Annotated in this window: 53 protein-coding genes (2 of these 53 running past the window's edge); 32 read left to right on the top strand and 21 right to left on the bottom strand. The window is 71.1% G+C overall.

What is annotated here, in order from left to right; translation table 11 throughout:
• Positions 1–772 carry the start of a protein kinase gene (locus IPQ09_22055; protein MBL0196860.1) on the bottom strand. 809 nt of this gene lie to the left of the window's left edge, so the window shows 772 of its 1,581 coding nt (coding positions 1–772); it begins with the start codon at positions 770–772; the stop codon falls past the left edge of the window.
• A 214-nt stretch (positions 773–986) separates the two neighbouring features.
• Between IPQ09_22055 and IPQ09_22050 the strand changes: the two genes are divergently transcribed.
• The 12 genes from IPQ09_22050 (at position 987) to IPQ09_21995 (ending at position 12,846) form a co-directional block, all read left to right on the top strand.
• Positions 987–1,283 (top strand): (2Fe-2S) ferredoxin domain-containing protein, encoded by a 297-nt coding sequence (locus IPQ09_22050; GenBank protein ID MBL0196859.1) that lies wholly within the window; start codon positions 987–989, stop codon positions 1,281–1,283.
• A complete protein-coding gene (locus tag IPQ09_22045; GenBank protein ID MBL0196858.1) occupies positions 1,280–1,537 on the top strand; it encodes a hypothetical protein in 258 nt (85 codons plus the stop codon). Before IPQ09_22050 ends, IPQ09_22045 begins: the two co-directional genes overlap by 4 nt.
• The gene (locus IPQ09_22040) at positions 1,534–2,337 is read left to right on the top strand and encodes a Smr/MutS family protein (GenBank protein ID MBL0196857.1); all 804 of its coding nucleotides are present in this window, start codon (positions 1,534–1,536) and stop codon (positions 2,335–2,337) included. The genes IPQ09_22045 and IPQ09_22040 overlap by 4 nt, the downstream gene beginning before the upstream one ends.
• A gap of 10 nt (positions 2,338–2,347) precedes the next feature.
• Positions 2,348–3,094: a hypothetical protein gene (locus tag IPQ09_22035; GenBank protein ID MBL0196856.1), complete on the top strand. Its 747-nt coding sequence runs from the start codon at positions 2,348–2,350 to the stop codon at positions 3,092–3,094.
• Between the two features lie 142 nt (positions 3,095–3,236).
• Positions 3,237–4,058: an RDD family protein gene (locus tag IPQ09_22030; GenBank protein MBL0196855.1), complete on the top strand. Its 822-nt coding sequence runs from the start codon at positions 3,237–3,239 to the stop codon at positions 4,056–4,058.
• A complete protein-coding gene (locus IPQ09_22025; protein ID MBL0196854.1) occupies positions 4,049–5,077 on the top strand; it encodes a stage II sporulation protein M in 1,029 nt (342 codons plus the stop codon). Before IPQ09_22030 ends, IPQ09_22025 begins: the two co-directional genes overlap by 10 nt.
• Positions 5,074–5,940, top strand: coding sequence for a hypothetical protein (locus IPQ09_22020; GenBank protein ID MBL0196853.1), 867 nt, complete (start codon positions 5,074–5,076; stop codon positions 5,938–5,940). Before IPQ09_22025 ends, IPQ09_22020 begins: the two co-directional genes overlap by 4 nt.
• The gene (locus IPQ09_22015) at positions 5,937–8,006 is read left to right on the top strand and encodes a hypothetical protein (protein ID MBL0196852.1); all 2,070 of its coding nucleotides are present in this window, start codon (positions 5,937–5,939) and stop codon (positions 8,004–8,006) included. Before IPQ09_22020 ends, IPQ09_22015 begins: the two co-directional genes overlap by 4 nt.
• Positions 8,007–8,098: 92 nt before the next feature.
• Positions 8,099–9,007 (top strand): MoxR family ATPase, encoded by a 909-nt coding sequence (locus IPQ09_22010; protein MBL0196851.1) that lies wholly within the window; start codon positions 8,099–8,101, stop codon positions 9,005–9,007.
• A gap of 2 nt (positions 9,008–9,009) precedes the next feature.
• Complete coding sequence (locus IPQ09_22005; GenBank protein MBL0196850.1) at positions 9,010–10,323, top strand: DUF58 domain-containing protein; 1,314 nt, start codon at positions 9,010–9,012, stop codon at positions 10,321–10,323.
• A gap of 334 nt (positions 10,324–10,657) precedes the next feature.
• Positions 10,658–11,794 carry a hypothetical protein gene (locus IPQ09_22000; GenBank protein MBL0196849.1) on the top strand — a complete coding sequence of 379 codons (1,137 nt, stop codon included), beginning with the start codon at positions 10,658–10,660 and terminating at the stop codon, positions 11,792–11,794.
• Positions 11,791–12,846: a VanW family protein gene (locus IPQ09_21995; protein MBL0196848.1), complete on the top strand. Its 1,056-nt coding sequence runs from the start codon at positions 11,791–11,793 to the stop codon at positions 12,844–12,846. The genes IPQ09_22000 and IPQ09_21995 overlap by 4 nt, the downstream gene beginning before the upstream one ends.
• A 105-nt stretch (positions 12,847–12,951) precedes the next feature.
• Here IPQ09_21995 and IPQ09_21990 read toward each other — a convergent pair whose 3' ends face one another.
• A complete protein-coding gene (locus IPQ09_21990; protein MBL0196847.1) occupies positions 12,952–13,275 on the bottom strand; it encodes a hypothetical protein in 324 nt (107 codons plus the stop codon).
• Between the two features lie 383 nt (positions 13,276–13,658).
• Here IPQ09_21990 and IPQ09_21985 point away from each other — a divergent pair, with 383 nt between their 5' ends.
• The 6 genes from IPQ09_21985 to IPQ09_21960 all read left to right on the top strand — a co-directional run bounded on the left by IPQ09_21985 (position 13,659) and on the right by IPQ09_21960 (position 21,021).
• A complete protein-coding gene (locus IPQ09_21985; protein ID MBL0196846.1) occupies positions 13,659–13,910 on the top strand; it encodes a hypothetical protein in 252 nt (83 codons plus the stop codon).
• 419 nt (positions 13,911–14,329) lie between these two features.
• Positions 14,330–14,902 (top strand): TrmH family RNA methyltransferase, encoded by a 573-nt coding sequence (locus IPQ09_21980; protein ID MBL0196845.1) that lies wholly within the window; start codon positions 14,330–14,332, stop codon positions 14,900–14,902.
• Between the two features lie 7 nt (positions 14,903–14,909).
• Complete coding sequence (locus IPQ09_21975; protein ID MBL0196844.1) at positions 14,910–15,818, top strand: alpha/beta hydrolase; 909 nt, start codon at positions 14,910–14,912, stop codon at positions 15,816–15,818.
• A 59-nt stretch (positions 15,819–15,877) separates the two neighbouring features.
• Complete coding sequence (locus tag IPQ09_21970) at positions 15,878–17,395, top strand: DUF362 domain-containing protein (GenBank protein MBL0196843.1); 1,518 nt, start codon at positions 15,878–15,880, stop codon at positions 17,393–17,395.
• Between the two features lie 386 nt (positions 17,396–17,781).
• Positions 17,782–18,780 carry a magnesium/cobalt transporter CorA gene (gene corA / locus IPQ09_21965; protein ID MBL0196842.1) on the top strand — a complete coding sequence of 333 codons (999 nt, stop codon included), beginning with the start codon at positions 17,782–17,784 and terminating at the stop codon, positions 18,778–18,780.
• A 132-nt stretch (positions 18,781–18,912) separates the two neighbouring features.
• Positions 18,913–21,021 (top strand): PepSY domain-containing protein, encoded by a 2,109-nt coding sequence (locus tag IPQ09_21960; protein ID MBL0196841.1) that lies wholly within the window; start codon positions 18,913–18,915, stop codon positions 21,019–21,021.
• Between the two features lie 101 nt (positions 21,022–21,122).
• Here IPQ09_21960 and IPQ09_21955 read toward each other — a convergent pair whose 3' ends face one another.
• The 6 genes from IPQ09_21955 to IPQ09_21930 all read right to left on the bottom strand — a co-directional run bounded on the left by IPQ09_21955 (position 21,123) and on the right by IPQ09_21930 (position 27,015).
• Complete coding sequence (locus IPQ09_21955) at positions 21,123–22,997, bottom strand: alkaline phosphatase D family protein (protein MBL0196840.1); 1,875 nt, start codon at positions 22,995–22,997, stop codon at positions 21,123–21,125.
• A gap of 80 nt (positions 22,998–23,077) precedes the next feature.
• Positions 23,078–23,818, bottom strand: a complete 741-nt coding sequence (locus IPQ09_21950; GenBank protein ID MBL0196839.1) for a hypothetical protein — start codon at positions 23,816–23,818, stop codon at positions 23,078–23,080.
• A gap of 255 nt (positions 23,819–24,073) precedes the next feature.
• A complete protein-coding gene (locus tag IPQ09_21945; protein ID MBL0196838.1) occupies positions 24,074–25,264 on the bottom strand; it encodes a hypothetical protein in 1,191 nt (396 codons plus the stop codon).
• 99 nt (positions 25,265–25,363) lie between these two features.
• Positions 25,364–25,672, bottom strand: coding sequence for a hypothetical protein (locus IPQ09_21940; protein ID MBL0196837.1), 309 nt, complete (start codon positions 25,670–25,672; stop codon positions 25,364–25,366).
• An 18-nt stretch (positions 25,673–25,690) separates the two neighbouring features.
• A complete protein-coding gene (locus tag IPQ09_21935) occupies positions 25,691–26,101 on the bottom strand; it encodes a hypothetical protein (protein MBL0196836.1) in 411 nt (136 codons plus the stop codon).
• 146 nt (positions 26,102–26,247) lie between these two features.
• On the bottom strand, positions 26,248–27,015 hold the full coding sequence (locus IPQ09_21930; GenBank protein ID MBL0196835.1) for an acetoacetate decarboxylase family protein: 768 nt from the start codon (positions 27,013–27,015) through the stop codon (positions 26,248–26,250).
• A 219-nt stretch (positions 27,016–27,234) separates the two neighbouring features.
• Between IPQ09_21930 and IPQ09_21925 the strand changes: the two genes are divergently transcribed.
• From IPQ09_21925 to IPQ09_21875, 11 genes are all read left to right on the top strand, one after another.
• Entirely contained in the window at positions 27,235–28,038 is an 804-nt protein-coding gene (locus IPQ09_21925; GenBank protein ID MBL0196834.1) for a hypothetical protein, read from the top strand.
• Positions 28,035–28,802 carry a hypothetical protein gene (locus tag IPQ09_21920; protein ID MBL0196833.1) on the top strand — a complete coding sequence of 256 codons (768 nt, stop codon included), beginning with the start codon at positions 28,035–28,037 and terminating at the stop codon, positions 28,800–28,802. The genes IPQ09_21925 and IPQ09_21920 overlap by 4 nt, the downstream gene beginning before the upstream one ends.
• A gap of 400 nt (positions 28,803–29,202) precedes the next feature.
• A complete protein-coding gene (gene fusA / locus IPQ09_21915) occupies positions 29,203–31,314 on the top strand; it encodes an elongation factor G (protein MBL0196832.1) in 2,112 nt (703 codons plus the stop codon).
• 54 nt (positions 31,315–31,368) lie between these two features.
• Positions 31,369–32,559, top strand: coding sequence for an elongation factor Tu (gene tuf, locus IPQ09_21910; GenBank protein MBL0196831.1), 1,191 nt, complete (start codon positions 31,369–31,371; stop codon positions 32,557–32,559).
• Positions 32,560–32,561: 2 nt separating this feature from the next.
• Positions 32,562–32,879, top strand: coding sequence for a 30S ribosomal protein S10 (gene rpsJ, locus IPQ09_21905; protein ID MBL0196830.1), 318 nt, complete (start codon positions 32,562–32,564; stop codon positions 32,877–32,879).
• A gap of 15 nt (positions 32,880–32,894) precedes the next feature.
• Positions 32,895–33,551 carry a 50S ribosomal protein L4 gene (gene rplD / locus IPQ09_21900; GenBank protein MBL0196829.1) on the top strand — a complete coding sequence of 219 codons (657 nt, stop codon included), beginning with the start codon at positions 32,895–32,897 and terminating at the stop codon, positions 33,549–33,551.
• Positions 33,548–33,850, top strand: a complete 303-nt coding sequence (locus IPQ09_21895; protein ID MBL0196828.1) for a 50S ribosomal protein L23 — start codon at positions 33,548–33,550, stop codon at positions 33,848–33,850. Before rplD ends, IPQ09_21895 begins: the two co-directional genes overlap by 4 nt.
• 4 nt (positions 33,851–33,854) lie before the next feature.
• Positions 33,855–34,688, top strand: coding sequence for a 50S ribosomal protein L2 (gene rplB, locus IPQ09_21890; GenBank protein ID MBL0196827.1), 834 nt, complete (start codon positions 33,855–33,857; stop codon positions 34,686–34,688).
• A 3-nt stretch (positions 34,689–34,691) separates the two neighbouring features.
• Positions 34,692–34,976, top strand: a complete 285-nt coding sequence (gene rpsS / locus IPQ09_21885; protein MBL0196826.1) for a 30S ribosomal protein S19 — start codon at positions 34,692–34,694, stop codon at positions 34,974–34,976.
• Positions 34,977–35,102: 126 nt separating this feature from the next.
• Positions 35,103–35,735: a methyltransferase gene (locus IPQ09_21880; GenBank protein MBL0196825.1), complete on the top strand. Its 633-nt coding sequence runs from the start codon at positions 35,103–35,105 to the stop codon at positions 35,733–35,735.
• 166 nt (positions 35,736–35,901) lie between these two features.
• Positions 35,902–36,660: an alpha/beta fold hydrolase gene (locus IPQ09_21875; GenBank protein ID MBL0196824.1), complete on the top strand. Its 759-nt coding sequence runs from the start codon at positions 35,902–35,904 to the stop codon at positions 36,658–36,660.
• Between the two features lie 20 nt (positions 36,661–36,680).
• Here the strand turns inward: IPQ09_21875 and IPQ09_21870 are convergent, their stop codons facing one another.
• The 3 genes from IPQ09_21870 to IPQ09_21860 form a co-directional block, all read right to left on the bottom strand.
• Entirely contained in the window at positions 36,681–37,241 is a 561-nt protein-coding gene (locus IPQ09_21870) for a YaeQ family protein (protein MBL0196823.1), read from the bottom strand.
• A 66-nt stretch (positions 37,242–37,307) separates the two neighbouring features.
• A complete protein-coding gene (gene zwf / locus IPQ09_21865) occupies positions 37,308–38,702 on the bottom strand; it encodes a glucose-6-phosphate dehydrogenase (GenBank protein ID MBL0196822.1) in 1,395 nt (464 codons plus the stop codon).
• Positions 38,703–38,933: 231 nt separating this feature from the next.
• Entirely contained in the window at positions 38,934–39,992 is a 1,059-nt protein-coding gene (locus IPQ09_21860; protein ID MBL0196821.1) for an MBL fold metallo-hydrolase, read from the bottom strand.
• 194 nt (positions 39,993–40,186) lie between these two features.
• Between IPQ09_21860 and IPQ09_21855 the strand changes: the two genes are divergently transcribed.
• Positions 40,187–40,579, top strand: a complete 393-nt coding sequence (locus IPQ09_21855) for a hypothetical protein (GenBank protein ID MBL0196820.1) — start codon at positions 40,187–40,189, stop codon at positions 40,577–40,579.
• A 59-nt stretch (positions 40,580–40,638) separates the two neighbouring features.
• Here the strand turns inward: IPQ09_21855 and IPQ09_21850 are convergent, their stop codons facing one another.
• From IPQ09_21850 to IPQ09_21840, 3 genes are all read right to left on the bottom strand, one after another.
• On the bottom strand, positions 40,639–41,571 hold the full coding sequence (locus tag IPQ09_21850) for a diacylglycerol kinase family lipid kinase (protein ID MBL0196819.1): 933 nt from the start codon (positions 41,569–41,571) through the stop codon (positions 40,639–40,641).
• Positions 41,568–42,659: an NAD-dependent epimerase/dehydratase family protein gene (locus tag IPQ09_21845; GenBank protein ID MBL0196818.1), complete on the bottom strand. Its 1,092-nt coding sequence runs from the start codon at positions 42,657–42,659 to the stop codon at positions 41,568–41,570. Before IPQ09_21845 ends, IPQ09_21850 begins: the two co-directional genes overlap by 4 nt.
• Before the next feature lie 79 nt (positions 42,660–42,738).
• Positions 42,739–47,454 carry an AMP-binding protein gene (locus IPQ09_21840; protein MBL0196817.1) on the bottom strand — a complete coding sequence of 1,572 codons (4,716 nt, stop codon included), beginning with the start codon at positions 47,452–47,454 and terminating at the stop codon, positions 42,739–42,741.
• 178 nt (positions 47,455–47,632) lie between these two features.
• Between IPQ09_21840 and IPQ09_21835 the strand changes: the two genes are divergently transcribed.
• On the top strand, positions 47,633–48,163 hold the full coding sequence (locus IPQ09_21835) for a hypothetical protein (GenBank protein ID MBL0196816.1): 531 nt from the start codon (positions 47,633–47,635) through the stop codon (positions 48,161–48,163).
• 120 nt (positions 48,164–48,283) lie between these two features.
• Positions 48,284–49,978 (top strand): von Willebrand factor type A domain-containing protein, encoded by a 1,695-nt coding sequence (locus IPQ09_21830; GenBank protein MBL0196815.1) that lies wholly within the window; start codon positions 48,284–48,286, stop codon positions 49,976–49,978.
• A 1-nt stretch (position 49,979) separates the two neighbouring features.
• Here the strand turns inward: IPQ09_21830 and IPQ09_21825 are convergent, their stop codons facing one another.
• From IPQ09_21825 to IPQ09_21795, 7 genes are all read right to left on the bottom strand, one after another.
• A complete protein-coding gene (locus tag IPQ09_21825) occupies positions 49,980–51,236 on the bottom strand; it encodes a hypothetical protein (GenBank protein MBL0196814.1) in 1,257 nt (418 codons plus the stop codon).
• Positions 51,237–51,282: 46 nt separating this feature from the next.
• Positions 51,283–52,206, bottom strand: a complete 924-nt coding sequence (locus IPQ09_21820; protein MBL0196813.1) for a sel1 repeat family protein — start codon at positions 52,204–52,206, stop codon at positions 51,283–51,285.
• A gap of 276 nt (positions 52,207–52,482) precedes the next feature.
• Positions 52,483–54,063 carry a DUF2088 domain-containing protein gene (locus IPQ09_21815; GenBank protein MBL0196812.1) on the bottom strand — a complete coding sequence of 527 codons (1,581 nt, stop codon included), beginning with the start codon at positions 54,061–54,063 and terminating at the stop codon, positions 52,483–52,485.
• 46 nt (positions 54,064–54,109) lie between these two features.
• A complete protein-coding gene (locus IPQ09_21810) occupies positions 54,110–54,553 on the bottom strand; it encodes a DUF1566 domain-containing protein (GenBank protein ID MBL0196811.1) in 444 nt (147 codons plus the stop codon).
• A complete protein-coding gene (locus IPQ09_21805; GenBank protein ID MBL0196810.1) occupies positions 54,550–55,323 on the bottom strand; it encodes a DUF1566 domain-containing protein in 774 nt (257 codons plus the stop codon). The genes IPQ09_21810 and IPQ09_21805 overlap by 4 nt, the downstream gene beginning before the upstream one ends.
• Positions 55,310–56,314 (bottom strand): hypothetical protein, encoded by a 1,005-nt coding sequence (locus IPQ09_21800; protein MBL0196809.1) that lies wholly within the window; start codon positions 56,312–56,314, stop codon positions 55,310–55,312. Before IPQ09_21800 ends, IPQ09_21805 begins: the two co-directional genes overlap by 14 nt.
• A 25-nt stretch (positions 56,315–56,339) precedes the next feature.
• Positions 56,340–56,468 carry the 3' portion of a serine/threonine protein kinase gene (locus IPQ09_21795; protein MBL0196808.1) on the bottom strand. The gene runs 1,305 nt beyond the window's last position, so 129 of the gene's 1,434 nt are visible here — the last part of the coding sequence; the start codon falls outside the window, past its right edge — the gene reads right to left on this strand; the stop codon is at positions 56,340–56,342.

Genomic DNA, 56,468 nt, shown 5'->3' with positions numbered 1-56,468 from the left:
GCGGGATGCGCGCTCGGAAGGACGGCGAGTCGACCTGACCCTCCGTCACCATGTGCAGCACCTCGGCGTGCGACAGACCGCGCTTGAAGCGCCGCCCGACGAAGAGCTGGCGCAGCAACATTCCGAGCGCGAAGACGTCGCTCCGCGGCGTGGTGGGGCTCCCCTGCACGAGCTCGGGGGCGAGGTTCTCGAGCCGCGACGACTGCGTCCGCAGGCTGCGCACTCCGGACTGCGCGATCGTGACGCGGCCGATCTCGAAGTCGGTCACCTTCACGACGCCGGTCCAGCCGAGCATGACCTGGCGCGGCGACAGGTCGCCGTGGCAAACGCGGCCGGGCGCCGCCAGGGCGCCGGCGAGGGCGTCCGCGACCTCGCAGGAGATGAACAGCGCGACATCGAACCCAAGGCGGCTGTCGTGCTCCTCGAGGGTGCGGAGCAGGTGGTGCAGCGAGACCCCCGGGACCTCCTCGGTGACCAGGAAGGCGCGCCCCGCGGCCTCACCGCAATCGTAGACCCGCGCCACGTTGGGGTGCTGCACCCGCGCGGCGCGCGCGGCGGCGCGCACGAGGGCGGTGACGAAGCTGTCGCCCTCCGCGCCCTCGGCGTCGGAGGCCGCTGTGTCGAAGAGCTTCACGAGCACGGGGTGCCGCACGCCGAGGCGGCCCTCGAGCTCCCCGCGGTAGGCTTCGGTGCGGAAACCGCGCCCAACGTGGGCGCCCAGATGCAGGCGCCGCTGATCGAGCGGGAGCACTCGGCTGGGGAGGCGCACCACGGGCATCGGGGTCGGGTGTGCAAGCGCTGGGCCGCCCGAAGGACGTCGGATCGTGGCGCGTCATGGGCTTCCTGGGTGGCGGGCGGCGCGGGGAGGGACTTCGGGGATCCAGAGTGGGGATCCACCCGGGAACGACATCGGCTATCTGTGTGCGTCAATGTGCGCCGTTGGCGGCTCGCCGCGCGGCGCTCCACCCCGTGCTATCGGTGCGTCGATGAATCCCGCCCGCCGCCCGCGCGCGCACCTCTTCGTGTGCGAGAACCGGCGCGAGGGCTCGCCGCTTGGACCGGGGTGCGGGGGCCGCGGCGAGGCCGTGTTCGCCGAGCTGAAACGCGAGGTCGGCCAGCGCGGGCTCACCTACGACGTCTGGGTCACGCGCACGCGTTGCCTCGGCGTGTGCCCAGCGGTAGGCACGGCCGTCGCCATCTACCCACGCGGCGGGCTCCTCACCGAGGTGGTCGCGTCCGATGCCGCAGCGCTCCTGCGGCGAGCCCACGAGGAGAACGTATGACAGTCCACAAGACAGGCCATCCACAGACCCTCGCCGGCGCGCTGGCCGTGCTCACGCAGATGGAGGAGCTCCAGGGGCGTAAGGTCATCGAGCTCGCGCGGCGGTTGAAGCCAGGGCTCACGTCGGACGACATCAAGAACCCCCACGACTTCCCCGAGCTCGACGATCCCGACTGGCACTACGCGGACGGGCTCCTCACGGGCATCCAGTCGGCCATCGCGGCGTTGCGCGCGCTCGACCGAGGTGAGTCATGAGCCCGACGAAGCCGCCGGGCAAGCGGGGCGCGAAGGACGACAAGAGCCGCGGGTTCGCGCTCGCGTCCGCGCTCGCGCCCGCGCTGGCCGACATGAAGAAGCAACTCGAGGCCCAGGCGGCGGCGAAGGCCGCGAAGCCGCAGGCCGCGAGCGCGGCGAGCTCCGCGAGGGCCGCGCCCGCGGCGGCCGGGGCGCGCGCCCGCACGCCGAAGGTCGACGCGGCCGAGGAAGAGGCGACCTTCCAGCGCATGATGAGCGGCGTCGTGCCGATCGGCGGCGACAAGCCCACCCGCGTCTCCGCGGGCGTCGCGCCGCGGGGCCCCGAGGCTCGGGCGCGCGCCGCCGAAGACCTCGCCGCGCGTGCCCGCGCGGAGGCCGACGAGGTGCACGAGAAGCTCCGGCAGCTGGTCGACGGCCCGTCCCGCTTCGAGGTCGTCGACGACGGCCGCCGCGTCGAGGGGCGTCGCCTCGAGCTGCCCCCGCAGACCCTGCGATCGCTCCGACGTGGCGCCATCGCGGTCGACGCCCGGCTCGACCTCCACGGGCAGGCCGCGGCCGCCGCGCACGACGAGCTCGCGCGCTTCCTGCGAGAGCGTCGGGGGCGGGGCGATCGTTGCGTGCTGGTCATCCACGGGAAGGGCGATCACTCTCCGGGCGGCGTCGGCGTCCTGCGCGGCGAGATCTCCGCCTGGCTCTCCCAGGGGCGCGCGAGCGAACAAGTGAGCGCGTTCGCGACGGCGACCACCGAGGACGGCGGCGAGGGCGCCGTTTACGTGCTGCTTCGGCGGGATTTGGGCTAGACAACACCCCATGGACCGCCGCGCAAGCATCTTCGCCGTGCTCCTCGTCGGTGCCGTGCAGGTGCTCTCCGCCGGCTGCGAAGAGGAGGGGGCGCGCGTCAAGGCGCCGAAGGGGCCCGAGACCGTGCTCGCGCCGCCGGTCGTCGCCCTCTCGCTCGCGGACGCGGGCTGGGCGCCGTTCCACTCGAAGCGCCACTTGCTCACCGTGCGCCTGCCCGAGGGGCGCGCGTGGCGCATCGACGACCACACCACGCCCGAGCTGCGCGCCACCCACGAGGGCACCCAGACCGAGCTGACCGTCGCGGTCGAGGGGGCGGGCGAGCTCGTGGGCCGCGCTCAGTGCGAGGCGCTCTCACGCAAGAAAGGCCGCGTGCCGACGGGCGATCTCCGCACCCTCGAGGACCACGTCACCGTCGGACCGGAGGCGTTCGACAGCCGCGTGTGGGTGGCGGTCGAAATCGGCAAGAAGAACGAGCTCGTAGGGCACGTCTTCGCGTTCGGCGGCAACATCCGCACCTGCCTCTTCTTCCACGCGAGGACCACCGTCCCGAGCGCGGGGAGCGAGATCGTCCTGTCCGAGCGCCTCGCGATCGCGAAGACGGGGCTCTTCGGTCGTCTCATGCTCGACCCACCGCGCACATCGGGGGAGGCGGAGGTCCCGCGCGCCCCTGCGGTCGCCGGGCCCAAGCGCTCCGGCGCGCCCGGTCCCGGTCTCGCGCCCGGCCGCGCCCCGGCCCCCGCGCCCTCGCTCCGATAGGCGTGTGCGCCGACGGGCGCACCCCGAGCGCAAGCTTCGGCGACAAGGACGGCACGGTGCTCGGCGTGGGCTCCCGCGGCTCCCTCGCGGAGGCCGCGAGGCTTCCGTTTTGGTCACCTTGGCCTATTCTCCTCCGGCCCCGATGCCAAACGTTGCGCCGCTCGAGACCGACGTCGCCATCGAGACGCCGGAGCACATCGTGTTCCGGTATCGCGTGGCGGGCCCGGCGCGCCGAGGGCTCGCGCACCTGCTCGATCTCACGATCTGTTACGCGGCGCTCGCGGTGCTCGGTGGGATCGTGCTCCTCGCGGCGAGCGCCGGCGGCGTGGCCGGCGCGGACGCCGAATCCCTCGCGCATGCGGGCGCGGGCGTGCTCCTCGTCGCGCTCTTCTTCGTGCAGTGGGTCTATTTCGTCGTCGCGGAGTCGGTGTGGGGACGCTCGCCCGGCAAGGCGGCGCTTGGCCTGCGGGTGGTCACGGCCGAGGGGCGCCCCATCGGGTTTACCCACGCCGCGCTCCGTAACCTGCTCCGCGCCGCCGACGGGCTCCCTTTCGGCTATGCGCTCGGCGTAGCGTTCATGGCGGGCACGGGGCGCTTCCAGCGCATCGGCGATCTCGTCGCGGGTACCCTCGTCGTCCACACGAGCGACCACGCTCGCGCCGAGCCCATCCGCCTCTGGCCGCCGGCCCGCCCCGACGAGCTCGCCACCCTCCCGGCTCGCATCGGTCTCGATCCGGAAGAGCGCGCAGCCATTGAACTTTTTCTTCGAAGGCGGGGGCGCCTCGGGGCCACCCGCGAGGCCGAGCTCGCCCGAATGGTCGCGCCCGCGCTCGGCCGGCGCTTCGACTACCGGCACCCCGATCCCGCGCGCCTGCTCGCATTGCTCTACGATCGCGCCGTCAACGCGGGCCGGGAAGAGGCGCCGCCTTCCTCGCGTGGCGCGCCAGGAGGCTCATGGCGCTAGCCTCCGCCCCGAACGAGCGCGCCTTCGCCGCGCGCCGCGAGCGCGACTGGTCGACCCTCGAGGGCATCGTCCGCATCGCGGAGCAGCGAGGCCCGAAGCGCCTGCGTCCGGAAGATGTCCACGCGCTGCCGACGCTCTACCGCGACGTGTGCGGTGATCTGTCGCGGGCGCAAGCCGCGCGCTACAGCGCCCCCCTCATCGACTACCTCCAGGGGCTCACGGCCCAGTCGCACACCCTGCTCTACGGGGCGCACGCCGCGGGCGCGCCGGCTAGGGCTCGCGCCGCCGCGCGACCCGGCGGGAGGGCGTGGACCACGGCGTTCCCGATCGCCGTCCGACGCCACTGGCGCGCCATGCTCCTGGCGACGCTCCTGTTCTTCGTGCCGTTCTTCCTCGGGCTCATGGCGGCGCTCGCGGAGCCCCAGTTCGCCTTCCGCGTGGTGCCCGAGGCCATGCTGCGGCCGCTCACCGAGTCGTACCAGCGGGGCTTTGCGGCCGGGCGCGGGAGCGCCGAAGACACCCTGATGACCGGCTTCTACGTCAACAACAACGTGGGCATCGCGCTCCGCTGCTTCGCCCTCGGGATCTTCGGCGGGCTCGGCTCCGCGATCACCCTCGTGCAGAACGGGCTCTTCACCGGCGCCGTGCTCGGGTACGTCGGCTCGCAGGGCGCCGGGCTCAACATCGTCACGTTCATCGTCGGGCACGGCACGTTCGAGCTCGGCGCGATCGTCATCGCGGGCGGAGCGGGCCTCGCCATGGGGTGGTCGGTGGTGTCGCCGGGCGACCGCACGCGCCTCGCGTCGCTCCAGCACGTCGCGCGGGATGTCGTGGTCATCGTCGCGGGCGCCGCGGTGATGTTGTTCATCGCCGCGCTCATCGAGGGCTTCTGGTCGTCGTCTTCGGTGCCCACCCTGGTCAAGCTGGCGGTCGGCGCCGTCAATTTCGTGCTCGTGCTCGCCTACCTCGCGCTCGCGGGGCGCGGCGCGCCGACCCCGGCGAAAGGGAGGCCGCGGTGACCCCGAGCTCCCTACGTCAAGCGGTCGCGCACGAGGCGCCGTCGTCGCCCGTCGCAGAGGCGCGTGTCGTGCTGCGCGACCGCGCGACCCCCGACGTCCTCGACCTCGCGCTCCGCTTCCTCGCTCGCCACCGCGTCCCCTTCGCGAAGCTGGGGATCGTCGTGCTCGTGCCCGGGATCGCCGTGACCTGGGGCGTGGCGGCCACGTTCGGGTGGGGCCTCGCGTGGCTCGTCGCGATCGTGCTCGGACTCGTCGCCCAAGCGCCGTTCACCGAGCTGGCGTCGAGGCTCGTCTTCGAGCGCGACGTGCGCGTCCGTGACGTGCTTCGCCGCGCCATCGGTCGAGCGCCACGCGTGCTCTTCGTGCGCGGCGTCCAGCTCACGGCCATCGCGGTCGCGTCGATGTTCTTCTTCGTCCCGGGGCTCCTCGTCGCGGCGCTGCTCTTCTTCGTTGGTGAGGTCGTGCTGCTCGAGCGCGTCGCGTTTGGCGCCTCGCTCCCGCGCCTCCAACGGCTCGCGAGCGGTGGCGCCGGCGAGGCCGCGCTCGGCTTTCTCCTGCTTGTCTTGTTGCATGCAGTATGCACGATCATGGGCGACGTGTGCGGTCGCGCCATTCTCACCGACCTGCTCTCGTGGACCGCGCCGGAGCCGGCCTGGGAACACGGTGGCAGCGCGCTCGCCGCCTGCGGGTTCTGGCTCTTCTTGCCGTTTGCCGCGGTCGCGAGGTTCCTTCTCTATCTCAACGTGCGCACGCGCGCCGAAGGCTGGGACATCCAGACGCGCTTCGCCGCCATCGCCCGCCGGGCGGAGGCCGAGACGGAGACCGAGGCCTCGCCGCCCGCGGTCCCGCGGAGGGCAGCGTGACGCCGCGCGCCCTCGCTGCGCTAGGAGTCGTCGCGGCGACTGCGCTCACGACGCCCGCGCTGGCGGTCCTCGCGGATCCGAGCGAGGCCCAGGCGAACGTCGACGCTGCCCGCGCAACCGAAGCGATGGCCTTCTGCCGCGCTCCCCGCAGGCCGCTCAGCGCGCGGGCGAGGGAGCTCTGCCCCACGGCGCGCGCGGTGCCCGACTGCGCGGGCTTCGCCACAGCGTGCGACGCCGCGCAGGCGAAGCGTCCCGCCGACAGCGAGCGCCCGTGGCACGCGTCGCTGAAGAAGGCTCTCGGCGCGCTCGCGCAGGGGCTCGTCGTGCTCCTCGCGGCGGCGGCGTTCGCGGCCCTCGTGTACCCTATCGTGCAGGCTCTCCGCCGTAGGCGCCGTGACGCGTCGCTCGCCGACGAGCCAGCCACGTCCAAGCTGGCCCCGCACGCCGAGGTGGCCTCGTCCGAGCTGCCCGCGGTCGACGACGCGGAGTCCGCGCTCCGCCGCGCAGACGACCTCGCGCAGTCGGGCGAGCTGAATCGTGCATTGTTCATGTATCTTGCCGCGTCGCTCGCGGCGCTCGATCGCCGCGGCGCCGTGCGGATCGCCCGGAGCCGCACGAACGGCGAGTACGTGCGCGCGTGCTCCGAGACGGAGCGCCGGCCGGCCCTCCGCGAGCTCGTGCGCGAGGTCGATCGCGCCCAGTTCAGTGGTGAACCGCCCACGACCGATCGCGTGAGTCGCGCGTCGGGGCTCGCGCGGGCGCTGGTGCGCGTGGCGCCCACGACCCTCGCGGCGCTGGCCGTGGTGCTGCTCGTCGGTTGCGGCGCCAATGGCATCGCGCGGCACGCGGACCCCGGGGGGGACGAGCTCTTCGCCGACCTCCTCACCCGGCAGGGCCTCGCCGTGTCGACCACTGGGCGCGCGCTCTCGAACCTCGCGCCGCTCACCGCGAGCGAGCTCGACGCGGCCCCGGTGCTCGTGGTCGATCTGGACCGCACGCCGCTCGAGCCCGACGCGGAGACGCGCGTCGTCGCCTGGGTGGAGAGCGGCGGCGTGCTCGTGCTCGCGGGCACGACGAGCCAGGCGCTGTCGAACGCGTTCGGCTACCGCCCCGGACCCGCGGCCCTCGACGCGACGGGCGTCACGGCGATCGATGGGCTGCTGTCTCCGCTCGAACCGCCCCAGCTCGAGGACGACGACGACGAGGACGTGGATCTGGACACCCTCGTGAAGCGCGCGCACGCCGCGCGCGAGGCGGCCCGGCGACGCTTTCGCGGCGCCGTGCACGGCAGCGGTGCGGTCGCCGTCGAGGGGGGGGAGCCCATCATCGTGGTGGCGGCGGCCGGCGACGCGAGGGACGCACGCGTGTACGCGGCAGCGAAACCCGCTGGCAAAGGCGTCGTTGTCGCGCTCCCGGACGGCGAGCTCTTCACGAACGTGGGCCTCTCGCGCCCCGGCAATCCGAGCGTCGTGGCGGCGCTCTTCACCGAGTTGATGGCGCGGCCCGCCTACCCCGGCGGAGAGGGAGCCCGCGTGCGCCAAGAGCGCGCGGTGCGCCTCGCGCGCGCCGGAGACGGCATCTCGCCGCCCGGCAACCCCTTCTCATCGCTCGCTCGCGCGGGGCTTGGCCTCGGGATGGGGCACGCCTTCGTAGCCTGCCTCTTGCTCTTCGCGGCGTACGGATCGCGGCACGCACGCCCTCGGCCTGCGCCGCCGCCGGCTCGTCGCGCGTTCTCCGAGCACATCCTCGCGACGGGCGCCTTTTACGCCCGCCTCGCCCGCCCCGCGCACGCGCTCGCGGTCTTCGCGCGCTTCGCGGAGCTCCGCCTCCGCCGTTCGCTTCCCCGGGGCGCCACCGACATCCCCTCGTTCCTCGCCGCGCGAACGCGCGCCGCGCCCGCGGCAAGCGAGGCCCTCTGGGCCCGCGCCCTCGAGGTCGAGCAGGGGGCCGCCCCGCGCGGCGACGAGCTCGCCGTGCTCCGCGAGCTGCGGGCGTCCGTCGCCGCGTCGCTCGCACCGGACGTGAAAACGAGCGCCGCCGCGGCGCCCAGCAAGGACCCCACGTGACCCAGGACGCCCCCGCCGAGAACCACGCCGATGGCCCCGCCGCCGCGGAGCCGTCGCGCTTCACCGAGACCTTCGAGCGCATCCGTGCCCGCATGGCCGAGGTCGTCGTCGGCCAAGAGGAGCTCGTGTTCGGGCTGCTCGTCGCCCTCTTCGCGGGCGGCCACGTGCTCGTCGAGGGCGTGCCCGGGCTCGGGAAGACGCTCGTCGCGCGGAGCCTCGCGGCCGCCTCGGGCGTCGGGTTCAAGCGCATCCAGTTCACCCCCGACCTCATGCCGAGCGACATCACGGGATCGTCCGTCTTCGACCGTCAGGGTGGCGCTTTCACCTTTGTGCCCGGCCCCATCTTCACGAGCCTGCTCCTCGCCGACGAGGTGAACCGCGCCCCCGCCAAGACCCAGTCGGCGCTCCTCGAGGCGATGCAAGAGCACCAGGTCACCGTGGACGGCGTGAGCCGCCCGCTGCCGCCGCCCTTCCTCGTGATCGCCACGCAGAACCCCGTCGAGTCGCAGGGCACCTATCCGCTCCCCGAGGCGCAGCTCGATCGCTTCCTCCTGAAGCTCCAGGTCGAGAGCCCGCCGCGCGAGGTGGAGGAGCGCATCGTGAAGCACCACGCGGCGGGCTTCGATCCACGAGATCTCGCCGGGGTGGCTTCGGCCACGAACGCGAACGAAATCCTGCAGATGCAGCGCATGTGTGAGCAGATCCGCGTCGACGACGCCCTCGTGTCCTACATGGTCGAGCTCGTGCGTCGCACGCGCGACGACCGGGCGATCGAGCTCGGCGCGTCGCCGCGCGCGTCGATCGCGATGCTGAAGGCGGCGCGCGTAGTCGCGGCCAGCGAGGGGCGCTCTTTCGTCACGCCGGACGACGTGAAACCTCTCGTCAAGCCCATCCTCCGGCACCGCGTGATGCTCCACCCCGACGCGGAGCTTCAGGGCCTCACCGCCGACGATCGAATCGACGAGATCGTTCGTGCGACGCCCGTGCCTCGAGGCAACTGACGGTGGTCTCCGTCGTTCCCCGCAAGCGCCTCGTGGCCCTGGCGTTCATCGCCGCGGTCGTAGGGACCGTCGCGGGGTACGCGCCGTCGCTGGCGCCCGTCATGTGGGGGCTCGACGCGGCGCTCGCGCTCGCCGCGGGCCTCGACGTGGTCCTCGCGCTGGGCTCGCGCGTCCGCGCCGAGCGCGAGATCGCCGAGATTCTCTCGGTCGGGCGCCCCAACCTCGTCACGCTCACTCTGCGCAACACGAGCCGCCGCGCGCTCTCCGGCACGGTGATGGACGACCCCGTCGCGCACGCCGAGACCACCGGCTTGCCTGCGATCGTCGAGCTGCCGCCGCTTGGGGACGCCGTCGTCCGCTACGAGCTCTGCCCCACGCGACGCGGCCCGCGCGAGCTCGGGGCGATCACGGTTCGGTACGCGTCGCCGCTCGGGCTCGTCGATCGCCAGGAGTCCTTGCCGCTCGCGCAGCAGGTCGACGTGTACCCCGACGTCCACGCCGCTCGGGAGCTCGAGCTCTTGCGCCGAAAGGGCCGCGAGGACGCGCGCCTCGGCTCGCTGCGCGTGCGCGGGGGCGACACCGAGTTCGAGCGCCTCCGCCCCTACCAACGGGGCGACGAGGTCCGCCACGTCGACTGGCGCGCCTCGGCGCGGCGCGACGACCTGACCGTGAGGCAGTTTCAGGCGGAGTCGGACCAGAACGTGGTGTTCGCGATCGACGTCGGACGCGGCATGCGAGGCGAGAGCGGGGGCATCACCAGCGTCGACCGCGCGCTGAACGCCGCGCTGCTGACCGCCGACGTCGCGCTCCGCGGTGGCGATAAGGCGGGCCTCATGGCGTTCGACGATCTGCCGCGCGCCTTCCTCGCGCCCAGCGGCGGTCGCGCGGGAGGCCGAAAGCTCACGCGGGCCGTCTACGCCCTCGAGGCAGGGCTCGCCGCGACCGACTACCGCGCGGCGATGACGTTCCTCCGCACGAAGGTGCGCGCGCGCTCCCTCCTCGTCGTTTTCACGAACCTCCTCGAGCCCCGCTCGGCCAAGGAGCTCGCGGCGTCGCTGCGCGGGCTCCTGCCGCGGCACCTGCCGCTGTGTGTGCTCATGCGCGACGAGGAGATCGAATCGCTCGCGCTCGCCCCCATCCGCGGCGAGCGCGATCTGTTCGTCCGCGCCGCCGCGGCCGAGGCCCTCGGCCTTCGCGAGGCGATCGTGCGCGAGCTGAGGCACGCGGGAGTCCTCGTGCTGGACGCGCGCCCGGAGGACGTGACTCCGTCGCTGGTGAAGCGCTACCTCGAGGTCAAGGCGCGGCGGATGCTCTAGTCCCCTGGAGTCGTGGTTCGTATCAGAAGTCTGGTCTTCGGTGTCATGCCGAGGAGCGATGGGGTGCCCCGTTTTCGGCGGCGGCGGGCCCGTCCTCAACTCGGACGTCGTTCCGCGCGGTGGAGGCGGCGCTTTTTGCGCTCAGGGGACAGTGGTTTCGGGTGTGACCGCGCGAGAACGCCGACCCTCGAACATGAGTATCCTCCCACCGCCGCCGAAAACGGGACACCCCCTCGCTCCCTTGTGGCGAAAGGCCGAGCCGCGCGACTTCTGGAAGGGATCACGTTTCCAGGGGACTAGTCCATGGTCGCAAGTATTCAATAGAAAACCGGAAATGCTCGATCGCGGCGTGGTCGGTGCGCCCGGCTCGTGCGCCCCGCTCGCGCGCCCGCTCGCGATGTGCGACATCACCGAGGTGCGAGTCCTCGGTCGTCGCCGCGCCCTCGTGACCGCGCCGACCGCGCTGTGGCTCGCCGCGTCGTCGCGCCGCGCCCTGGCGGCGGTCGCCTCGGTCCCGTCCGACGGCACGAGCGAGCGAGCGCGCTGGCTCGCAGGCGTCGCTGCGCTCGAAGGCGTCGCGCCCACGGACGAGTGGCGCGCGTACGCGCAGCGCGAGGGCGAGCGCTGGGCTCGCGCCGAGCCCCGCCTCCGCGCGATGCGCGCGTGGTCGGCGCGGGAGCTCGCCTCTGTTCTGCCCGCGGAATACAACCTGTTTTACCCGTTCGCCGGCCCTGACGCGCTCCACGCGCTCGCGCTCTTCGGAGGGGCGCGTCGCGCCGTGCTCGTGGGGCTCGAGCCGCCAGGTCAGCTCCCGGACCCCGAGCGCTTCGCGCGGGGCACCTTCGCTCGCCTCAGCGACGCCATGGGAGATCTCCACCGCCTCACGTTCTTCCGCACCCGCGAGATGTCGTCGGCCTTCCAACGCGAAGAGGGCGTCCTGCCGGTGTTGGTCGCGACGCTCGTGCGCATGGGCGGGCGGGTCGCCCGCGTCTCGGTCACTGGCGCCCCCGCGCCGAGCGCCCGCATCGAGTGGATCACGGCCGAAGGCGCGGCGCGCACGCTCGAGTATCTCGCGTGCGATCTGTCCAACGCCGGGCTGCAGCGAGCGCCGTCGCTCGTGGCCTCGGTGCGCGGGCTCGCGCGCCCGCTGGCGCAGGTCGCGTTCGTCAAGGCCGCGATGTATCTCCTCGCCGAGCCTCGGTTCTCGCGCGCGCGCGAGCTCCTGCTCGACCACGCGCACGTCCTCGTCCAGGACGACACGGGCGTGCCGCTTCGCTACCTCGAGCCCCGCTGGGCGACGCGACTCTATGGCCGCTACGTCGGCCCGGGTGCGCCCTACGAGGCGCGCGATCAGCCCGCGCTCCACGACGCCTACGCGCGTCGCGCGCCCGCGCCACTGCCCTTCGGCATTGGGTACCACGTGCAACCCGCGAGCTCGAACCTGCTCGTGGCCTCCCGGGGTGGCTCGTGAGGTGGCTTGCGCGCGTCGCGCTCGTGGCCGCCCTGGCGCTGGTTTCGCCGGTCGTGGCCGTGGCGGCCGGCCGAGGCCGGTCCGCGTCGCCGTCCGCGGCCTCCGCGCCGCAAGAGCGCGAGCCGTGGTCGCCCGCCGCGTCGTCCGAGAGGCCCGCGCCCACCCTTGGCCCCGACGCGCGGCGCGTGACCCTGGGGCGCTTCGTGACGACGTTCGCCTACGACGCCGAGCACCGCGGGCGCGCGTTCAACGTCGAGCTCGCGGCGCAGGCCGTCGATGGTCGCGTCATCCGCGCCGGCGGGACGCTCTCCTTCAATGAAGCCGTGGGCGAGCGCACGGCGTCGTTCGGCTTCGCGCGGAGCGTGGTCCTCCGCGACGGCATGCTCGCCGAGGGCGCGGGCGGGGGCGCCTGCCAAGTGGCGTCGACCCTGCACGCCGCCGCGCTGCTCGCGGGGCTCGACGTGGTATCTCGCGCGCCGCACTCGCGTCCGAGCGCCTACATCCGCATGGGCTTCGACGCCACGGTCGCGCTCGGGCCCGCCCCCATCGACCTGCGCCTCAAGAACCCGACCGCCGCCCCGGTCGTGGTCCACGCGCGTGCGCATCGTGGCGCACTCGACGTGTGGCTCGAGGGCCGAGGCCCGGCGCCGGAGGTGCGACTTACCTCCGAAATCGTGGGGCGCGTCGGCTACCCGCGCACCATCGCGCGCGATCCCCTCGTCCCGGAGGATGTCGTAAAGATAAGATCTTTCGGCATTCCTGGTTACCGCGTCCGTCGAGTACGCGAGCTGCGCTTGCCCGACGGGACGACCCGCCGTGACGTGCGCGAGGACGTCTACCCTCCGGTGCCGGAGGTCGTGGTGGTCGCGCCTTCGCTCGACGCCGCCCGCCTCGGCCGGCGGGGCGCGCCCTCGCAGGCGACGGAGCCCGACGAGCCTGCGGGCCCCGAGCTCCGCACGGAGGTCGAGCCGACCGCCGTGCGCCCGGTGCTCGTGCAGCTCCGACCCTCCACCCTCGTCACGCTCCCGAGCGACCCCGCGCCGCGGCGGTAGCGGCGCTCAGCCTCGTCGCCGCGCGCCCGCGAGGTTGGCACTGCCATGAGAACTACCCGATGGGCCTCCGATCCAACCGGCAGCCCTCGGGAAATTCTCGCAGTGTTACGGAGCGACCACGACCGCAGTGGGCACCACGGTCCCCGCGTCCGCGGCGAGATCGAGCCCCCGAAGGCGCACGAAGCCCGCCGCGCCGCCGCCGCCGCCCGCGCGGTTCCCGGCGCCTGCTGGCACCGAGGCGCCGGCCACCGGCGGACGCGTGTCGCCGCCGCGCCCTCCCGCGCCGCCCCCGGCCGTTCCGCGGGCGCCGCCGTCGCCGCCGGTCACGTCGCCAGGGTTGCCGCCGGCGCCCCCGTTCGCGCCGCTGCCGCCGCCGCCCGTCGCGAGGAGCTTGCCCTCCACGCGCACGAAGCGTCCCTCGATCCACACGGTGCCGCCCGAGCCGCCGCCCGCGCCCGACCGAGTGGGGCACGAGACCTGGCCGCCGAGGCCGGCCGCCGAGATCGTGGAGGCGCGCGAGGCGCGGAGCGTACGCCCGAAAATCTGGAGCTCCGCCGCCCGCGCCGCCCGCGCCGCAGGTGGCGAGAGGCCCTACGCTCCCGACTCCGCCGGCGGCGCCGAGTGTTGGCAGGGGTGGCCCGCTGACGTCGCCGCCCGGGGTCGCGGCCACCGCCGCCGCCGCGCCGCCAGCGCCGCCGACCGTCACTCCGCCGCCGCCGCTGCCACCCGTCGGCGGGCCTGAGGCGGCGCCCGGCGAGCCGACCGCTTTCGCCGCGCCGTTTCCCGTCGCGGTCGCGCGGATCGTTCCTTCGATGGTCACATCGCCCGAGGCCACGACAGCGACCGGCACGTCGCTCTCGATCTTCACTTCCTCGCCGGGCCGCACGGTCCAGTCGCGCACCGAGAGCACCACGCAGTTGCACGTGGGATCGAAGCGCCCCCAGGCCGGGTCGAGCTTGGCGCCGGCGTCGGACACGAGCGCGACCGTGGGCGGGCTGTCCGGATCCGCCGGCGCCGCGACGGTCAAGCTGAAGGACCCGACGAGGCTCGCGTCGCTGCCGTAGGTGTACGCGTCGGCCGCGGCGTCGAGGTTCGACGGATCGAAGCGCGCGTCGGAGAGCACGTACACGTCCGGGGCGTCCACGTTCGCGTCAAGGTCCGCGTCGACTTCGGCGTCCACGTTCGCGTTCGCGTCGGTGTCCGCGTCCGCGACGGGGCCCGTATCGGGCCGTGTCGTGCCCGTCGTGGTCGCCGTAGGCCTCGGCGCCGCGCTGTCGACGCCGGCGTCCATTGGACCCTCGTCCAAGCCAAGAGTGAGTCCGCACCCCGCGGCGACCGCCACCCCGACCGCCACCCCGACTCGCACGAGCTGCAGTCGACCAAGCTTCATTCCATAATTATATCGGCTTTTTGCGCGCAAGGAAGCGCCTGCGTTCCGCGAGCGCGGGCGAATCGGCCGGCGGGCACGTGGTAGACCGCGAACATGGCCCTCTCGGTTCCGCTCGACGCCAGCCCTGACGAGGTTCGCGAGGCGCTGCGCCCGCTCCGCAACCCCGTCACGGTGGCCGTGATGAGCCTCGGCAACGCGTTCGCGGCCGGCGCCATCGTGCGGGTCGCGCACAGCTTCCTCGTCGACGAGGTGCTCTTCGTCGGCACCGAGCCGCACTACCCGAAGGCGTCGATGGGCATGGAGAAGTACGAGCGCATCCGCCGCCTCACGGATCTGAGCGACCTCGTCGCCGGGCTCTCTGGGCGGCCTCTCTTCGCCGTGGAGCGCGAGCACGCCACGCGGAGCCTCTACGACGCGGCGCCGTTCCCGGAGGGCGTGGTGTTCCTGTTCGGCAGCGAGCGCTTCGGGCTCCCACCGGCTGCCTTGGAGCGTGCCGACGCGGTCGTCGGTATTCCCATGTACGGGGTCAACCAGTCGTTCCCGGTGGCGGTCGCCGCGGGGATGGTGCTCGGCGAGTGGGCGCGTCGCCGCTACCGCCCGGGTGTCGTCTTGGGGGGGCGAGACGGGCCTCCGCCTGGGCGCCAAGGTCGCGTCGTTGGGATATGAACACCGAATGAGACTCGCCTCGTCGGTCTTCGCGTCGGCTTCGCAGACCGCCGGGCGACCGCGCTGGGTGAAGCGGCTGGGGCGAGGGCTCGTCACCGCCGGATCGCTCTACTCGGCGGTGTGCCTCGCCGCGTGGCTGCTCTATCCGCGGCTGCTCTACCCCGCGCCGCGCCGCGCCGTCGTCGCTCCCGAGGAGCTGCCCCCGGGCTGCGAGGAGCTCACCCTGCCCGCCGAGGCCGGCGCCCCTCCGGTCCGCGCGCTCCGCTGGCGCGCAGCGGGGGCCTCGCTCCCGACCCTCGTGTGGTTTCACGGTAACGGAGAGATCGTCGACGACCTCCTTCCGCTCGGCGCGCTCTACGCGTCCGAGGGGCTCGGCTTCGTGGCCATGGAGTACCGCGGGTACGGCCGCTCCGCGGGCTCGAAGGCCACCGAGCTCGGCCTGTACGCCGACGCAGAGCGGCTGCTACGCGCGCTGGAGCGCGAGCGCGAGGAGCGGAGCGCTCGCGGCGAGTCGACCTCGGGGCCGCTCGTCGTCGTGGGCTACTCGCTCGGCTCGGCGATCGCCGCGGAGCTCGGCGCGCGCGGTCGCGGCGATCGCTACGTGCTCGTTGCGGCGTTCACCTCGATCACCGACGTCGCGAGTCGCATCGCGCCGATTCTGCCTGCGCGCCTCATCCTCAGCGAGCGCTTCGACACCCTGGCGAAGGCGCCGCATCTCCGCAGTCCGCTGCTCATCCACGGCGCCGACGACGAGCTCGTGCCGATCGACATGGGGCGAGCGGTCGCCGCGGCGAGCGGAGCCCGCTTCGTCGCGGTGCCGAGCGGCCGCCACGGGACCGTGCTCGTCGTCGGCGGAGGCGCGGCCCTCCGGGAGATCAGCACCTTCGCTCGCGCGGCCGTCCGCGCGGCCCCCTGAGTCGCGCGGCGCGCACCATAGACCTTGCTCGTCGCGCGGGTTCGCGCCCACAATCGAGCATGCACCCCACGCTCCGCGCCAAGGTCATCCTCCGACACTGCGACAGCTACGATCCCCAGCGGATCCGCGAGATTGTGCGCGAAGGCATGGAGGCGCTCGACCTCGCGCCTCGGGGCCGCACGCTGCTGAAGCCCAACGTGGTCGCGAGCGGCCCCCTCTTCGAGCACGCCCACACGCGCAGCGAGTTCGTCGAGGGCGTGCTCATGGCTCTCAAGGACCGCGACGCCGGCATGAGCGAGCTCGCGGTGGGCGAGCGCTCCGGCATCACGGTCCCCACGCGCTTCACCTTCGAGCATGCCGGGTACTTCCCGATGTTCGAGCGCACGGGCGTTCGGCACTACTGCTTCGAGGAGGTCCCGCAGGTAGAAGTGCCGCTCACCCACGAGGGCCGGCTGCGCGACTACCTCTTCACGCCGGAGCCGGTGGCCCGCGCCGACTTCTTCGTGAACTGCCCCAAGTTCAAGAGCCACCCCTGGACCACCGTCACGTTCTCGATGAAGAACTACATCGGTATTCAAGACGACAGGCACAGGCTCATCGATCACGACCACGCGCTGAACCGCAAGGTGGCCGATCTCCAGTACATCGTGCAGCCGCAGCTCATCGCCATCGACTGCATCATCGCGGGCGAGGGGCGCATGCTCACGCCCGTGCCGCGCGCGATGAACCTCATCCTCATTGGCAACAACCAGGTCGCCATCGACGCGGTCGGCTGCCACATCATCGGGCTCGATCCCGCCAGCGTGGAGCATATCGCCCTCGCCGCGGAGCGAGGCTTCGGCTCGCTCGACCTCGCCGACATCGCCCTGAGCGGCGACGTCACCCTCGCCGAGGCAAAGGCGCGCGCGAAGGGCTACGAGGTGGGGCTCGTGCGGGTGGAGAAGTACTTCGAAGGCACGAACATCTCCGCGTACGCCGGGCCTCCGCCCGAGAACCCCGAAGATGGCTACTGCTGGGGCGGGTGCCCTGGGGTCATGGAAGAGGTCATCGAGGTCCTTCGGCTCTACGACAAAGACTGCGACAAGAAGCTGCCGAAGCTCCACATCGTGTTCGGTGACTACAAAGGACCGCTCGACATCGGGTACGGCGAGAAGGTCGTCTTCATCGGTGACTGCGTGTCATGGGAGGGCATGCTGAACCGTGAGTTCGTCCAGGTGTCGAGCAAGTACAAGACCCGCGACACCAAAGACCCCTACGACGCCGTCCACCAAGACATGTACGCGAAGATGGCGACGACCTCGCTGAAGATCCTGGAGGCGCGTCGCAGTGGGTGGGTGCGCCTCGAAGGGTGCCCGGTGAGCGTGGCGGAGCTCGTCCTCTTGCTGTCGGAGCTGGGGGGGATCCAGAACCCCTACTTCGAGCCCTCGCAGGTGCTCTCGTTCAACCGGGCCTACCTCGCGTGGCGCGCGGCCACCACCATGAAGCGCATGCGCGGCGAGCCCTATCAGATCGCGGGCGAGACCCACCGGGGCGACGCCCGGCCCGAGGTCACGCCGCCGAGCGCAGCCGAGGAGTAGCCTCGCCTGCCACCGAGGGCGGCCTCGTCCGGGTCGTGGTGGCCCAAGCATCATCGCCACGGCGCGGCCCGCGCGCAGCCTGGAGGCGCGCACGCGGGGGAGATGTCCTAGCTAGCTAGTAGCAGCCTGTTGATTTACGGACCGAGGCCCGGCGTCGTCCGCGCCCGGCCCGCCAAGGCGCGATCCGAGGAGCGCGCGGAGCGTGTTCCATGTGGGCGTTTCTAGGTGAGCACGCACCGCAGGATCGCAACGACGGCGGTCGGGATGCGGCGGCGACGGGCCGACGGGAGCAAATCAACGGGCTGCTAGTCCCTTCCCGTCGACGTGCAGCGCCGCCGCGAAGGGGCTCGTTGAGGCGGGACTCGCGTGCCTGCTAGTCTCGTGGAATGTTTCGGGTCCAAGACTTCACCGAGAACGGCGAACGCGTGGGCTACACCGAGCCCGGTGACGTCCACGACGCCATACGGCCGCCTCCCGTGGGCGTCACGAGATGGATCGATCTCGTGGACCAAGACGCGGACAGCCTGGAGCTGCTGCGGGCGCGCTTCGACTTTCACCCGCTCGCGATCGAAGACTGCTCGCACCTCGATCAGCGGCCCAAGCTCGAGGAGTACAGCGACGTCCTGTTCGTGGTGACCCACGGGTTCTGTTGCGGCGAGGGGCCCGTGCGCGAGATCGAGGCGCTGGAGCTCCACGCGTTCCTCGGCGCGCGCTTTCTCGTGACCGTGCATCAGGCGCCCGTGCCCGAGCTCGACGCGGCGTGGAAGCGCGTGGAGCAGAAGCCCACGCTCGCCCGCCGTGGAGCCGACTTCCTCTATCACCTCGTCGCCGACGCGATGGTCGACGCCAACTTTCCGCTCATCGACAAGATCACCGAAGAGCTCGAGAGGCTCACCGAGGAAGTGCTCAGTGAGCCGGCGCGCGAGCACCTGGCGCGCATCTTCGCGCTGAAGAAGGAGCTCGCCACGATGCGCAGCGTGCTCGCGCCCCAGCGTGAGGTGGCGACGGCGCTCGCGAAGTTGGGCGACGAGGACGACGGCGCGATCGCCGAGCGTAACGGCGCCTACTTCCGCGACATGCACGATCACCTCGTGCGCATCGTCGAGGCGATCGACGCGAACCGTGAGCTCTTGAAGAACGGCACCGACGCGTACCTCTCCGCGGTGTCCAACCGCACGAACGAGGTCATGAAGTACCTCACGCTGATGAGCGCGGTGTTCCTCCCGCTAAGCTTCGTGGTGGGCTTCTTCGGGCAGAATTTCGACGACCTTCCCTTCCTGCCCGGGTGGAACCACTCGCGCGGAGCCATGTTGGTGATGATCACGCTCTGCCTCCTCGTTCCCGTGGGAATGCTCGGGTGGTTCAAGGCGAAGCGCTGGCTGTGATCGGTTCGCGCGGCGGCAGCCACGAGAGGCTGGCGAATGCGCAAGCCGCGGGCGTGCCTCGCTGAACAAAGTGAGTGAGACCGCGCAACGCCCTCCCTCGCCCTGCCGAGAGGAGGGGGAAGGCGGTGACTCATGGCTACGAAGCTCTCTCTCCACACGATTGTCCTCTCGATCGGCGCGGTCGCGCTCGGCGCCCTCGCCACCGCGTGCTCGAGCGATGCGAGCGATGGCCCTGCCCCGTTCGCCGTCGCGAGCCCCTCGCTCGAGGCGGCGCTCGCGGCCCGGACGGGCTCGCGCATCGTCACGCTGGCCGGCGCTCCCGGTTCGAGCCCGCATGGGTTTCTCGCGGCTGAAGCGGGCCATCCGGTGGTCTCCGCGAACGCGACGTCCGACGAGCTGCGCGGCTTTCTGGCGAGCTTCGGCACTTCGCTCGGCCTCGAGGAGCGCATCGAGGCCTTGCCGGTGAAGGGCGAGCAGCGCGGAGCCGGAGGCGTCACGGTCCGGTTCGGTCAGGTGGTCCCAGGCACGAGCGTGCCCGTGTTCGACTCGTCGGTAGTCGTCGGCGTTCGCGAGGACGGCTCGTTCGCGTTCCTGGAGAACGACACCGCGGTGGGCTTGCTCGGCTACGACGTGCGGCCCGTGGTCACGCTCGACGCGGCGACAGCGCTCGCCCAAGCGCGCGGCAGCGCGCAGGCCTCGGTGCCCACGCGCCCCGTGCTCGGGGTCGCGAACGACGGGCAGGGCCCCACGCTCGTGTACCGCGTCGACGTGGCCGATCCCGCCGGTTCGCGTCGGGTCGATATCGACGCGAAGACAGGGGAAGTCCTCGCCGACGGCGAGTCGGACCTTCATGCCTTGGCGTACGCCGCGGCGTCGTATTACCCCGCAGGAAGGGCCAGCGTTGGCGACTCGACCAAGGTCGAACCGACCGACCCGCGGGCGAAGCTTGGCGCCATGCTCGAGTGCGAGGTGAGCCAGGGGCGCCTCGTACGCGACACACGAGGCGGTCGACTAGAGCTCTTCGACCTCCGCGGATTGGTCCCGATCGCCGCGACCTCACTCGGCGGCGTGATCGTCGCCGACGTCGACCCGAGTCGAGGTGCCAAGTTCGCGCCAGGCGTCGCCGTCGACGCGCAGTGGAACATCTCCCGGGCCGCGAGCTTCTTCGGTACCGCGCTTGCGGCGCGATTCGGGCGAGCGGACGGGCGTGTCCCGGTGTACGTGCACGGGGCATTTCAGAGCGGAGCGATGTTCAGCCCAGGCCTCGGAGCGATATCGATTTCCGATGGAAAATTCGGCACTCCTGACGCAAAGGGCCACACCCCGAGCTACTACCCCCCCGCGGTCGCCTACGACATGATGGCGCACGAATATGCGCACGGGATGATGTATTACGGCGGCCTGACGGCCCCGACGCTGCCGCCTGCCCTCCCGGCCGATCGTGCGAAGGCCACACCAAGACAGCTCGCGGACGAGGCACGCTTCGTCGAGGGTCGGGCCCTTCATGAGGGCCTCGCCGACGTCTTCGCGGCCAGCGCCAAGAGCGCGCTCTCGCTCGAGCGCCCCGTTCGGCGCGAGGTGTTCCAGTTTGGCGCCGACGCCCGGCCCGTGGGCGCGCCCGCGTTCCGAGATCACCTCCACCCACGCGACGCAGATCCGGACGAGCGGAGCTCGCAGCACGCCTCGGAGCCCGTCCCCGACGGTCGCGATACGGCAGGGAGAGCCTACTTCCGCTCCGGCCTCGTGGCCCACGCGTGGGCCTTGATGGCCTACGGGAGCGCGAACGAGACGAGCCACATCGGAGCGCAGGAGCCCCTTGGCGTTTCCGGAGCGTTCTACGCGTTCGCCCTCGGATCCATGCTTGTACGACCCCAGAGCCCCTCGATCGCGGACCTCGCTCACGCCACCATTTCGACCCAGCTCACCCAGGACAGGCGCACCTCGGCCTCGTGTGCGTGGGCCGCCGTCGGCGTGCTCACCGAGGCCGAAGTGCGAGCGAAATACGGGGCTGTCTGTGCCCACTTCGACGCGTCGGCCTGCTCCCTGCTGCCCGACGGCGCCTACTGCAACTCCAAGGTCCCTGGGACCGCCTATCGTTGCCAGAACCACCAGCTCGCGGCGGCGCCGAATGGTTGCGCGAGCGGTCAATACTGTCAGCGGGTCGGGGGCTCCTTTGCCTCCCCAGCCAAGCTCGTTTCGGGCGGCGGAGTGGCATGTGGCATTGACCGTGATCCGATGTGAGCCTCCGCCCCCGTGCCGCTCGCCAAGCTCCAGGGGGAACCGCTCGCCGCAACGCGCGCGCGAAGGGCTTGGAAGGTGGGACTCCGATCGGCGCCCGTTCGCTATCGCAGGCGTGAGCTCGGGATGGGGTAGCTGAAGACCGCGGCGCCGACCTCGTCGTGCACGGTCGCCGTGAGGGTCGGATCGGGGAGCGTGGGATCGGCCTCGACCGCGATGAACGAGTCCCAGTCGTAACAGAAGCGACGGCGCGCGTCGGTGCCGGCGCAGACCGAGCGGGTCGGGTTCGTCGCCTTCGGAAACTGCGCGAGCGGCGACGAGACGAGCTCGATCATGTCGTAGCCCGTCGCCCGCGGCATGACGCGAACCTCGGTGCGGTGAATGTCGCCGCTGACGAGCACGACCCCGGGGACCTTCCTCGTGGCGAGGTCGGCGAAGAGGCGATCGCGGGCCTCCGGGAAGCTCGCCCACGAGTCGATCCCGTTCGACGTGAAGAGGCTCCCACACCCCACGAGCTTGAACGTCGCGGTCGAGGTCGCGATCGCGTCGACGAGCCAGGTGAACTGCTCCGCGCCGAGGGGGCCGTTCGCGAAGTCGGTGGAGATGGGCGCGCCGTCGAGCGTGCAGCTCCGCCCCGGATCGTTCACGCGCGGGCGGTAGTAGCGGCAGTCGGCGAGGATGACCTCCACCGGGCCGAACCGTGAGCGCGTGAAGGCGCCCGGGGTCGTCGGCGTACCGAACGACGGATTGGGCCACGCCTCGCGGAACCCGCGCAGCGCGTCTTCGCGGCCGCCGCACGCGCCGTCCGAGTTGTTGGCGACGAAGTCGTGATCGTCCCACGTGGCGAGCGCCGGCACGTTGGCGAGGAAGTCGCGCCGCGGGCCCATGGCGCCGAGCGCGCGGTACTCGAAGCGATGAGCCTCGACGTAGGGCGAGTTGCCATAATGGGTGTCGCCGAGAAAAAGAAAGAGGTCCAGCCCCGCGCTCTTCATCACTCCGAAGAGCGGCTGCGCGGCGTCACGCGAGCACGAGCCGAATCCCAACTTCACCTTGGTGGCGTCCGAGGGCGCGGTGCGTACGGGGCGGAAGGGCTGCGAGGTCTCGCCGTCCACGCTCACTCGGTAGAAATACCGGTGGTTCGCCTCGAGGCGCGGGGAGGTGAGCACGGCGGCGAAGTCTTGCTCCGGCCGCGGGGTGGTCCACGCGACGGGCACGGCCCCGGCGCCGTCGGGCCTCTCGGAGAGGAAGAGGCCCACGGGGCGGGTGGCGTCCGTGCGCACCCAGGCGCGCACAGTGTCGGGGCCTGGCGCGCCCAGCATGGGCCCGCCCGGGAGCTTGCTCGGCTGGCAGGTGACGCACGCGTTCTTGAGACCGGCCGGATCGCGCCACGAGGCCACCTCATCGGCGCTCGTGCCCGTGCCGATGTGCGCGCCGATCGCGTCGTTGCAATACACCGGCTCCCCGTCGAAGCGGAGATCCAGGCACGCGGGAGTGAAGCGATCGTTGTCCGTGGTGGCGGGAGAGAGGGTCCGCAACACCACGCGATCGACCTCGGCCCGAGGCATGTTGACGCCCTCGAACTGGTACACGTCCGCGCCGCCGTTCCGGAAGTCGTCGACGTCTCGGAGGTTCAGGGGGAAGCAGCGAGTCTCGCTGAGGCAGACCTCCATCGGATCGTCGGTCTCCGCGTTGGGGATGGTCCCGGTTCGCAGGCCGATCGACAGCGTCCCGATCGTGGCGGGAAACGTGGGCGGCGGGGGCTGGGGGGCCGGGACGAGCACGAAGCCGGCGTCGGCCGCGTCGGCGCCCGCATCGCTCGGCGGGGTCGCGTCGCGGGCAGGCTCCGTGTCGGGGACCGACGCGTCGACCGGTTGCTGCGCGTCCGGCGAACCGCCGCCCTGCGCGCGCTCCGCTTCCGGATCGCTCCCGCAGCCTGCCACGAGAACCGCCAGCACGGTGAGGCTTTGCCAAGTTCGCATGAGCCGAGTCTACCACGCGAGCGCTGGTCGCTCCCGGACGAGAGCCTGGAGGCCCATGGAGGCCGGTCCTCGTGACGGGCTCAGCGCCCGAGCGCGCCCGCCTCGCGCTCGAGCCGCTCCGCCTCACGAAAGAGGGCGGCGAGGACCGCCTTGCGCGGGACGAACGCGCGAGTCGCGACGTGCTCCCAGCGCCACGGAACGCGATCCGCGAGGACGGCCCCTCGGTAGGCCTGCGAGCTCACTCGGAGACCGGTGTACGCGCAGACCAGGTGCGCCCGGTCGTCTCCGCACTTCGCCGTCTCCACGTAGTGCCAAATGCCGCGTCGGCGCACGACGTAGCGACCCTCCGCGAGCGCCCGCACGTCCTGACTGCGTCGCTTCGGAGCGGGCGTGCGCCGCAGAAGATCGCTCTTCGGGCACACGAAGTAGCCCCGCCGATAGCGACCGAGCGGGCCCACGCCGCGGCGCAAGTGGCCATAGAGGACGCCCTCGACCGTGAAGACGTGGACGGCGACGTAGTCGAACACGTGGTCGCGAACGTGCTTCTTCACCGCGCTGCTCGGCGAGAGCTTCTCGGCCAGCTCCGAGTACACGAGCCGCCACGGGCGACCGACCTGGCGGTCGATCCAGCGGACGAGCGGCGAGAGGTTCTCGTTGAGCGCGCGCTCCGCGTACGCGCCGCCGAGCGCCTCCCCGCGCGGCGAGTCTTCGATGGGACGGGGCGCGAGCTTCGCGCGCGGGTAGGGGGGTGCGCGTCGCGAGCGGCACCCGCGGTAGGTGCGTGGGCGCTCGAGCAGCAGCTCGAACATGTCGGATCTCATGGGGTCTCCAGGGCGCGCGGGGTCGCGCGGTCGGCACGCTTCGGGGTCGTGGGCTCGGGTGGAGATAAGCGTGCACTCTGCACGTAGAGAGCCACGGCCCGCACGAGGTGCGAAGCGACGGAGCTATCGGCGGAGCGACGCGCGAGTGTCGGGTGGGGCGGTCGGGATGGGCATCGGCGTGTCTTGGACGACGCCCGTCTCCGATGATTCACTCGGCGCCAGTCAGGACGCGCCCGTGTGCGAATGCCCTGTTGGTTATTCGCTCGTCGCGCCCTGGAGAGCGACGAAGTACGGCGCGGTGTTGGTCGCTGGGAGCGACACGGTCACCGCGCTCTCGGGGGCGCTCGCGTTCAGGGGCACGGGCAGGTCGAACGCCGCCGTCGCGAAGGCCTTCTCTGCGCTGCTCGGGCGGTCGACCTTCGCGAACGGGACCTCGACGCCGGCCTGCGCGGTGGTGGCGCCGCCGCGCGCCACCGTCGCGATCCCGAGAGGGGCGGGCTCGACGGGCGCCGCGCCCCTGAGGAGGCGCAGGCGCAGCGTGAGCGTCTTCATTCCCCCGGGCACACGGAGCGCGAGGCGCTCGCCGCTTCGCACGATCCAGCACGTGGCCTTCTCGCAGCCATCCTCGGCGCGCCCACGCGTCGACGCCGCCGATCGCCACGCGGGCTCGTCGCGCTCGAAGTCGTAGGCTGCGGTCGCCGGGCCCACCTTGGCGAAGAGGCCCACGAGCCGCAGCTCCGAGCGATTCTTGCTGGGATCCGAGACTCCGACCGTGCCGCTGGGATCCGCGAGCGGCTCCCAGCTCGGTGTCCTCACGCCGACGCCCGCCACCCACGGCGTACCCGCGAGAGGGAGGAGATCGACCGTGGTGCCGGCGGGCTTCGCCGCGTCCGGGATGGCGAGATCGCGTTGGAAGACGGTCTCCGAGAAGCGCGCGACCGCCTGCTCCCACGGAGGGACGGGGGTGCCCGGGAGCCACGCGGGGGCGGTCGCATCCTTGCGAGCCGTGCCCGTGAGCGACTCGGGCGGGCCGTTCGCGCGCTTGCGCTCGACCCGCACGGTCGTCGGAGCGCCGCTCGCGTCGAGCGACACCGTGAGCGTCGTGGTCGTCGGTGTCGTGGTCACCTCGCCGTCCGTCGACGTGAGCGTGACCGCGCCGTCGCTCGGCACGGACGTGTTGCGGCGCACCACGCCGAGCGTCTGCGTCCACGCGACCACCTCCTTGTTCTCGTTGCGGACGAAATCGAGCCGCACCACCTCTTCGGCGCCCCCCGCCGTGGTGAGCGCGAGCTCGTAGCTCCCCAGGGCGGGTGAGCCCCCCGCGGGGGGAGCGGGCGCGGGGCCCGAAGAGTCCGAGCACGCGACGCTGAGCGCGGCGAGCGCGACGAGGGCGGCGAGCGAGGTCGCCGCTCGGGACGGGCGGGCGGAGGTGCGTCGCGGGTTCATGCGCCGGAGTCTGCCACGGGACGGGGGAAGGCGCTTCCGCCGGCGACCGGCAGGTCGTCTCGCCCCGCCTGTCCGCGATTCAACGCCTCGCGATCGGCGCTACGCGCGAGCGCGCCGCCGCGCGACGATGAGCCCCAACAGCGCCGCCAGGGCCGCGGGCGCGCCTCCCGGAGCCGAGTCGCCCACGACCTCGCACGCGCAGGCGCGGCGCGGTGGCACCGCGGGCACGGGGCGTGGCGCCGCGACGCTCGAGGGGCGCGGGGGGGCGAGCGTGACGTTGGTCTTGGTCGGCAGATCGGCGCGCGTCAGGATGGGCAGCGCGTTCGCGACGACGGGGAGCCCGAAGCGAATGGAGAGGTTGTCCCGGTCGATTTGGCCCTTCCCGGCGGAGTCCTCGGTCGCGACCACGAGCCGCCGACCGTCGGCCTAGAAGCACGCCTGACGAGGGGCCCTCTCGCCCGAAAGCTTCCGGAGCCCTGACGTTGCCCGATCGAACAGGGCCATTGAGCTGAGCAAGACGGTGTCCCCGTCGTCCGTGATCGCGAGCGGCGTCCCGGCGTCGGGCGGCAACGAGACCGAGGGACCGAGGAGCCCGCGGCGGAGGTCGCGCACGCGCAGTCCGCGGGCCGTCTCCATCACCGCGAAGGTGCCACTCGGAGAAGGCCGGCCGAAGTGGTGGGGATCGTCGAGCTGGGGCACCACCACCGTGGGGCTCGTGGGGTTCGCGCGGGCTGGAGTCGCCGCGAGCGTCATCACCGAGACCACGGCGAGCATCTGCGCCCGGCGCGTGACCGTTCTCGCGGTGGGGGGCGAGGCGCTTCGTTCGGGCTTGGACATCCCCGAATGCTACGGGGGTTTCCGACACGACGGATCGTATGGATTCGGGGCGGACACGCGCGGCGCATCGCCCGCGTCGACGCCGAGCACGCCCCGCGTGGCGCCGTTCGTGACGCCTGACAGCCCAGCTCGCGTCCGCGCTCGCGTCAGCGCGTCGCGCGCCCGAGGTCTCTGCCCGCGGGCAGCCTCGCGCGGAAGCCGTCGGTGCGAAACGCGGCGACGATGCGCGCGCGGTCGAGCCCGAGGCGCCGCGCGAGCTCGGTCGTCGGGCCGTCCGCGCGGAGCTCGAGGTGCGCGCCCCCGCCGAGGCCCCACTGCACGCGGTGGTCGACGTCGATCCGCGTGCGCAAGAGACGCCCCGCCTTTTCCGTGTAGGTTACAACCGGTTGCCCCGCGAGCGTCGGCCCCGAGGGCCCAGGCAGGCGCAGGGTGAGCTCGTCGCCGAGGCGCACCGAGGCCTCACCGGTCGTGAACGTGGTCTCCATGGAGGTCACGTATTTGGGGAATCCCCAGAGATCGACGCCGGCCACCCGCGCGGCCTCGGTCGTGACGGGCAGGGAGGCCACCCAGATGCCCTGGTCGTCTTGGGCGCCCATGTCGCGCGCCAGGGTCATGAGCGAGGGGCTCGCGCCGACCCGTCGACACTGGACGCCGAGCCCCAGCTCGCCGTACGCGCCCACGGTGCTGTCGCGGTACTCCCACACGTAGATCGCCGCGAACGCCCGCCCGAAGACCGGCCACGGCTCGACACCGCGCTCGCGCCCCACCACGTCGCGCGCGCGCGCGAGGTCGACGGCGAAGAACACTCCGAACTGCGAGGCGTCGCGGTACAGGATGGGCAGCTCGCAGGGGCCCGCGCTCGTGTCGTGCGGAGCGCGGTCGCAAGCGTCGAGGAAGGCGTCGGGGGCGGGCATGGGGCCATGGTCGCATCAGAGCGCAGCGCCCGCGCCGATAGCGTGGTGCGGCGGCGCGCGAAGCGTCGGCTGGGTTTCGAGATGCGCTCGTACGAGCTAAGGCGTGAATTCCCATCCACACAAGTGGTTGAACCAGTTTACCATGCCGACGGCGCGATCGCGCGATCCCGGCCGCGTTCCGCCGCGCTACCTTGGCCCGTGGGTTGCAGAAGGGGTCGCATGCTCAGCACCACGCTTCGCTCGCCTTCTTCGTCTCGCTCGCGCCCGCTGAAGGGCCTCGTCGGTCTCGCCGCGCTCGGCGTCGCCTGCTCGCTGTCGCCGCTCGCGCGCGCCGAGGAGCCCGCCGAGATGGCCGCCAAGCCCGCGCCGGCCGCCGCTCCCGTGCCTGCGCCCGCCGCTCCCGTGCCCTTCACCGCGCCCGCGCCGGTGGTCCAGACCGTCCCGTTCGGAGCCGCTGCGCCCGCGCCCGCGCCCGCGCCGCCGCGGCCGGCGTTCCCCACTCGGGCTGCTCCGTCGAGCGCGCCGCCCGAAGGGGAGGGGGAGGAGCGCCCGAAGCCGGGGCAGTGGTACGGCTACCAGACCCTCGCGGTCGACGCGGGCGCGCTCGCCCTCGTCGCGATCAGCATCCGCACCAAATCGGTCGAGCTCGCGATGGTGTCGGTGGGCACCAGCGTGTTCGGGCCGCCCATCGTCCACTTCGCGCATGGCGACGGGGTGAAGGGCTTCAGCGACTTCGGCCTCCGCGTGGGGCTCCCGGCCGGAGGTGTGCTCGTCGGCGCGGGGCTCGGGTGCATGTTTGGAGGGTGCTCCGCCACGCGCTTCGAGAGCATCGCGGAGGTCGGCGCCCTCGCGGGCGGGGCGTTGGGCGCCGCCACCGCCATGGTCCTCGATTGGGCGGTCCTCTCTCGGGAGCCGGGTCGGCCTCGCGGGCGGACGGACGCGCGCGCGTGGCCTGTGTCTCTCACGCCAAGCCTCGCGGTCAAGCCCGCGGGCGCCGATGTCTCGCTCGGGGGTGCGTTTTGAGCTCGCGCGCCCGCCTCGCGCTAGCCGCCGCCGCGCTCGGCGTCGCCTGCTCGCTGTCGCCGCTCGCGCGCGCCGAGGAGCCCGCCGAGGTGGCCGCCGAGCCCGCGCCCGCCGCGGCCGCGCCCGCCGCTCCCGTGCCCTTCACCGCGCCCGCGCCGGTGGTCCAGACCGTCCCGTTCGGAGCCGCTGCGCCCGCGCCCGTGCCCGCGCCCGTCTCGGCGCCCGCCACCCCCACGCGGGCTGCTCCGTCGAGCGCGCCGGCCGAAGGGGAGGGGGAGGAGCGCCCGAAGCCGGGGCAGTGGTACGGCTACCAGACCCTCGCCGTCGACGCGGGCGCGCTCGCCCTCGTCGCGATGAGCGTCCGCGCCGAGTCGGGGGAGGTGGCGCTGGCGGCCCTGGGCACGTACGTGATCGGGCCGCCCATCGTCCACTTCGCGCACGGCAACGTGGCGAAGGGCTTCGGCGACCTCGGCCTGCGCGTGGGGCTCCCGGTTGGAGGGGCGCTGGTCGGCGCGGGGCTCGGCTGCGTGCTCGGAGGGTGCGCGGGCGGCGACTTCGCGGGCCTCGCGGCGGCGTTCGGCGCCCTCGTGGGCGGGGCTTCGGGCGGCGTCACCGCCATGATCCTCGACTGGGCCCTCCTCTCTCGGGAGCCCGGTCGTCAGCCCCGCGAGCGGAAGGACGCGCGCAGGTGGCCCGTGTCGCTCACTCCCAGCCTCGCGGTCACGCCCACCGGCGGCGCGATGGGCGTCGGGGGCGTCTTCTGAGCGCGCTCGGCGAGGCACGCCCCCTTTCTGCTTGACTCTCCCGCGACCCTTGGTATCTAAGCGCCCCCGCCTCGCCCTCCATGGGCGAGCCGCAGTAGAGAGCCATCCCCAGGAAAATGCCGCACTTCACATAAGGATCGGGTTACCCCCACAGGCCCGCCGCTCGCTTCGCACCGTCGAAGACCTCGAGCCGCAGCCCACCGCTGGAAGCGGTACCCCGACACCCTCTCCGGGCTCACCGAGTCGCCCTACCACGCCGCCCAGCCGCCGCGTGGCCGCGACTCGGCCCTCCTCGAAAAAGCGAGGAGCACGGCCGGAGAGGGTTTCTTGCGTCCAACGTCCTTGTTTTCTCGCCTCGTCCACCCCTCGTCCTCAACCGCGCCCAACCAGGAGACCGAAAGTGCCCCGCGAATACTCGCTCGAACGCACCCGCAACATCGGCATCATGGCCCACATCGACGCGGGCAAGACGACGACCACGGAGCGCGTTCTCTACTACACGGGCGTCAACTACAAGATCGGTGAGGTCCACGAGGGCGCCGCGACCATGGACTACATGGTCCAGGAGCAAGAGCGCGGCATCACCATCACGTCGGCCGCGACCAACTGCTTCTGGGAGTGCAAAGAGGGCCCGCACGCGGGCGTCCGGCACCGCATCAACATCATCGACACCCCCGGGCACGTCGACTTCACCATCGAGGTGGAGCGCTCGCTCCGCGTCCTCGACGGCGCCGTCGCGGTCCTCGACGGCGGCAACGGCGTGGAGCCGCAGACCGAGACCGTGTGGCGTCAGGCCGACAAGTTCCGCGTGCCGCGCATCGTGTTCGTCAACAAGATGGACAAGCTCGGCGCCGACTTCGAGATGAACGTGCGCTCCATCCGCGAGCGCCTCGGCGTGGTCCCGGTCCCCATCCAGTACCCGGTGGGCGAGGAAGATCAGCACAAGGGCGTGGTCGACCTCATCAAGATGCAGGCGTGCATCTTCGACGAGGAGTCGCGCGGCCAGAAGTACTCGTGGGAGCCCATCCCGGCCGACCTCCAAGAGAAGTGCGCGCTGTACCGCGAGCAGATGATCGAGGTCTGCGCCGACGTCGACGACGACATCATGGCGCTCTTCCTCGAAGGGAAATCCGCCGAGGTCAGCGAGACGCAGATCGTCGCTGCGCTCCGCAAGGGCTGCACGTCGTTCAAGTTCTTCCCCGTCATCTGCGGCTCGGCGTTCAAGAACAAGGGCGTCCAGCTCATGCTCGACGCGGTCGTGAACTACCTCCCGTCGCCGCTCGACATCCCGGCCGTCAAGGGCATCAACCCCGACAACGACAAGGAAGAAGAGCGCAAGGCCGACGACAAGGAGCCCTTCGCGGGGTACGCCTTCAAGATCATCAACGACCCGCACGGGAACCTCACGTTCTTCCGGGTCTACTCCGGCACGCTCCACTCCGGCACGATGGTGCAGAACAGCACCCGCGGGAAGCGCGAGCGCATCGGCCGCATCCTGCGCATGCACGCCAACAAGCGCGAGGAGCTCACCGAGGCCGACGCCGGCAACATCTACGCGGCGGTGGGCCTGAAGGACACGCGCACCGGCGACACGCTCTGCGACGAGAAGCGCCCGATCATCCTCGAGCGCATGATCTTCCCGGAGCCGGTCATCAGCATCGCGATCGAGCCGAAGACCAAGAGCGACGTCGAGAAGCTCGGCATCGGCCTGCAGAAGCTCGCGGCCGAGGACCCCTCGTTCCGCATGCACACCGACGAGGAGTCGGGGCAGACCATCATCGCCGGCATGGGCGAGCTGCACCTCGACATCATCTGCGACCGCCTCAAGCGCGAGTTCAAGGTCGAGTCGAACATCGGCAAGCCCGAGGTCGCCTACCGCGAGGCCATCAGCAAGAAGGTCGCCTGCGAGTACAAGTACGCGAAGCAGTCCGGCGGGCGCGGCCAGTACGGCCACGTGCTCATGGAGATCGAGCCCGGCGAGCCCGGCACCGGCTACACCTTCGAGAACGCCATCGTCGGCGGCATCATCCCGAAGGAGTTCATCCCGGCCATCGAGAAGGGCGTCAAAGAGGCGATGGAGCGCGGCGTGCTCGCCGGCTACCCCATCATCGACATGAGGGCGCGCCTCTACGACGGCAGCTACCACGACGTGGACTCGAGCGCGCAGGCGTTCGAGGTCGCCGCGTCCCTGTGCTTCCAGGAGGGCGCCAAGCGCGCCGGGCTCCACCTCCTCGAGCCCATCATGAAGAACGAGGTCGTCGTCCCCGAGCAGTACATGGGCGACGTCATCGGCGACATCAACTCGCGCCGCGGGAAGATCCTCGGCATGGGCCAGCGCGGAAACGCGCAGGTGATCGACTCTGAGGTGCCCCTCGCGTCGATGTTCGGCTATGTCACCGACCTCCGCTCCATGAGCCAAGGGCGCGCGACCTCGTCGATGCACTTCGCGCACTACGCACCCGTTCCGGCCGCCGTCCAAGAGGCGGTCGTGGCCAAGGTCAGTGGCAGGTGAGTCGTTAGACTCAACTGCACGTAAGGATTCAGAAAAAGAGAATCGGAGAGAGTCATGGCGAAAGAGAAATTCAACCGCAGCAAGCCCCACGTGAACGTCGGCACGATCGGTCACATCGACCACGGCAAGACGACGCTGACCGCATCGCTCGTGAAGGTGCAGAGCAAGAAGGGCCTGGCGAAGGTCATCTCCTACGCGGACATCGCGAAGGGCGGCACGGTCCGCGACGCGACGAAGACCGTGACGATCGCGGCGTCGCACGTGGAGTACGAGTCGGCGACGCGCCACTACGCGCACGTCGACTGCCCCGGCCACGCGGACTACATCAAGAACATGATCACGGGCGCGGCGCAGATGGACGGGGCGATCCTCGTCGTGTCGGCGCTCGACTCGGTCATGCCGCAGACGCGCGAGCACGTGCTCCTGGCGCGCCAGGTGGGCCTGCAGCACATCGTGGTGGCGCTGAACAAGTGCGACGCGGTGGACGACCCCGAGCTTCTCGACCTGGTCGAGATGGAAGTGCGCGAGCTCCTGTCCAAGTACAAGTTCGACGGCGACAACGCGAAGATCGTGCGCGTGGCGGCGTTCCCGGCGCTGAACGGCGACCCGAAGTGGGAGCAGTCGATCACGGACCTGATCGCGGCGCTCGACTCGGACATCCCGGAGCCGGTTCGCGACATCGACAAGCCGTTCCTGATGGCGATCGAGGACGTGTTCTCGATCAAGGGCCGCGGCACGGTGGTGACCGGTCGCGTGGAGCGCGGCATCGTCAAGACGGGCGAAGACGTCGAGATCATCGGCTTCCGCGACACGCGCAAGACCACGGTGACGGGCGTGGAGATGTTCCGCAAGCTGCTCGACGAGGGCCGCGCGGGCGAGAACATCGGCGTGCTCCTCCGCGGCATCGAGCGCACGGACGTGGAGCGCGGGCAGATCCTGGCGAAGCCGGGCTCGGTCACGCCGCACAAGAAGTTCCTGGGCGAGGTGTACGTCCTCAAGAAGGAAGAGGGCGGCCGCCACACGCCGTTCTTCACGAACTACCGCCCGCAGTTCTACATGCGGACGACCGACGTGACCGGCACCTGCGAGCTCCCCGAGGGCACGAAGATGGTCATGCCCGGCGACAACATCACGATGACGATCTCGCTCATCGTCCCCGTGGGTCTCGAGGAGCAAATGCGCTTCGCGATCCGCGAGGGCGGGCGCACGGTCGGCGCCGGCATCGTCACCAAGATTCTGGAGTAATCATGGCCTCCACGACAACCATCCGTATCCGCCTTCGGGCCTTCGATCACCAGCTCCTCGACAAGTCGGCCACCGACATCGTCGAGACCGCGAAGCGCACGGGCGCCCGCGTCGCGGGGCCCATCCCGCTCCCCACCCACATCTCGCGCTACACGGTCCTCCGCGGACCGCACGTCGACAAGAAGTCGCGTGAGCAGTTCGAGATCCGAACCCACAAACGTCTGCTCGACATTCTCGACCCCACGCAGCAGACGTTGGACGCCCTGATGAAGCTCGATTTGTCCGCTGGGGTGGACGTCGAGATCAAGACGCCTCGCTGACGAGGGAGGTGAGCCATGGCAACCATCGACGTATTCAACATGAAGCGCGAAAAAGTCGGCGAGCTCGTGCTCTCCGACGAGGTCTTCGCGACCGAAGTCAAAGAACACCTCTTCTACGAGGTCGTGAAGGCGCAGCTCGCCTCGCGGCGCCAGGGCACCGCGGCGGCGAAGAACCGCTCGGCTGTCTCCGGCAGCACGAAGAAGATGTACAAGCAGAAGGGCACGGGCAACGCCCGCCACGGCTCGAAGCGCGCGCCGATCTACGTCGGCGGCGGTCGGGCCCACCCGCCGCGCCCGCGCGACTGGAGCTACAGGCCCCCGCAGAAGGTGCGAGTTGGCGCCCTCCGCTCGGCGCTCTCGAAGCTCCACAAGGAAGGCCGCCTGGTCGTGGTCGACGCGTTCGAGCTCGCCGAGGTGAAGACCAAGGGTGTGCTCAGCGCCCTCGCCACGCTGCAGACCGCGAAGAAGGCCCTCGTGGTCGACGCCGGCACGAACGAGAAGCTCAAGCTCTCGATCCGCAACGCGGCCGACCACCTCTTCCTGCCCCCCGAGGGCGTGAACGTCTACGACCTCCTCCGCCACGACACGCTCGTCGTCTCGAAGAGCGCGGCGAAGGCGCTCGAGGAGCGATGCCTCGGCAAGGGCAAAGCCACGAACGGCGGTGACAAATGAGCCTTTCCCCTGAGAACGTCATTCTTCGCCCGATCGCCCTCACCGAGAAGGCCTCGATGCTCCGCAACGCGAGCAACCAGGTCATCTTCGAGGTCGCGCGCAACGCGAACAAGGTGCAAATCCGCGACGCGGTGCAGACCCTGTTCAACGTCAAGGTCGAGTCCGTCAACACGCTGGTCATGCGCGGCAAGGACCGCCGCATGGGCCGCGGCTACGGCAAAATGCAGAACTGGAAGAAGGCCTTCGTGACGCTCAAGGCGGGCGACTCGATCGACTTCTACGCCGAGGCCTCGGAGTAAAGCGATGGGTATCAAAGCGTTCAAGCCGACGTCGCCCGCACGTCGCTACTACTCGGTCTCCGACTTCAAGGAGATCACCCCGGGCAAGAAGCCCGAGAAGAAGCTCCTCGAGCACCAGACCAGCTCGGGCGGTCGCAACGCGCACGGGCGGATCACCTCCCGCTTCCGCGGCGGTGGCCACAAGCAGCGCTACCGCATCCTCGACTGGAAGCGCGAGAAGATCGGCGTCCCCGCGAAGGTCGCCTCGATCGAGTACGACCCCAACCGCACGGCGCGCATCGCGCTGCTCCACTACGCCGACGGCGAGAAGAGCTACATCCTCGCGCCGGACGGCCTGAAGGAGGGCGACTCGGTCGTCTCCAGCCGCAACGCGGACATCAAGCCCGGCAACTCCATGCCGCTCCGCTTCATCCCCCTCGGCACCACGATTCACAACATCGAGATGCGCAAGGGCAAGGGCGGGCAGCTCGTTCGCTCGGCGGGCGCCGCGTGCGTCCTCATGGCGAAAGACGGCCTGTACGCGCAGATCCGCCTCCCCTCGGGCGAGATTCGCCTCATCAACCAAGACTGCCGGGCCACCATTGGCCAGGTGTCGAACGCCGATCACGCGAACATCAGCCTCGGCAAGGCCGGTCGCTCGCGCTGGCTCGGTCGCCGCCCGCACAACCGCGGCGTCACCATGAACCCGGTCGACCACCCGATGGGCGGCGGCGAGGGTCGCACCTCGGGCGGGCGCCAGCCGTGCTCGCCGTGGGGTCAGCTCTCCAAGGGTCTCAAGACCCGCAACAACAAGCGCACGGACAACATGATCGTCAAGCGCCGGGGCCAGAAGGGTTAAGTCATGCCGCGTTCAGTCAAGAAGGGCGCCTTCGTCGACGGTCACCTCGCCGAGAAGATCGCCGCCGCCTCCGCCGCTCAGTCGAAGAAGGTCATCAAGACCTGGTCTCGGCGCAGCACCATCACCCCCGACTCGATCGGCCTCACGTTCGCGGTCCACAACGGGCGCAAGTTCGTTCCCGTGTTCGTCACCGAGAACATGGTCGGTCACAAGCTCGGGGAGTTCGCCCCCACGCGCACGTTCCACGGTCACTCCGGGGACAAGAAGGCCAAGGTCAAGGGGCGCTGAGCCCGCTGGCCCCACGCCGCTCGCCGGCGCGGCACACCCGACACCCGCGGAGCGCTCCGCGGGTGTCTTCATTTTGTCGCCCTCCGCGGAGGTCCCGTGCACGCTGATCCCTCTAGCCGCGCGCGCCTGCGCCCTGGCGCGCGCGCGAACTTCCCGGACGACACCCTCTTTCATCGCGTCGCGCGCCTTGTCTGCGACGCCGGCTGCCTACCTCGCAAGGAGCTCTACGAGGCGTGGGAGGTCGCGCGTCGCGCGCGCCGGTGCTGGCGCGGAGGTCGCGTCGTCGACCTCGCGTGCGGCCACGGGCTCCTCGCGATGCTGATGTTGGTCCTCGACGACACCTCGAAGCTGGCGCTCGCCGTCGACCGCAGGTTGCCTCCGAGCGCCTCGAAGCTCCGGGCGGCGTTCTGCGGCGCGTGGCCGCGCCTCTTGGGGCGCGTCGAGCTCGCGGAAGGGGACCTCGGCGCCGTCACGCTCGCGCCCAGCGACGTGGTCGTGTCGGCTCACGCGTGCGGAGCCCTGACCGACCGGGTGCTCGAGGCCGCGCTCGGAGCGCGCGCGCGCGTCGCCGTGCTGCCGTGCTGCCACGACGCCTCGGTGTGCGACACGGGGAGCCTCGAGGGCTGGCTGGAGCCCGGTCTCGCCATCGACGTGACGCGCGCGGCGCGCCTCACGGCGGCGGGCTACCGCGTGCGGACGCAGCGAATCCCGCCCGCGATCACACCCAAGAATCGCCTGCTCCTCGCCGAGCCCCGGTGACGCTGCCCGCGCCACCCGCGGCGGACGAGACCTCCCGTTCGGCGGGGACGTCGGCGAGGTCCGCAAATGTGAAAACAGCCGTTCGCGAACGCGCTCGGTTGGTCTATCCTTTCGGGGCTTCCGTCCCCCGAGCTCAACCCTGCATGCCCCCCACCGCACCACCGAAATGACCTCGACGCGGCCTGAGGTGAACCGTCCCGCGCTCTTGTTCGTGCACGGGTTTTCACTGGACCACCGCATGTGGCGCCGGCAGGTGGAGGCACTGCACCCCGAGTACAGGGTCATCACCGTCGACCTGCCCGGCTTCGGCCCGCAGGCGCGTGACTGTGGCCTCGTCTCGCCGGCAGAGCAGGTCGAGCGCGCGCTCGACCGGGCGGGCGTGATGACCGCTCACCTCATCGGCCACTCCATCGGCGCCGCCGTGGCGGTCGATTTCGCCTTCTTGCACCCGCGACGGGTCGCCTCGCTCACCCTCGCGGGGCCGCTCATGCTGGGCCGGCGCACCGGCATCGAGGCGTGGGGCCGCTGCGTGAGCCTCGCCAACGAAGGCGACGTGCACACCGCGCTCGACGTGTGGCTGGACGACCCGCTCTACGATGGGCTGCGCCGCCACGACGACCTCTTCGAGGAAGTACGCAACATCGTTCTCGATTACGGCGCCGCGCACTGGCTCGGGCGGGTGACCAACCGGTGGTCGGATCCCGACCCGTTCCCGCGCCTCGAGGAGCTGCACCACCCCACGCTCGTGGTCGCCGGCTCGCTGGAGATCCCGAGCTTCAAGACCATGGCGGACGCGTACGCGAAGGGGCTCCCCTCGGCCCGCCGCGAGGAGGTCCACGACGTGGGCCACCTCGTGAACATCGAGGCCGCAGAGGCCTTCAACGACCACCTGCGCGACTTCGTGCGGGGTGTCGAGAAGACCTGAGTCGCGCGCGCGACGCTGCCCTAGCGCGCGAGGTCTGCGGGCGTGAGCGTCGCGAGGGTCACCGAACCCTCCACCGTCGCGCTCCCGACGGTCGCGTAGAGTTGGCCGTCTGTGCGCACGAGCTCGAGCCGCGTGTTCCTGCCGACGTGCGGCTCGAGCGCCCCGAGGAACGCGGGCGGGAGCAACCAGAAGGCGATTTGTTCGAGCTTGTGCACGGGCCGCGAGCCCACCTCGCGCAGGAGCGCCGCGCGGTCTTGGTGGGTGAACACGGTCACGCGCCGGGCGGCCTTGGTGGCCTTGTGGAGCCGCTCCGCGGACGGCGCCCCCACGTCGATCCAAGCGACGAGGGCGCCGGTGAGATCACGGACCGCGACCGCCGGCTCCTCGGGATCGGAGAGGCCGCCCTTGCTGAACGCGATGCCCTCCTCGAACGAGAGCGCGTACGCGAGCACGCGCGTCAGCATGTAGCGAGCGCTCTCGGAGGGGTGTCGAGCGACGCGCAGGTCGAGCTCCTCGTAGACCCCGCGATCGACGTCGGAGAGCGTCACCTGGAGGTGGACCATCGTCGCGGTGAGAGCCATGCGCGGGCGATGGTGCACGCCCGGCGGCGTCGCGGCAAGGGCCCGTGCGCCGGCGAGACGATGAGCTCAGAGGGTGGGCGTGTTCCAGCCGCCGATGTCGGTCACGAGGCGATCGGCGTCCGGTGGGCCCCACGAGCCGGGCTCGTAGGTGTGCACGGCCGCGCTGCTCGACACGATCGGATCGACGATGCTCCACGCGATCTCCACGACGTCCTGCCGCGCGAAGAGCGTCGCGTCGCCGGCCATGGCGTCGCCGAGGAGGCGCTCGTAGGCGTCCATGCGCCCGTCGCTGCCCTGCGCCGCCTCCTCGACCACGGAGAGCTCGATGGGCGCGCCTACCATGCGCTCGCCGTGCTGCTTGCGCCGCGCGCCGAGGGCGATGGTCACTTTCGGGCTGAGCCGGAAGCGGAGGTAGTTGCCCATGGTGGGCGCGGCCTCTTTGAAGACGACCTGGGGCGGGTTCTTGAACTCGACCATGACCTCGGCGCACGACATCGCCATGTTCTTGCCCGCGCGTACGCAGAAGGGCACGCCCTCCCAGCGCCACGAGTCGACGTGCATGCGTAGCGCGGCGTAGGTGGGCACGGGCGAGTCGGCGGCGACGCCGGCCTCGTCGCGGTAGCCACGGAACTGGCCGAGGACCATGTTGTCCTCGCTCATCGGGCGAATCGTGCGGAGCACCTTCGCCTGCTCGTCGCGGATGGCCTCCGGGTAGGTGCTGCTCGGGGCCTCCATGGCGAGGTAGCTCACCACCTGGAGCAGGTGGTTCTGGATGACGTCGCGGATGACGCCGGTCTCCTCGTAGAACTTCCCGCGCCCCTTCACGCCGAACGATTCGGCCATTGTGATCTGCACGTTCTCGACGTGGTGCCTATTCAAAATGGGCTCGAGGAACGCGTTCGCGAAGCGGAAATACAGGATGTTCTGCACCGCCTCCTTCCCGAGATAGTGGTCGATACGGAAGATGCTCGACTCCGGAAAGGCGGCGTGGAGCGTGGCGTTCAGCGCCCGCGCGGTCTCCACGTCACGGCCGAAGGGCTTCTCCACTACGACGCGCGCGTTGGCCGTGCAGTTTGCTGCGGCGAGCTGCTGGACGACCGTGGGGAACATGCTCGGCGGAATGGCGAGGTAGTGGAGCGGCCGCTGGGCGTTCGCGAGCTGCGTGCGAATGTGCGCGAAGGTCGCGGGGTCGTGGTAGTCGCCGTCGACGTAGCGGATGTGCGAAGCCAGGCGCGCGAACGCGGCCTCGTCCATCGCCCCGCTGGCCTCGATGCTCGCGCGGGCTCGCCCTATCAGCTGCTCGCGGGTCCAGCCCGCGCGCGCGACGCCCACGACCGGCACGTCGAGCCTGTCGCGCTTCACCAGCGAGAGCAGCGCCGGGAAGATCTTCTTGTAGGCGAGATCGCCTGTGGCGCCGAAGAAGACGAACGCGTCGGAGAGCGAGGTGTCGGGGCGGGTCATCGGCTCAGCATACCGAGTCTCCTCCCGACGGGGGTCGCGATAACGTCGACTCGGGTTGGCGCGAAGGAGACTCCCGCGGACCGCCCGCGTGATCGCGAGCAGCGGATCGGTGTTCACGTCGGCTCGGCGGCGCGATCCCACAGCCCCGGTCGAACTGCGTGTTCGGCTTCGAACCGGTGGGCCAGGCGGGTTCGCGCCCGTCGCGCCAGCGCAACGCCGGGTCCAGGCAGATCAAGCCACGGGGTACCCGAGGCCGTGCCAGCGGATCATCCCCCCGTCGAGGTTGGCGACCTGGGTGAAGCCCGCGCCCTCGAGGATGAGCGCCGCTTGCGCCGAGCGCCCGCCGGATCGACAGATCGTGACGATCGGTCGGCTCCTCGGCACCTCCGCCACGCGACCCCGCAGCTGACCGAGCGGCAGCAGCTCGGCGCCGGCGAGGTGCCCGAGCTCGCCGCTGAACTCCGCCGGTTCGCGGACGTCGAGCAGGAGCGCGGCCGCGAGGTGCTCCGCGAGCCACTCGGCGGAGATCTGCGGCACCCCCGCGAAGCTCCGCACGACGGGCGCCCAGGCGGGCGCGTCGGGGAGGTCGGTCTCGCTCGTTGGGCGTCCGCAGCGCAGGTTGGCGGGCACAGCGACGTCGAGCTGCTTGGGGTGGGCGAGCCCGAGGTTGTCCATGTACCCGACGAAGTCTTCGAGCGAGCGAGCGCCGCCGAGGCGCGGGTTGTGGCGCCGCTCCTCCCACACACTCGACGAGGTGCGCCCTTGGTAGTCGTGGCCCGGATAGACGAGGCAGGTCTCCGGCAGGCTGAAAATGCGCGCTTGCACCGAGCGGTAGAGCTGGGCCGCGTCGCCCTGCTGGAAGTCGGTGCGGCCGGCCCCGCGAATGAGCAGGGCGTCGCCGGTGAAGGCCATCGTCTGGTCCCGCGAGACGTAGGTCACGCAGCCGTTCGTGTGCCCCGGCGTGGCCCGTACGGTGAGCGACTCGCCGCCGAACGAGATCACGTCCCCGTCGCGCACGGGCAGGTCCACGCCCTCGGCGCCGCCTGCCGCGGCCACCACGATCGCGCTGCCGAGGTGCTGTTTGAAGCGCCACGCGGACGTCACGTGGTCGGCGTGAACGTGCGTCTCGAGGGTGTGCGTGAGCCGCAGCTCGAGCTCCGCCAGGAGCGCGGCGTCGCGCCCATGTTGCTCGAACACGGGATCGATCAGCACCGCTTCGCGGGTGGTCTCGTCTGCGAGGAGGTACGTGTAGGTCGACGAGCGTGGATCGAGGAGCTGGCGGAAGAGCATCGCGGTCGAGCTTACCGCGCGCGCGGGTTCGGGGTCGACGACGGCTCGTCCTCGTGCCGTACCACCCTCGAGGTGGTGCATTCGTAAAGCACTGCAAAGCGCCGCATCGAGCCGAGCGGTGGCGCGTCTGACCCCACGAGACCGAAACGCCACCCGGCGCCGTCACGCGGCACCCCACACCGAGGTAAACGACCATGAAGCGCTCCATTTTTGCTCTCCTCCTCGCCGTCCCCGTCCTCACCTTCTCGCTCGTTGCCGGCGCGGCGGAGCGGACCCCTGCCCACCCGAAGATGCAGTTCCCGGTCGCCGCCTCCACGTTCCAGAGCCACCACGACGCTCGCGTCGCGAAGATGCGGACGAAGCTCGAGGCGCGGATCGTGGAGAAGAAGCTCGACGCGAAGAAGGCCGCGTCGGTTCGGGCGCGGTTCGAGGCGCGCGTCGTGAAGGTGCAAGCCGCGATCGCCCGGGCCACGGCCGACGGCACGGTGACCCAGGCCGAGGCCGACGAGATTCGGGCCGCCCGGCGCGAAGGCCGCCACGGAGGCGGGCGCTCCCAGGCGCGCCGCGCCGGCGCCCCGAAGCGCTGAGAGTGGGCCCGGCGAGGCGGTCGGCGCGCGCCGCGCGACCTAGGTTCTAACGACTGCGGCTAACGTCCTCGGAGCGCGAGCGCTCCGGGGACGAGCTTGACGGTGATCGGGAGCCCCCCCAGGGGCTCGCCGTCCAGATCGATCAGGAACTGAGCGCGCGCGTCCGGGTTCTCGAGCGCGAGCTCGAAGGTGTCCCCGGTCATGTGGACGGTGCTTGGGTCCTTCATGTGGCCGCCGTCGTAGATGCGCTTCGAGGTGAGCGCGAAGCCCACCTTCGACGTGTTCCCCAGGGCGACCAGCTCGAACACGCCGTCGTCGAGCTCGGCCATCGGCGCCACCATCATGCTCGAGCCGAAGTAGCGGCCGTTGCAGATGGCGAGCATGAGGGTCTCCACGGTGCGCTCCGTGGTCACGCCGCCGCGGGTGACCTTGCAGCGCACCCGGCCCACCTTCGCGTTGACGAGGGCGCGCAGCGACGCGCCGAAGTACGCCGCGGTGCCGCCGAGGGCGCGCGACGCGTCGGCGACGTAGCGATCGACGAGGCCGCCCATGCCCACCGAGAGGATGTTCACGAAGTATCGGGTCTTGTCCCCTTCGTGCGTGAGGAGCCCCACGTCGATGCGCCGCGTGGCCCCTTCGCTGAGGGCGTCGAGGTAGACGTCGAGTCGATGCTCGAGGCCGAGCGTGCGCCGGAAGTCCCCGCCAGTGCCCTGCGCGATGAGCCCGAGCTCGGGCTCGGCGCCCTGCGCCTTGGCCAACATGAGGCCGTTCACGACCTCGTTGAACGTGCCGTCGCCGCCCACCGCGACGACCAGCGCCGCGCCGCCGAGCGCCGCGTCGCGCGCGAGCTCGATCGCGTGACCCACGCGCGCCGTCTCGCGCACCTCGCACGGGCCGAGGCGCCGCTCGATCGTCTCGCGCATCGCGCCGAACGTCTTGCCGGTCTTTCCCCCGCCCGACGACGGGTTGACCACGAGCACCGGCTTGGTCACGGGCGGTCCTCGTCGCGCTCGCCCGCGAAGGCGCCGCGCGCCAGCCGCTCGATGTTGCCCAAGGTGCTCTTGCGGACGAAGTTGGGCTCGGGCCACACCACGCCGCGCTCCTGCAGATCGCGCACGGTGTCGGTCAGCGTCACGATGGGATCGCGCGGGAACCACCCGAGCTCGGCCTCCGCGAGCGAGGCGTCGAGGTACCAGTAGAACTGCGCCATGTCGAAGCTCACCGGATCGACCGGGAGGCTCACCCCGAGGCGCCCGAGGAGCTTCTCCGCGAGCGACGTGCCGACCTTGGCGAAGCCCGGGGCGCGCGGCAAGGGGAGCGAGGGCGCGGGCACGCCGGAGATGCGCTCGAGCCGCGCGAAGAATTCGCGAAGCGTGACGTTGCTCGCGCCGAGCAGGTACCGCGCGCCGGGTCGGCCGCGCTCCATCGCGAGCACCATGCCGAGCGCGGCGTCGCGCACGTCGACGTACGAGAGGCCGCCCGGGGGCACCGCGGGGATGCGACGCTCGAGGAACAGACGCACGTCCTCCGTCGACGAGCCGCGCAGATCACCAGGACCGAGGAGCAGCGTCGGGTTGACGCTCATTACCTCGAAATCATTGGAATTTCTCTCGAGTGCCGCGCGCTCGGCGAAGAGCTTGGAGCGGTAGTAGGGCCACCGGTTCAAGAGGCCGATCGGGGCCTCGTCGGCCTCGGTCGACACGCGGTCCTCGTCGTCGGAGACCGCGACCGTGCCGCTCGTGGAGGCCACGATGGCTCGCCGAACACCGGCCGCCCTGCACGCGTCGAGGGTGGTCTTCGTGCCCTCCACGTGGAGCCGGTGGAGCGCCTCGGCGTCGCCGGGGTCGCGCGAGACGCGGCCGGCGGCGTGGTAGACGCCCTCGCAACCTTCGGCGGCGCGACGCACGCTCTCGGCGTCGAGCACGTCGCCGCGGGCCACCGTGGCGGTGCGTCCGGCCACCGCGAGGCGGGGGCTCTCGTCGCGGCAGAGCGCGACGACGTCATCGCCTCGTTCGAGCAGGTTCGCGACGAGGTGTGCGCCGAGGAAGCCGGTCGCTCCAGTGACGAGTACGCGGGTCATGTCAGCTCCTGAGGCGCGATGCGGTGAGCGGCGGTGAGCGGCGGTGCGAGCGGATGGAAAGCGGATGAGGCGCGGACGCTCAGGCGAGCGCGAACACCTTCTGGAACTCCATGAGGAGGCTCACGTCGTTCGACTTGATGGCGCCCGAGATGAACTCCGCCGGGCTCGGCGTGTACCCGTTCACGATCTTCGTGAAGATCTCGGGGCTGGTCTTGAGCACGCAGTCGGCGGTGCCGCCTTCGGGCTTGCCCTGCTTGATCTCGCAGGTGGCGCCTTGTGGCCCCGCCACGCGGACGGTCCACTTGGCGGCGTCCTCGCCGCCGAGCGTGAAATAGAACGACACCGGCCGCTCCACGCGGTCGGGGCGGAACTTGGTCTCGAGCTCGGCGAAGAGCGTCACGAGCGGGTGCTCCTGCTTCTTCTGCTCGGAGAGGGTCTCGAGCCTCGACAGGTCGAGCACATCTTCGCCGCGGAGCGCGAGCACCGCCGCGCGGGCGAGCTTCGCGACCTCGCGCGACGCGTCGCCGTAGGACATCCCGTGGGTGAGCCGGCGGAGGTCCTTCACGGTCAGCGCGGGGCCGATGCGCGCGAAGATCTCGCGCTTGGTGGGCAGCTTCGCGCCCTTGCCCATCGCGTCGCGCGTGCCGCCGACGAAGATGGGCAGCACGTCGACGTTGTACGTGAGCACGAGGTGGCCGAGGAACGACTTGAACTCGTGGACGTCGCCGTCGGGGCTGCGCGTGCCCTCGGGGAAGATGAGCACGGTCTTGCCGCGCGAGAGCACCTCGCCGGCCTGCCGCTCGCTCGCGCGGAGGCCGCTCTTGCGATCGATCGCCTTCAGGTTCGTGAGGTTCTCGAAGAAGGCGCGCTTCACGCTGCCCTTCTCGAAGAAGTAGTCCTGAGCGGCGAGCGTGACCACGTCCTCGCCGTACTTGCCGAGCGCGTGCCGCACGAAGCCCATGTCGAGGTGGCTCGCGTGGTTCGCGACGACGAGCACGTTGCGGTTGTGGGGGATGAACGCCCGGCCCGACACCCGCGGGCTCATCACCTGGCCGTAGAAGGCGTCTTGGAGCTTGCCGATGAGCCGCTTGCCCGCGGTCTGGAGCTCTGGAGGGAGCGTGAACGCGGCGTCGTCTCCGTCGCCCGCCGTGGGCTTGGCCCGACCCTCGATGCGGTAGCGGCTCGAGGTCTCGGCGCGCGCGGGGCGGAGGCTGGGTCGCTCGGCGCCGATCAGCTCCTCGACGTCGGCCACGGTGCGGCAGGCCTGCAGCGCCTGCGGCTCGATGATCCCCACCTTCGCCTCGAGGGCCACGAGCAGCTCGGTGAGCGCGAGCGAGTCGAGCGCGAGGTCACCCGCGATGGTCATGTCGCCGGAGATGTCGCTCGACTTCATGCCCTTCAGCCCGGCGAGCGCCGAGCGGACGGGGGTCGCGGGGCCGTCTTCGCGGCTGCGCTGGGTCGCGGCGATCGTGCGCCCGAGGATTTGCCGGACCTCCGTGCGCTTCACCTTGCGCGTCGCCGTGCGCGGCAAAGGTGCATCATACAAGTGAATCACCTGCGGCTGTTTGCCGTGGGGCAGCTTGGCGATCGCGTCGCGCAGGGCCCGATCGGCCCGCGTGATTCGCTCCTGCCGCGTGATCGTGTCGTCGGTCTTCGGCACCGCGATGCACGCGAGCCGCTCGCCTCCGGAGGGGTTGTCGACGCCGACGAACGCGAGCTCCTCGATGTGCGGCACGACGCCGAGCAGCCGCTCGAGGTCATCGGGGTAGAGGTTCTCGCCGCTCGAGGTGACGACCACGTCCTTCGCGCGCCCCACGATTTGAAGGCGTCCGCGCTTGTCGAACTTGCCGAGGTCGCCCGTGTGCAGCCAGCCGGCCGCGTCGATCGCGTCGCGCGTGGCGTCGTCGTCGGTGTAGCCGAGCATCACGTTGGGGCCCTTCGCGAGCACCTCGCCCACGCCCTCCGCGTCGGGCGCGTCGATGCGCAGCTCGACCCCCGGGATGGCCTTGCCCACCTGGCCGGCGGGAGAGCCCGCCTTCGCCACCGCGAGCACGGGCGACGCCTCGGTGAGGCCGTAGCCCTCCGTGAGCAGCAGGCCAAGGCCCGTGAAGAGCTTCTGCGTGTCCTTCGGGAGCGCGGCGCCGCCCGAGATGAGCCACTTCACGTGCCCACCGAGCTCTTCGTGGACCGACCCGAAGAGGGCGCGACCCACGTCGATCCCCGCGTTCTTCGACAGCCACCGGCTCAGATCACCGCCCGCGTGGAACAGGGTCTCCACCACGGCGCCCTCGTCCTTCACCCGCGCGAGGATGCGTCGCTCGAGGAGCTGCCAGACCGCGGGCACGCCGACCATTCCGGTGATGCGGCCCTCCTTCAGCGCGGCCGTCAGGCGGTCGCCGGTGAGCTCTCCGGGGTAGAGGATGCGCGTGCCGCGTGAGAAGGGCAGGAGGAGCCCCGCCGTGAACTCGAAGGTGTGGTGCAGGGGCAACACCGAGAGCACGCGGTCGTGGATGCCGAGCGGGAAGAGCGGCGCGAGCGCGGCGATGAGCGACGCGAAGTTCCCGTGCGACAAGCGCACGCCCTTGGGGTGCCCGGTGGTCCCGCTCGTGAAAATGAGGCTCGCGACGTCTTCCTCGCGCACGCTGACCACCGGCGCGACGAGCCCCTCCGCGGGGTCGGCGTCCGCGGCCGTAGGCTCGAGCAGGACGCGTTCGAGAGCCGCGAGGCCGGCGGTGAGCGCCGCGCCCGTGCGTTTTTCGACGTGGGCATCCAAAATGGCCAGCTTGGCGCCGCTCTCTCTCGCCACGTTCACGAAGCTCGGCGCGTCGAGATCGGGGTCCATGGGCACGCACACGGCGCCCGCGCGCATGACGCCGAAATACGCGATCGACCACGCCGGGCAGTTCTTCCCCGCGAGCACGATCCGGTCCCCCTTGACGACGCCGCGGGCCGCGAGTCGAGCGGCCACGTCGTCTGCGCGGCGCTTCACGTCGGCGAAGGTGATCCGCGTGAACCCGGGGTCCTCGAAGCGTCCGAGCGCCACCGCGTGCTCGTGACGCTCGGCCATCTGGTCGACCAGCGTGACGAGGGTCTCATGCGGCTTGAGCGGCTTGAGCTCCTTTTTGTAGCGGTCGTCCATCCACGGGATGATCCGCTTCTCCATGGCCGGCATGTGCTGGTTCATGAAGTAGTCGGCCCAGTCGAGCGTCTCCGGCCGCCACTTCAGCTTCGCGCGGTCGGACGCGCCGAGGCGCGCGTAGGCGTGGCGCGTGTTCGCGCAGGAGAACGGCCCCTTCTGGTCGTAGGTGAAGGGCAGGAAGAGGCGAATGATCATGTCGATCTTCTCTTCCTGCGACGCGACCTTCTCGAGCGAGCGGGCGGCGGGCTTCGTGATGCGCGCGGCGGGCCCTGGCGCCGACTTCAGCATCTTCGCGAGCACCCTCGCGGCGCTGGCGATCTGGCCCGGCCCGGCGGAGTCGAAGCGCTCGATGTCGACGATCGCTGGCTCGTAGTGAGCCATGAGGAAGTTCTTGAAAGGATTGCCCTTTCCGGTGCGCTGGTAGTGCTTTCGACGGTAGAGCCCCATGAGCTCGCCGAAGCGCGCCGAGGTGCTCGGGTTCACGTCGCTCGTGCCGTACTGGTACACGGCCTTCTGCGTGCCCTCGAGCAGCTCGGCGAGCGTGAGGATCATTCCGGCGCACACGGTGTCGGAGGGGATGAAGTCGAGCACGACGTCCCGCGCGACGACCTGGTGGTGCCCCTTCATGATGAGGAACACGATGGGGGCCGACGTGCCCATGCCCTCGTTCCACGCGGGGAAGGGGAACTCGAGGGTGGTCTCACAGCACGCCGGCCGCGCGATCGTGTACCGGAGGCCGCTCCGCGCGATGATCTGCTCGCCGATGCTCTTCGTGTACGTGTACACGTTCGGCCAACCCCAGTGCGTGGCGCGCTCGACGCCCGCGTCCACGAGGCGGGCGCTCACCCACTGGCGGCGCACCGACTTGAGCTCTTGGTCGAGCGCTGGGCCGCTCGTGGGCTCGCCGCGGCGGAGCAGGTTCTTCGTCGCGCGCTCGAGGAACTCGCTCTGGCGGAAGGCGTCGTCGCAGCGGCTCTTCGCCTGGGCGACGATGTCGAGGCAGTCTTTGATCTCGCGGTCGGGATCCCACAGCTCGCGCCCGAGCTCGTCGGCGCGCGGGAACGGGTAGACCTCGCCCGGCACGTCTTCCTGGATGAGCCCCTTGCGGTTGCCGACGACGTAGCAGGTGCTCGTGTGGAAGAGCGGCGCGTCGAGGGCGCGGCAGAGGTCGACCAGGTTCTTCGCGCCGAACGCGTTGGTGTCCAGGGCCTCGTCGAGCGGCGGGTTGAAATCGACCACGCCGGCGACGTTCACCACCGCGTCGATCGTGCCCTTGTGCTCGCGGAGGAACGCCGGGTCGATGCCGCAGTGGGGGTTGCCCACGTCGCCGTCGATGGGCTCGATCTTCTCCCGCAAGAAGGCCTCGAGGCCGTCGCCGTGGCGCTCGCGCATGGGCAGCAGCGCCTCGCTCGTGGCGATCTCCGCCCAGAAGCGCTCCGTGCTCGTCGCCTTCTTCGAGCTCCGCACGAGCAGGAAGATCTTGCCGATGCTCGGGTAGTGGTGGAGCAGCATGATCCAGAAGATCTTGCCGAGAAACCCGGTGCCACCGAGCACGAGGAGCCTCGAGCCGCCGAGCTGCGCTTCGACGTCGAGGGGGGCGAGCGGGGGAAGGGGAGGCGCGACACCCGCGCCGTTCGAAAGTCCGTTCTGGTGCATTGGGCGGCGTCGTGCGCGACGCGCGAAGCGCGCGCCGAGGCCCCGTACCTACAACACGGGCCCCTCCGCTTCAACCGAGCCGAGAAATCCCTTGGGCGCGAACGCCGTGACGCACACAGCTCGGGCTCGGCGCGGGCGGAAGTTTGACGCCACGATCGGGATGGCCGAAGACATCCCCATGAAGCGTCACGTCGCCCCTCTACGGTCCCCTCTCCACGCGGCGCTCACGCTGGGCGCGTTCGCGTCGCTCTTTGCCGGCTGCAGCTCGGCCACGCCGAGCGCCGACGCGGGCGTGGCGGCGAAGGCGCAGCTCACGATGAAGGTGAACGGCGTGCCCTGGGTCGCCGCCGGGCGCGTCGTGGGGGCGGCCGGCGCGGCCGGCATCGGCGTGACCGGGAACCTGGACGAGGCCGGCACCGAGCAGCTCACCATCAACCTCCGCGCCACGACCCCTGGCACGTACGTGGCCGACAAGGCCACGAAGCCCAGCGGCGCGGTGGTCTTCTTCAACCGCGGGAACACTGTGTTCTCCAGCGACGTGAAGGCCTCGACCTTCACGGTCGTCGTGACGAAGGCGAGCGGCGTCGTCGTCGAGGGCACCTTCAGCGGTACCTTTGAGGAGGCCGAGGCGGCCACCGGCGCCGACGCGGGGCTCGCGCAGAAGGTCGTCGTCACCGAGGGGAAGTTCGCGACCGTCGAGGCGCCGTGAAGGCGGGCGGCGCGACGCCAAAATAATCGCGCACTGGGAGTGTAAGGCGTGGGCCTGCGCCGCGTTGGGCTCGGACACCGCCGCTGTCCGCCGCGCGCGCCGCGGCCTCCAGGAGTCCCCATGAGCCCGTCCGTCTCCCCCCGCGCCTCCACGCCGTCGCCTCGCTCGCCTCGTCGCGCCCACCTCGGACGCGCCGTCCTCGTCCTCGCGCCGCTCGCGCTCACGTCGATCGCCTGCGGCGGTGGGATGGGAGGCCTGGCGAGCCCGGAGGCCGCGTCGCCCCGCGCGCAGGGCCCGCGGCACGCCGCCGCGGAGGCGCTGCCCGCGAGCGACGAGGTCGCCCGCCCCAGCCTCCCGAGCGCGCCGCCGCCCCCGCCGCCCGTGCAGGCGTCTCCCGCGCAGATCGGTGTCGCGAAGCCCGCGGCCGAGCCGACCGGCACGGAGCACTACGCCGACTACGGCGTGAACCCGGTCGTCGACGCCTCACGCGACCGCCTGAGCACCTTCGCGATCGACGTGGACACCGCCTCGTACACGATCTCGCGTCGCAAGCTGAACGAGGGCACGCTGCCGCCCTTCGCCTCCGTGCGGGCCGAGGAGTACGTGAACTACTTCCAGTACGCCTACGCCGCGCCCACTGCGCGCCCGTTCGCGGTCCACACCGACGCGGCGCCCTCGCCCTACACGCCGGGCCACCACCTCGTGCGCGTGGGCCTCCAAGGCAAGCGGATCGGCTCCGAGGAGCGCACGCCGGTGCACCTCGTCTACCTCGTCGACACGAGCGGATCGATGGGTGGCCGCGATCGCATCGACCTCGCCAAACAGAGCCTGCACCTCATGACCGACCGCCTGAAGTCTGGCGACAGCGTGGCGATCTGCACGTACGCCGGGGGTGTGGAGCGCGTGCTCGAGCCGACCGGCGTCGAAGGCCGCGAGCGGATCCACTCCGCCATCGACCGCCTCCGCGCGGGCGGGTCCACCGCGATGGGCGACGGCCTCCAGCTCGCCTACGAGCTCGCCCGGAAGGGTCTCGTGAAGAACCACGTGAACCGCGTGGTGGTGCTGAGCGACGGCGACGCGAACGTGGGCCGGGCGACGCAGGCCGAGCTCCGGGGCATCATCCGAGGGTACCGCGGGCAGGGCATCACGCTCTCGACCGTGGGCTTCGGCTCGGGCAACTACAAGGACGCGACGATGGAGCAGCTCGCCGACTCCGGCGACGGAAACTACGCCTACATCGACTCCCAAGAGCAGGCGCGGCGCGTCTTCGTCGACCAGCTCGACGGCATGCTCCAGGTCATCGCGCGCGACGTGAAGATCCAGGTCGAGTTCGACCCCAGCGTCGTCGCCACGTACAGGCTCATGGGCTACGAGAACCGCGACATCGCCGACAAGGACTTCCGCAACGACAAGGTCGACGCGGGCGAGGTGGGGGCGGGTCATACCGTTACGGCGATGTACGATGTGGTGCTCAAGCGGACCGACGCGAGCCCCGTGACGGTGCGTGTGCGCCACAAGACCCCTCACGGGAGCGAGCGCGCCGAGGAGTCGGTGTTCCCGATGTCGCCGGCCGCCATCGCGCCCACGTTCCAGGCGGCCGCCCCCGACTTCCGCTTCGCGACCGCCGTCGTGGGCTTCGCCGAGGTGCTCCGCAAGAGCCCGGCCGCGCGCGAGTGGCGCCTCGACCAGATCGCGCAGGTGGCGTCGAACGCGAGCTTCGGGCGCCCGGAGCGCGTCGAGCTCGTGGGGCTCGTCCACCGCGCCGCGTCGCTCTCGGGTCAGCAGCGGTCGGCGCCGGTCGCGATCGCGAAATAGGCTAGGGCGTGAGCCTCGCGGCCTTCGTGCTGCCGACCACGTACGCGAGCCCGTCGTCGGCAACCCCGAAGCCCGTGAGGCCGCCGAGCCCCGCCAGCCGCGGGGCGGCCGCGCCTCCTGACCACCCGAGCGCGCCCGAGGAGAAGCGGAGGACGTCGACCGCGCCGCCGCCAGCGTTCGCCGCGATGAGCGTGGCGCCGTCGCACGCCCGCGTCACCTGAGCCGCGCTCCCCACGAAGGTCGCCGGGCTCGCCGGGCCGGCGGGCTCCCGGAACACGTAGACTGCGCTGTCCGTCGCGGTGACCGACATGACGAAGGTGATCGTGTCGCCGTCCCACACGAGCGAGCGCACGGGGGCCTCGACGAACAGCACAGGGCCTGGCAGCGGGAGCTTCGTACGCCCGGCGTTCGAGAATGCCGTGTCCTCCGTGAGGCTCGAGGCCACGTTGAAGCGGCGCAGCACCACGTAGCCCGGGTTCGGGTCCTCCGCCTCCTGGATGAACACGAAGAGCAGGCTCCCGCCGCGCGCCGCCACCGCGACGGGCACCTCCGTCGCGACGGGCGTGGCGACCGACAACCACGGGCCGCCCGTCGACGCGCGCAGCACGCCCTTCACCTTCGGCGCGCCCGTCTGCGCCTCCCGGAAGCCGCCCCACCCGGTCACTGTTCCGCTCTGGAAGGCGATTGTAGGGAAGGGTGTGCGACTCGGCTCCGGCGGCGAGACGACCGGGTTGCCGAGCTCGTCGAGTTGGGTCGCCGCCCCCGTCGGCGCCACCCGCCAGAGTCGTACGCGCTGCTCGGGGCTCGCCCCGAGCGTCGTACCCACGAGGGCGCCGGCGGGGGTAGCGGCGATCGCCCAAGGCACCTCCTCCGGCAGACAACCGATGGGGCCGCTCACGGTGCCGTCGCGCCCGATCCGCGCCAACGTCGCGCTGCGCGCGCTCCCGTCGCCGCACGCGCGCAGCGCGACGGCCAAGACGTCTCCGCTGGGCGCGACTGCCGCCTTCCTGACGGGGAAAGGGAAGGTGGCGGCCTGCCCGTACGCGACGTCGACCACGGGCCGCCCGGTGGCGCGGCAAGCGCTCGCATCGGTGCCGCTCTCCGCGGCCGCCGCATCGGTGCCGCTCGCCACGTCTGCGCTGCTCGCGGCGTCGATGCCCGCCGCGCCTGCGTCGTCAGCGTCGCCGCTGCCGAAGGCGCCGCACGCGATCGACGCTGCGCAGAGGGCTACGAGTGCGGAAGGGCGGATGGCGCGCATTCCATGTATGTACACGCACCGCGCGGCGCGCGCTACGAGCGCGGGATCAGCCGAGGCCCTCGAGGAACTCCTGGACGTCGAAGCCCTGGGCCTCCGCGCGCTCGAAGAACTCCGCCGCCTTCTTGTCGCTCTTCCGGACGCCCTTGCCGCCGAGGTACATCGTGCCGAGCGTGGCGCTCGCCCGCCCGTGACCGTTCTCCGACGCCGCCTCGTAGAAGCTGGCGGCGGCCTCGAGGTCCTCTGCGAACCCGAAGCTGCCCATGGCGTGGAACGCGCCGAGGTTGAAGAGCGCGCGCGGGTGGTTTCGCTTCGCCGCCTCCATGAGCCACACGACGGCGGTCGGCTCGTCTTTCTTCGTGCCCTGTCCGGTGGACGCCATCGCGAAGAGCTCGAACATCGCGTCCGAGTCGCCGCGCTTCGCGGCGGTCTCGTGCAGCTCGTAGCTCTTCTTCTTGTTCGCCCGGACGCCCTGCCCGTGGAACGCCATGCGGCCGAGGAGGTAGTGCACCGCGCCCACGGGATCGCCCCCGCGGAGCGCCTTCTTGGCCCACGCCTGCGCGGCGGCGAAGTCTTGCTGGTGCCAGTAGGCGTTGGCGGCGAGCGCGTAGGCGCCCTGGTCGGACCCCATGCTCGCGGCCTTCGCGTAGGCCGCGAGCGCAGCCTCTTCGTCGGGGTCCACGCCCCAGCCGTTCTGGAGGCACTGGCCGAAATCGACCCAGGCCTCGGCGTGGCCGAGCTCGCCCGCGCGCCTGAACGCGACCGCGAGCAGGCCGAGGTGCAGCTCGCCCTTCGTGCCCTGCGTGATGGCGGAGAAGAGCTCCACGCCCTTTGCGTGGATCGACGGCGCGTCCTCGCCCTCGAGGAGCTTGCGGAGCTGCTGCGCGAGGCCGGCGGGTGTCCCTCCCTTCGCGGGCTTCGGGGCGGCCTTCTTCGCGGCGGGCTTCGGGGCGGCCTTCTTGGCCTTCTTCACGGCGGGCTTCGGGGTGGCCTTCTTCGCGGCGGGCTTCTTGGCCGTCGGCGCCGTCGCGGCAGGGGCCTTCTTCGCGGCGGGCTTCTTGGCAGTCGCGGGCTTCGGGGCGGCCTTCTTGGCAGTCGCGGGCTTCTTGGCTTCTTGGTCGTCACGGCGCTGCTCTTGGGCGCGCTCCGCGGCTTGGCGGTGGCGAGGGGCTTCTTCTTGGCGGCCATCGGGGAACCTTACGCGCTCTCGGCGCGCCGTACGGGGAAAGTCACGGTGCGGGAACGCAGGTTACGCGGAGCACTCCGCCATGAGGATCGGCGGCGAGTGGAGCATGGTGATCTCCGGCGAGGCTGGCGCGGTGTCCCGGGCCATCTCGAGGGCCTCCGGCATGGACCTCGCGGTCTCGTAGCCGAGGAGCTTCGGGATGTACTCGTTGTCGGCGCCGACGACGATGACGCGCCCGAGGTGCTGGCGCCCCGCCTCGCCCCAATACCACATGAAGAAGGGGTGGGTCGGGTGGTACGCATGGCCCGAGCGGTACATCTGAATGTACGCGGGGTTCTCCGAGAACTTCTTCTCGTAGCGCTTGTGCAGCTCGAGCGCGTCGCGCGTCTCGGGCAGCAGGTTGTGCACGAACTCGATGTACGGGGCGTGGTGCTCTTTGTCGAACTGGTCGGTGCACGGGTGGCACACGATCATCGTGCCGCCCTTCTTCACGAGCGGCACCCCTTTGTAGAGGTTGAACAGGTACCCCTGCGCCATCACCTGCACGAGCAGTGGGTTCAGGAACGAGTTCACGTTGTACGGGCTGATGTACGGGATCCCCGTGACGAGGATGTCGGCCTGCCCCTTGATGGGCACGAGGTACTGCTCGTACGCCTTCGCGAGCGTGTGCTCGTGCACGGCCTCGGTCTCGCCGGCGAACACGCCGGTGAGCTCGTAGGGCGAGGGGATGCGCTGGAAGATCGCCTCGCGCGCGGGCTGGGGCACGCGGGACAGCGTGAACACGAGCGCCTTCAGCGCCGCGCGCTCGCTCGACGTGAGGTCGTCCTCGTTCTTGTGAAGGAACTCGAGCGGGCGATCGAACATGCGGTTGTTGATCGTGGTCTCGATCGTGAACACGTTGAGCTTCGCGTTCGCGATCTTGCCCATTCGCTCGACCGACCGCGCCAGGGCGGACGAGTCCGGATCCATGTACGAGTGGCACTTGCGCATGGTCTCGGGGTTGTGATGCGCCCGCAGGCTCTTGTACCCGCAGAGCCCCACCGCCACCGACTTGTGCCCGCCGTCCATCGGCACGAGGTTCAGGTTCACGTAAATGAGGAGATCGCTCTCCACCGCGGCGCGGTTCAGCTCGACCACCTCGCCGAGCTCGGTGGTGCCGATCTCGACCATGCCCTTCGGGTCTTCCGCGTCGTGGTTGTAGAGGCGGTCGGGGTAGTAGGCGTTGTAGATCTTGTCGCCGACGATGTGGCGGATCTCGGGGCCGGTCATGCGCCGGTGCACGGAGGTCGCGATGATCATCTCGATGTCCTCCACGCCGTGGTCGGCGAGGGTCTCGAGCACGATCGTGAGCACGCGCTCGCGCACGTCGGGCCGGCGCATGGGCGGCAGCGGCAGCGAGATGTCGTCGATCGCGATGACGACCTTCATGCCGGGCCGCAGCTTCGCGTGGAGCGGCGCCGAGTTGTACGGGTGGTTCAGCGCGTAGCGAATGGCGGCGTCCGGATCCTTCAGGCCCGCGAGCGGCGGCTTGGGGTAGAGCACGCGCGTGCCCGCGGGCATGTCCACTTCGATCAGGCGGTCCCCGGAGAAGATGGTGCGCGGGGCGCTGCGTCGATCGAGCGTGACGCACAGAGGGTGGCTCATGTGCCCGCGGTCTACCACGGGTCCCGTGGCCTGGCGATCCGAAGCGCTAGTAGTTCACGACGCACCGCACGTGCGCCTTGGTCACCGCGGGATCGACCAAGGAGATCTCCCCGGTCCCGAAATTGACCACGAAGACCTTTCCTTCCGGGGTCGCCGTCGACGTCCAGAAGTTCCCGCGCGGCGTGCCGGGGAAGGCGTTCGTGTCGATGTAAATGCGCTGCGGGAGACCCTTGTCGTCGTAAACGGTGGCGGGTTCGTTGTCGAGCAGCGTCGCGAGCTCACGCACCGAAGGAAGCCGGGTCGAGCAGACGATCTGGCTCAAGGATTGCTGCCCGGCGGGCACCGCCCGCGTCCACTGGAGGTGGGTCTTCGCGTCGGAAATCGTAATCTGCGTGGACAGGTACGCCTCGTATTGACCCGTCGGCGCGTCAGCGCGAACGAGCCCGGGGAGCAGCAAGAGGGCGGCGGCGGTCGCGGCGCGCCTCGTCATCGGATGCATAGCACCCCCAGAAACGCAGACCGCGTCAGCCTGACGGCGCCGGACTTGAAGTCCACGACCCAGAAATCGATCCCGCCGTCTCCGCGCAACGCGGTGGAGGTCCAATAGGCCGTCGGGTGACCGGCAACGAGGCCGTCGCTGGGCCGGACCTCCGGCCTCAGCATGAAGGCGCTACCGTCGGTGTCGCGCTGCGTGGAGTCGAGCAACATCAGCAGCTCGATGCGTGTGGGGACGCGGCCGCCGAGCTTGACGCAGTGGCTCTGTGCCTTGTCGAACGTCTGAACGACCTCGTCGTCGGGCGTGCGGAGCCAGGTGCTGGTGGTCTCGCTTGCGGCTGACGTTGACCACTGGAGGCTGACAGCCACGCCGCCATCGAACGATCCGCCGTCGACGAAGGCCGCTCCGACAGTGCCCGCCGAGACGTACGTCGGGTTGGCCACGGCCGCCGCGTCGACTCTGCCACCGTCGTAGTTTGGTACGCGGTACTTGGCCCAGTCGGAGCCGACCGAGCCGTCGGGCAGCGGCGGGCCCGCGTCGGCGTCGGCGTCGGCGTCGGCGTCGGCGTCGTGTCCCCCGTCGGGTTGGACGACGTCGGGCCCGACGCCATCCGGAGTGTCGACGTCCCCGGCGCCTCCATCGGTACAGAGGTCGGAAAACTCCGTGCAGTCTACAAATTTATCGAGCCCGATGAGGTTGCCGCACGCCCCAGCGCCGAGCGCCGCGAGCACACCCAACGTGAAGACGAGCCTAGAACGCGCCATGAAGCCCGGCCCCTGTCCCGTCGAAGTAAGGTGAAATTCGCCCCTGTTTGCCTACGCGCACGGTGCCAGGCGTGAGCAGCCCCACGACCCCCACGGCCGCGCCTACGCCCGCCACGACGAACCCGATGGTGCTGACGGTGGCCGCTCCGCGCGCCGTGGAGAGGTCCGAGGTCTCCGTGGCCGGGCAGCCAACCTTGGCGTCGCGGGCCGGCGTCTTGCAGTTCGCGTCGAGCGTGCTCGTCTTGCTCAGCGCGATGATGCCCGAGACCGAGCCGACGATGAGGCCCGCGGTGCCCACGCCGAAGCCGAGCGGCACGAGCGGTGAGACGGTCTTGCGCTCCTCGACGGGGGGCGGAGGCGGGGGCGGAGGCGGGCCACCGGCCTGCGAAACCTTGGTCGGCGCTTCCGGGGCGAGCTCCACGCTCTTCTTCTCGCCTTCGCCGAGCGTGGCCGAGACCGACGCCTCGGGGCCCTCGTCGATGCGCGCGGTGACCACGTGCTTGCCCGGGTTCACCTTGCGGCCCGCGGCGAGGGCGGCCTCGGGCACCTCCACGCCGTCCACCTTCACGTGCGCCGCGCGGTTCGGGGGCGTCTTCAGCACGACCAGCAGGGTCGCGACCTTGCCCTTCATGGCCTCGGCGAGCGTGTCGGCCTCGGCGCGGGCCTCGCGCGAGCGCCCCGTCTCGCCGAGCGCGATCGGCATGCGGCCGATCTCGAAGCACACGTCGCGCGCCTCGACCGGCTGACCGAGCTCCGCGTGGACCTTGGCGAGCTCGATGCCCGTGACGGGCGTGTGCGCCAGCACGTGCGCCGCCTTGAACTTCTCGAGCGCGCCGGCGAGGTCGCCCTTCGCGCGCAGCGCGCGGCCCGCGAGGAGCGCGCCACGGGCCGATTCGAGGTCGGACGCGCTCGGCGCGCCGTCCGCGAGCGCCGGCCGCGTGACCAGCGAGGCGCTGGCCAGCCCGAGCGCTACCGAAAGCGCTAGGCTCACGAATCTCCTTGGGAACTTTACGCTTTCACAGGAGCGGGTCATTGTTCGTCGCCGTGGGTCGTGGGGGCGCGGACGGGGCGCTGGACGGGGGCGGCGTCGCCGGGTGTCCCTTGAGCGTGACAGACTTAGCCGGTGTTGGCGCGGAGGTCGAGGG

The organism is Myxococcales bacterium (assembly GCA_016720545.1).
Lineage (GTDB): Bacteria > Myxococcota_A > Polyangia > Polyangiales > Polyangiaceae > JAAFHV01.
This window is presented reverse-complemented; position numbering and strand designations above follow the sequence as displayed.

Coding starts and splice junctions, on each gene's coding strand:
- IPQ09_21960 (MBL0196841.1), top strand. CDS start 18,913: ATGGCTACGAAGCTCTCTCTCCACACGATTGTCCTCTCGATCGGCGCG.
- IPQ09_21955 (MBL0196840.1), bottom strand. CDS start 22,997: ATGCGAACTTGGCAAAGCCTCACCGTGCTGGCGGTTCTCGTGGCAGGC.
- IPQ09_21925 (MBL0196834.1), top strand. CDS start 27,235: ATGCTCAGCACCACGCTTCGCTCGCCTTCTTCGTCTCGCTCGCGCCCG.
- IPQ09_22025 (MBL0196854.1), top strand. CDS start 4,049: ATGGCGCTAGCCTCCGCCCCGAACGAGCGCGCCTTCGCCGCGCGCCGC.
- IPQ09_22040 (MBL0196857.1), top strand. CDS start 1,534: ATGAGCCCGACGAAGCCGCCGGGCAAGCGGGGCGCGAAGGACGACAAG.
- IPQ09_21805 (MBL0196810.1), bottom strand. CDS start 55,323: ATGGCGCGTTCTAGGCTCGTCTTCACGTTGGGTGTGCTCGCGGCGCTC.
- IPQ09_21875 (MBL0196824.1), top strand. CDS start 35,902: ATGACCTCGACGCGGCCTGAGGTGAACCGTCCCGCGCTCTTGTTCGTG.
- IPQ09_21975 (MBL0196844.1), top strand. CDS start 14,910: ATGAGACTCGCCTCGTCGGTCTTCGCGTCGGCTTCGCAGACCGCCGGG.
- IPQ09_21870 (MBL0196823.1), bottom strand. CDS start 37,241: ATGGCTCTCACCGCGACGATGGTCCACCTCCAGGTGACGCTCTCCGAC.
- IPQ09_21930 (MBL0196835.1), bottom strand. CDS start 27,015: ATGCCCGCCCCCGACGCCTTCCTCGACGCTTGCGACCGCGCTCCGCAC.
- IPQ09_22045 (MBL0196858.1), top strand. CDS start 1,280: ATGACAGTCCACAAGACAGGCCATCCACAGACCCTCGCCGGCGCGCTG.
- IPQ09_22000 (MBL0196849.1), top strand. CDS start 10,658: ATGCTCGATCGCGGCGTGGTCGGTGCGCCCGGCTCGTGCGCCCCGCTC.
- IPQ09_21945 (MBL0196838.1), bottom strand. CDS start 25,264: ATGAACCCGCGACGCACCTCCGCCCGCCCGTCCCGAGCGGCGACCTCG.
- rpsJ (MBL0196830.1), top strand. CDS start 32,562: ATGGCCTCCACGACAACCATCCGTATCCGCCTTCGGGCCTTCGATCAC.
- IPQ09_21835 (MBL0196816.1), top strand. CDS start 47,633: ATGAAGCGTCACGTCGCCCCTCTACGGTCCCCTCTCCACGCGGCGCTC.
- IPQ09_22035 (MBL0196856.1), top strand. CDS start 2,348: ATGGACCGCCGCGCAAGCATCTTCGCCGTGCTCCTCGTCGGTGCCGTG.
- IPQ09_21840 (MBL0196817.1), bottom strand. CDS start 47,454: ATGCACCAGAACGGACTTTCGAACGGCGCGGGTGTCGCGCCTCCCCTT.
- IPQ09_22030 (MBL0196855.1), top strand. CDS start 3,237: ATGCCAAACGTTGCGCCGCTCGAGACCGACGTCGCCATCGAGACGCCG.
- IPQ09_21830 (MBL0196815.1), top strand. CDS start 48,284: ATGAGCCCGTCCGTCTCCCCCCGCGCCTCCACGCCGTCGCCTCGCTCG.
- rplD (MBL0196829.1), top strand. CDS start 32,895: ATGGCAACCATCGACGTATTCAACATGAAGCGCGAAAAAGTCGGCGAG.
- IPQ09_21845 (MBL0196818.1), bottom strand. CDS start 42,659: ATGACCCGCGTACTCGTCACTGGAGCGACCGGCTTCCTCGGCGCACAC.
- IPQ09_21810 (MBL0196811.1), bottom strand. CDS start 54,553: ATGACGAGGCGCGCCGCGACCGCCGCCGCCCTCTTGCTGCTCCCCGGG.
- IPQ09_21815 (MBL0196812.1), bottom strand. CDS start 54,063: ATGAGCCACCCTCTGTGCGTCACGCTCGATCGACGCAGCGCCCCGCGC.
- rplB (MBL0196827.1), top strand. CDS start 33,855: ATGGGTATCAAAGCGTTCAAGCCGACGTCGCCCGCACGTCGCTACTAC.
- IPQ09_21950 (MBL0196839.1), bottom strand. CDS start 23,818: ATGAGATCCGACATGTTCGAGCTGCTGCTCGAGCGCCCACGCACCTAC.
- IPQ09_22010 (MBL0196851.1), top strand. CDS start 8,099: ATGGCCGAGGTCGTCGTCGGCCAAGAGGAGCTCGTGTTCGGGCTGCTC.
- corA (MBL0196842.1), top strand. CDS start 17,782: ATGTTTCGGGTCCAAGACTTCACCGAGAACGGCGAACGCGTGGGCTAC.
- IPQ09_21895 (MBL0196828.1), top strand. CDS start 33,548: ATGAGCCTTTCCCCTGAGAACGTCATTCTTCGCCCGATCGCCCTCACC.
- zwf (MBL0196822.1), bottom strand. CDS start 38,702: ATGACCCGCCCCGACACCTCGCTCTCCGACGCGTTCGTCTTCTTCGGC.
- rpsS (MBL0196826.1), top strand. CDS start 34,692: ATGCCGCGTTCAGTCAAGAAGGGCGCCTTCGTCGACGGTCACCTCGCC.
- IPQ09_21935 (MBL0196836.1), bottom strand. CDS start 26,101: ATGTCCAAGCCCGAACGAAGCGCCTCGCCCCCCACCGCGAGAACGGTC.
- IPQ09_21825 (MBL0196814.1), bottom strand. CDS start 51,236: ATGCGCGCCATCCGCCCTTCCGCACTCGTAGCCCTCTGCGCAGCGTCG.
- IPQ09_21980 (MBL0196845.1), top strand. CDS start 14,330: ATGGCCCTCTCGGTTCCGCTCGACGCCAGCCCTGACGAGGTTCGCGAG.
- IPQ09_21970 (MBL0196843.1), top strand. CDS start 15,878: ATGCACCCCACGCTCCGCGCCAAGGTCATCCTCCGACACTGCGACAGC.
- IPQ09_21855 (MBL0196820.1), top strand. CDS start 40,187: ATGAAGCGCTCCATTTTTGCTCTCCTCCTCGCCGTCCCCGTCCTCACC.
- IPQ09_22050 (MBL0196859.1), top strand. CDS start 987: ATGAATCCCGCCCGCCGCCCGCGCGCGCACCTCTTCGTGTGCGAGAAC.
- IPQ09_21860 (MBL0196821.1), bottom strand. CDS start 39,992: ATGCTCTTCCGCCAGCTCCTCGATCCACGCTCGTCGACCTACACGTAC.
- IPQ09_21985 (MBL0196846.1), top strand. CDS start 13,659: ATGGTCACATCGCCCGAGGCCACGACAGCGACCGGCACGTCGCTCTCG.
- tuf (MBL0196831.1), top strand. CDS start 31,369: ATGGCGAAAGAGAAATTCAACCGCAGCAAGCCCCACGTGAACGTCGGC.